General features: G+C 63.7%; 38 protein-coding genes. 23 read left to right on the top strand and 15 right to left on the bottom strand.

Features of this window, described 5'->3' with window-relative positions; translation table 11 throughout:
- Positions 1 to 345: 345 nt before the first annotated feature.
- Entirely contained in the window at positions 346 to 1,839 is a 1,494-nt protein-coding gene (locus OO306_RS19735) for a CoA-acylating methylmalonate-semialdehyde dehydrogenase (protein ID WP_027594988.1), read from the bottom strand.
- 73 nt (positions 1,840 to 1,912) lie between these two features.
- The gene (locus tag OO306_RS19730; protein WP_265969669.1) at positions 1,913 to 3,259 is read right to left on the bottom strand and encodes an aspartate aminotransferase family protein; all 1,347 of its coding nucleotides are present in this window, start codon (positions 3,257 to 3,259) and stop codon (positions 1,913 to 1,915) included.
- Positions 3,260 to 3,377: 118 nt separating this feature from the next.
- Between OO306_RS19730 and OO306_RS19725 the strand changes: the two genes are divergently transcribed.
- The 6 genes from OO306_RS19725 to OO306_RS19700 all read left to right on the top strand — a co-directional run bounded on the left by OO306_RS19725 (position 3,378) and on the right by OO306_RS19700 (position 9,224).
- The gene (locus OO306_RS19725; RefSeq protein ID WP_099428266.1) at positions 3,378 to 4,295 is read left to right on the top strand and encodes a LysR family transcriptional regulator; all 918 of its coding nucleotides are present in this window, start codon (positions 3,378 to 3,380) and stop codon (positions 4,293 to 4,295) included.
- Positions 4,296 to 4,385: 90 nt separating this feature from the next.
- Positions 4,386 to 5,048, top strand: a complete 663-nt coding sequence (locus OO306_RS19720) for a TetR/AcrR family transcriptional regulator (RefSeq protein WP_027594985.1) — start codon at positions 4,386 to 4,388, stop codon at positions 5,046 to 5,048.
- Between the two features lie 9 nt (positions 5,049 to 5,057).
- A complete protein-coding gene (locus tag OO306_RS19715; RefSeq protein WP_027594984.1) occupies positions 5,058 to 5,642 on the top strand; it encodes a YigZ family protein in 585 nt (194 codons plus the stop codon).
- 388 nt (positions 5,643 to 6,030) lie between these two features.
- On the top strand, positions 6,031 to 6,717 hold the full coding sequence (locus OO306_RS19710) for an SDR family oxidoreductase (RefSeq protein WP_265969668.1): 687 nt from the start codon (positions 6,031 to 6,033) through the stop codon (positions 6,715 to 6,717).
- Positions 6,718 to 6,837: 120 nt separating this feature from the next.
- Positions 6,838 to 8,193, top strand: coding sequence for an 8-oxoguanine deaminase (locus tag OO306_RS19705; RefSeq protein WP_265969667.1), 1,356 nt, complete (start codon positions 6,838 to 6,840; stop codon positions 8,191 to 8,193).
- A gap of 83 nt (positions 8,194 to 8,276) precedes the next feature.
- On the top strand, positions 8,277 to 9,224 hold the full coding sequence (locus OO306_RS19700; RefSeq protein WP_027594981.1) for an adenosine deaminase: 948 nt from the start codon (positions 8,277 to 8,279) through the stop codon (positions 9,222 to 9,224).
- 19 nt (positions 9,225 to 9,243) lie between these two features.
- On the opposite strand, the gene OO306_RS19695 is transcribed toward OO306_RS19700, so the two are convergent.
- A complete protein-coding gene (locus tag OO306_RS19695) occupies positions 9,244 to 9,957 on the bottom strand; it encodes a helix-turn-helix transcriptional regulator (protein ID WP_027594980.1) in 714 nt (237 codons plus the stop codon).
- Between the two features lie 527 nt (positions 9,958 to 10,484).
- Here OO306_RS19695 and OO306_RS19690 point away from each other — a divergent pair.
- Positions 10,485 to 10,682: a hypothetical protein gene (locus OO306_RS19690; RefSeq protein ID WP_085273983.1), complete on the top strand. Its 198-nt coding sequence runs from the start codon at positions 10,485 to 10,487 to the stop codon at positions 10,680 to 10,682.
- On the opposite strand, the gene OO306_RS19685 is transcribed toward OO306_RS19690, so the two are convergent.
- Both OO306_RS19685 and OO306_RS19680 read right to left on the bottom strand, forming a co-directional pair.
- On the bottom strand, positions 10,633 to 11,814 hold the full coding sequence (locus OO306_RS19685) for a multidrug effflux MFS transporter (RefSeq protein WP_099452812.1): 1,182 nt from the start codon (positions 11,812 to 11,814) through the stop codon (positions 10,633 to 10,635). The two genes, OO306_RS19690 and OO306_RS19685, sit on opposite strands and share 50 nt — an antisense overlap.
- Before the next feature lie 112 nt (positions 11,815 to 11,926).
- Entirely contained in the window at positions 11,927 to 12,124 is a 198-nt protein-coding gene (locus OO306_RS19680) for a heavy-metal-associated domain-containing protein (protein ID WP_027594977.1), read from the bottom strand.
- 142 nt (positions 12,125 to 12,266) lie between these two features.
- Between OO306_RS19680 and OO306_RS19675 the strand changes: the two genes are divergently transcribed.
- From OO306_RS19675 to OO306_RS19660, 4 genes are all read left to right on the top strand, one after another.
- Positions 12,267 to 12,653 carry a hypothetical protein gene (locus OO306_RS19675; RefSeq protein ID WP_265969666.1) on the top strand — a complete coding sequence of 129 codons (387 nt, stop codon included), beginning with the start codon at positions 12,267 to 12,269 and terminating at the stop codon, positions 12,651 to 12,653.
- A 52-nt stretch (positions 12,654 to 12,705) separates the two neighbouring features.
- On the top strand, positions 12,706 to 15,105 hold the full coding sequence (locus tag OO306_RS19670; RefSeq protein ID WP_265969665.1) for a heavy metal translocating P-type ATPase: 2,400 nt from the start codon (positions 12,706 to 12,708) through the stop codon (positions 15,103 to 15,105).
- Complete coding sequence (cueR, locus tag OO306_RS19665; RefSeq protein WP_265969664.1) at positions 15,102 to 15,512, top strand: Cu(I)-responsive transcriptional regulator; 411 nt, start codon at positions 15,102 to 15,104, stop codon at positions 15,510 to 15,512. The genes OO306_RS19670 and cueR overlap by 4 nt, the downstream gene beginning before the upstream one ends.
- Before the next feature lie 171 nt (positions 15,513 to 15,683).
- Positions 15,684 to 17,627 (top strand): methyl-accepting chemotaxis protein, encoded by a 1,944-nt coding sequence (locus OO306_RS19660; RefSeq protein WP_099428259.1) that lies wholly within the window; start codon positions 15,684 to 15,686, stop codon positions 17,625 to 17,627.
- Positions 17,628 to 17,732: 105 nt separating this feature from the next.
- Here OO306_RS19660 and OO306_RS19655 read toward each other — a convergent pair whose 3' ends face one another.
- Positions 17,733 to 18,512 (bottom strand): helix-turn-helix transcriptional regulator, encoded by a 780-nt coding sequence (locus OO306_RS19655; RefSeq protein WP_027594972.1) that lies wholly within the window; start codon positions 18,510 to 18,512, stop codon positions 17,733 to 17,735.
- A 107-nt stretch (positions 18,513 to 18,619) separates the two neighbouring features.
- The gene (locus tag OO306_RS19650) at positions 18,620 to 19,897 is read right to left on the bottom strand and encodes an acetyl-CoA C-acetyltransferase (RefSeq protein ID WP_265969663.1); all 1,278 of its coding nucleotides are present in this window, start codon (positions 19,895 to 19,897) and stop codon (positions 18,620 to 18,622) included.
- A gap of 118 nt (positions 19,898 to 20,015) precedes the next feature.
- Here OO306_RS19650 and OO306_RS19645 point away from each other — a divergent pair, with 118 nt between their 5' ends.
- From OO306_RS19645 to OO306_RS19610, 8 genes are all read left to right on the top strand, one after another.
- Positions 20,016 to 21,368 (top strand): 3-oxoacyl-ACP reductase, encoded by a 1,353-nt coding sequence (locus OO306_RS19645; RefSeq protein ID WP_265969662.1) that lies wholly within the window; start codon positions 20,016 to 20,018, stop codon positions 21,366 to 21,368.
- A 2-nt stretch (positions 21,369 to 21,370) separates the two neighbouring features.
- Positions 21,371 to 22,222, top strand: a complete 852-nt coding sequence (locus tag OO306_RS19640; protein ID WP_265969661.1) for a MaoC/PaaZ C-terminal domain-containing protein — start codon at positions 21,371 to 21,373, stop codon at positions 22,220 to 22,222.
- 62 nt (positions 22,223 to 22,284) lie between these two features.
- On the top strand, positions 22,285 to 22,590 hold the full coding sequence (locus OO306_RS19635; protein WP_027594968.1) for a MazG-like family protein: 306 nt from the start codon (positions 22,285 to 22,287) through the stop codon (positions 22,588 to 22,590).
- Positions 22,587 to 23,336 (top strand): methyltransferase domain-containing protein, encoded by a 750-nt coding sequence (locus OO306_RS19630; RefSeq protein ID WP_099428255.1) that lies wholly within the window; start codon positions 22,587 to 22,589, stop codon positions 23,334 to 23,336. Before OO306_RS19635 ends, OO306_RS19630 begins: the two co-directional genes overlap by 4 nt.
- A 22-nt stretch (positions 23,337 to 23,358) precedes the next feature.
- Entirely contained in the window at positions 23,359 to 23,994 is a 636-nt protein-coding gene (locus OO306_RS19625; RefSeq protein WP_085273990.1) for a DUF4136 domain-containing protein, read from the top strand.
- Between the two features lie 19 nt (positions 23,995 to 24,013).
- Positions 24,014 to 24,583: a DUF4136 domain-containing protein gene (locus OO306_RS19620; RefSeq protein ID WP_265969660.1), complete on the top strand. Its 570-nt coding sequence runs from the start codon at positions 24,014 to 24,016 to the stop codon at positions 24,581 to 24,583.
- Between the two features lie 191 nt (positions 24,584 to 24,774).
- A complete protein-coding gene (locus OO306_RS19615; RefSeq protein WP_027594964.1) occupies positions 24,775 to 25,245 on the top strand; it encodes a prepilin peptidase in 471 nt (156 codons plus the stop codon).
- 119 nt (positions 25,246 to 25,364) lie between these two features.
- Entirely contained in the window at positions 25,365 to 26,141 is a 777-nt protein-coding gene (locus OO306_RS19610; protein ID WP_099428252.1) for a response regulator transcription factor, read from the top strand.
- 57 nt (positions 26,142 to 26,198) lie between these two features.
- Here the strand turns inward: OO306_RS19610 and OO306_RS19605 are convergent, their stop codons facing one another.
- Positions 26,199 to 27,872: a ShlB/FhaC/HecB family hemolysin secretion/activation protein gene (locus OO306_RS19605; RefSeq protein ID WP_265969659.1), complete on the bottom strand. Its 1,674-nt coding sequence runs from the start codon at positions 27,870 to 27,872 to the stop codon at positions 26,199 to 26,201.
- A gap of 93 nt (positions 27,873 to 27,965) precedes the next feature.
- Complete coding sequence (gene pbpC, locus OO306_RS19600; RefSeq protein WP_265969658.1) at positions 27,966 to 30,320, bottom strand: peptidoglycan glycosyltransferase PbpC; 2,355 nt, start codon at positions 30,318 to 30,320, stop codon at positions 27,966 to 27,968.
- Positions 30,321 to 30,397: 77 nt separating this feature from the next.
- Here pbpC and OO306_RS19595 point away from each other — a divergent pair, with 77 nt between their 5' ends.
- Complete coding sequence (locus OO306_RS19595; protein ID WP_027594960.1) at positions 30,398 to 30,691, top strand: hypothetical protein; 294 nt, start codon at positions 30,398 to 30,400, stop codon at positions 30,689 to 30,691.
- Between the two features lie 195 nt (positions 30,692 to 30,886).
- Here the strand turns inward: OO306_RS19595 and OO306_RS19590 are convergent, their stop codons facing one another.
- A complete protein-coding gene (locus OO306_RS19590) occupies positions 30,887 to 35,797 on the bottom strand; it encodes an alpha-2-macroglobulin (protein WP_265969657.1) in 4,911 nt (1,636 codons plus the stop codon).
- Between the two features lie 154 nt (positions 35,798 to 35,951).
- On the opposite strand from OO306_RS19590, the gene OO306_RS19585 reads away from it, so the two are divergent.
- The gene (locus tag OO306_RS19585; protein WP_265969656.1) at positions 35,952 to 37,289 is read left to right on the top strand and encodes an MATE family efflux transporter; all 1,338 of its coding nucleotides are present in this window, start codon (positions 35,952 to 35,954) and stop codon (positions 37,287 to 37,289) included.
- Positions 37,290 to 37,664: 375 nt separating this feature from the next.
- On the opposite strand, the gene OO306_RS19580 is transcribed toward OO306_RS19585, so the two are convergent.
- The 5 genes from OO306_RS19580 to OO306_RS19560 form a co-directional block, all read right to left on the bottom strand.
- Positions 37,665 to 38,120: a transposase gene (locus OO306_RS19580; RefSeq protein WP_265969655.1), complete on the bottom strand. Its 456-nt coding sequence runs from the start codon at positions 38,118 to 38,120 to the stop codon at positions 37,665 to 37,667.
- A gap of 183 nt (positions 38,121 to 38,303) precedes the next feature.
- A complete protein-coding gene (gene speA, locus OO306_RS19575; protein WP_027594957.1) occupies positions 38,304 to 40,217 on the bottom strand; it encodes an arginine decarboxylase in 1,914 nt (637 codons plus the stop codon).
- Between the two features lie 153 nt (positions 40,218 to 40,370).
- Positions 40,371 to 40,742 carry a translation initiation factor Sui1 gene (locus OO306_RS19570; protein WP_027594956.1) on the bottom strand — a complete coding sequence of 124 codons (372 nt, stop codon included), beginning with the start codon at positions 40,740 to 40,742 and terminating at the stop codon, positions 40,371 to 40,373.
- A 272-nt stretch (positions 40,743 to 41,014) separates the two neighbouring features.
- On the bottom strand, positions 41,015 to 41,551 hold the full coding sequence (locus OO306_RS19565) for an NUDIX hydrolase (RefSeq protein ID WP_265969654.1): 537 nt from the start codon (positions 41,549 to 41,551) through the stop codon (positions 41,015 to 41,017).
- 2 nt (positions 41,552 to 41,553) lie between these two features.
- Positions 41,554 to 42,621 (bottom strand): DUF2333 family protein, encoded by a 1,068-nt coding sequence (locus OO306_RS19560; protein ID WP_027594954.1) that lies wholly within the window; start codon positions 42,619 to 42,621, stop codon positions 41,554 to 41,556.
- Between the two features lie 249 nt (positions 42,622 to 42,870).
- On the opposite strand from OO306_RS19560, the gene OO306_RS19555 reads away from it, so the two are divergent.
- Together OO306_RS19555 and OO306_RS19550 are read left to right on the top strand one after the other, a co-directional pair.
- Positions 42,871 to 44,229 carry a diguanylate cyclase gene (locus OO306_RS19555; protein ID WP_265969653.1) on the top strand — a complete coding sequence of 453 codons (1,359 nt, stop codon included), beginning with the start codon at positions 42,871 to 42,873 and terminating at the stop codon, positions 44,227 to 44,229.
- Between the two features lie 169 nt (positions 44,230 to 44,398).
- On the top strand, positions 44,399 to 46,429 hold a 2,031-nt coding region (locus OO306_RS19550), incomplete at its 3' end, for a methyl-accepting chemotaxis protein (RefSeq protein ID WP_265969652.1).

Raw genomic sequence — 46,429 nt, 5'->3', positions numbered from 1 at the left:
AGAGCCTGTCAAGCGTTTATTTTGAAGTTTTTCGCGAGAAACTCGTTTAGCTTCAAACACTTGACTCGCTGCGATCTCTCGTAGCGGGAGGCGAATCATACAGCGTTTAGAAGCGCTGTCAACCACCTTTTCAACCGCTGACGATCTTTCGATCGAAGCCCTTCAAACTTCGCCTTAACTATTTAACTCGTTGAATCTCAAGGAGTTTTTCGTTCCGACTACGCTGGAAGTGGGGCGCATTATAAGGGGATTCGAAAGCCCGTCAACCTTTAATTCCAAGAAACCTTAATAAAGCTGAAAAACAAAGCGGGGAGGCCTTCCGGCCTCCCCGCTTTTGTTCATGCTTTAAAGGCTAGGGAACGCAAACTGCGATGCCTCATGGCTGGCCCGCTGCGGCCAGCGCTGGGTGATCGCCTTGCGACGGGTATAGAAACGCACCCCATCCGGGCCATAAGCATGCAGGTCGCCGAACAGCGAACGCTTCCAACCGCCGAAGCTGTGGTACGCCACCGGCACCGGCAACGGCACGTTCACACCGACCATGCCCACTTCGATCTCGTCACAGAACAGGCGCGCCGCCTCGCCGTCACGGGTAAAGATGCAGGTGCCGTTGCCATATTCGTGATCGTTGATCAGCTGCATGGCCTGCTCCAGGCTGTTAACCCGGACCACGCACAGCACAGGGCCGAAGATCTCTTCTTTATAGATGCGCATCTGCGGGGTCACCTTGTCGAACAGGGTGCCACCCACGAAGTAGCCATCTTCATTCCCTGCAACGCGCAAGCCACGGCCATCCACCACCAGCTTGGCGCCAGCAGCCACACCGTCGTCGATGTAGCCCACCACCTTGTCGCGGGCAGCAGCGGTAACCAGCGGGCCCATGTCCAGGCCACACGAAGTACCGGCACCAATCTTCAGCGCCTTTATCTGCGGCTCCAGCTTGGCGATCAGTGCATCGGCAACCTGGTCACCCACGCACACCGCCACCGAAATCGCCATGCAGCGCTCACCGCACGAACCATAAGCTGCACCCATCAGCGCGCTGACAGCGTTGTCCAGGTCGGCATCGGGCATCAGCACGGCATGGTTCTTCGCACCGCCCAGCGCCTGTACGCGTTTGCCGCGCTTAGTGCCCTCGGCGTAGATGTACTCAGCAATCGGGGTCGAGCCGACAAAGCTCAGCGCTTTCACTTCCGGAGCCTCGATCAGCGCGTCCACAGCTTCCTTGTCGCCATGCACCACGTTAAGGATGCCTTTAGGCAGGCCGGCTTCCAGCAGCAGTTGGGCAATGTACAAGGTCGAGCTCGGGTCACGCTCGGACGGTTTCAGGATAAAGGCGTTACCGCAGGCAATGGCCAGCGGGTACATCCACAGCGGGACCATGGCCGGGAAGTTGAACGGGGTAATACCGGCGACCACACCCAGCGGCTGGAAGTCGGACCAGGCGTCGATGTTCGGGCCAACGTTACGGCTGTACTCGCCCTTGAGCACTTCAGGTGCCGCACAGGCGAATTCGACGTTCTCGATACCACGCTTCAGTTCGCCTGCAGCGTCTTCCAGGGTCTTGCCATGCTCTTCGCTGATCATCTGCGAGATGCGGGCTTCGTTCTGCTCCAGCAGTTGCTTGAAGCGGAACATCACCTGGGCACGTTTGGCCGGCGGCGTGTTGCGCCAGGCCGGGAAGGCAGCCTTGGCCGAATCGATGGCTTCCTGAACGGTCGCACGGCTGGCCAGTTCGACCTTGCGTACGGCCTGGCCAGTGGACGGGTTGAAGACATCGGCGGTGCGCTCACCCTTGGTAACCAGCTCGCCGTTGATCAGGTGTTGAACAATGCTCATGCAAAACTCCAGATAAAGAGGGGTGACACAAGCGCGTGATCACTTCACGCGCTTGCCATCAAAATCGCAACGATCAATCGATCTGGTTCAGGGTCTCGCCCACCGCGTCGAACAGGCGGTCCAGTTCCTGCGGCTGGGTATTGAAAGTAGGGCCAAACTGCAGGGTGTCGCCACCGAAGCGCACATAGAAGCCGGCCTTCCACAACTTCATCGCCACTTCATAAGGGCGCACGATCGCATCGCCGTCGCGGGCAGCAATCTGGATCGCGCCGGCCAGGCCATAGTTGCGGATATCGACGACGTTCTTCGTGCCTTTAACCCCGTGCAGCAGTTTCTCGAAGTGCGGCGACAGTTCGGCCGCAGCCTGCACCAGGCTTTCCTTCTGCAGCAGGTCCAGTGCGGCAATGCCGGCGGCACAGGCCACTGGGTGGGCCGAGTAGGTGTAGCCGTGAGGGAACTCCACCGCGTATTCCGGTGTTGGCTGGTTCATGAAGGTTTGATAGATCTCGGTGCTGGCAATGACCGCACCCATCGGGATGGCACCGTTGGTGACCTGCTTGGCGATGCACATCAGGTCTGGCGTCACGCCGAAGGCTTCAGCCCCGGTCATCGCGCCCATACGGCCGAAGCCGGTGATCACTTCGTCGAAGATCAGCAGGATGTTGTGCTGGGTGCAGATCTCGCGCAGGCGCTTGAGGTAGCCCTTCGGTGGCGGCAGAACACCCGCCGAGCCCGCCAGCGGTTCGACAATCACCGCGGCGATGTTCGAGGCGTCATGCAGCTCGATCAGCTTGAGCATTTCCTCGGCCAGGGCAATGCCGCCCTCCGCTGGCAAGCCCTTGGAGAACGCGTTCACCGGCAGCACGGTGTGAGGCAGGTGGTCGACGTCCAGCAGCTGGCCGAACATCTTGCGGTTACCGTTCACGCCACCCAAGCTGGTGCCGGCGATGTTCACGCCATGGTAGCCACGGGCACGGCCGATGATCTTGGTCTTGGTCGCCTGGCCTTTCAGGCGCCAGTACGCACGGACCATCTTCAGCGCGGTATCGGCGCACTCGGAGCCGGAGTTGGTATAGAAGACGTGGTTGAGATCGCCCGGGGTCAGCGCGGTGATCTTTTCAGCCAGCTGGAACGACAGCGGGTGGCCGAACTGGAAGGCCGGGGAGTAATCCAGGGTACCGACCTGACGGGCTACGGCCTCGGTGATTTCCTTACGGGTATGCCCGGCGCCGCAGGTCCACAAGCCAGACAGGGCGTCGAAGATCCTGCGCCCCTTGTCATCCACAAGGTAGTTACCTTCCGCCGCCACGATCAGGCGTGGGTCGCGATGGAAATTGCGGTTGGCGGTATAAGGCATCCAGTGGGCATCCAGCTTGAGCTGGCTGGCGATAGAAGTGGGAGCGGTTTCCGGCATGTTCATCGGCGGTTCCTCGAAAGACGATTAGGCAACGATGGATCTTGTTGCGGCTAAATTGGCACGGCGATAAAGTCTGAAAAAGCCTGCTTTTCTAATCTTCAGATAGGGCAACACTAAACTAATGAGCCGACGCCCCGACCCACTCGCCCAAGTCAGCGATTTTGACATTCGCCTGTTGAAGATCTACCGCAGCGTCGTCGAGTGCGGCGGCTTCTCGGCAGCCGAAAACGTGCTCGGGATCGGCCGCTCGGCCATCAGCCAACAGATGAACGACCTGGAGCAACGGCTCGGCCTGCGCCTGTGCCAACGTGGCCGAGCCGGTTTCTCACTGACCGAGGAAGGCCGCGAGGTCTACCATTCGGCCTTGCAGTTGCTCAGTGCCCTGGAAAGCTTCCGCACTGAGGTCAACGGGCTGCACCAGCACTTGCGTGGTGAGTTGAACATCGGCCTGACCGACAACCTGGTGACCTTGCCGCACATGCGCATCACCCACGCGCTTGCCGAGCTCAAGGACCGCGGCCCAGATGTGCGTATCAACATCCGCATGATCGCGCCCAGCCAAGTCGAGCACGGTGTCCTCGACGGCAGCCTGCATGTCGGCGTAGTGCCGCAGACCATCGCCCTTTCAGGCCTTGAATACCAACCGCTGTATAGCGAGCGTTCGCTGCTCTATTGCGCAGTAGGCCACCCGCTGTTCTATGCCGACGACCAACAGATAGACGACGACCGGCTCAACAGCCAAGAGGCCATCACCCCCACCTTCCGCTTGCCCGCCGATATCCAGGCCCACTACCAGGCGCTGCATTGCACGGCCAGCGCGTCGGACCGCGAAGGCATGGCATTCCTCATCCTGACGGGGCGCTACATCGGCTACCTGCCCGACCACTACGCCAGTTTCTGGGTGCAGCAAGGCCGGCTGCGTGCCCTCAAGCCCCGGCAGCGCTTCTATGACTTGAGCCTGAGCTGGGTGACGCGCAAAGGGCGGCGGCCGAACCTGGTGCTCGAGAGCTTCCTGGATAGCCTGGCTGCGACACGCTGATGCCTGTCTCTGACGCAAACGCTTGTCACTTCGGCGTAGGCAGGTAATCTTGTCCGACAGCCGCTGCCACTGACCCGTACGGAATCGTCCATGACCCTTGAAGTCCCAGCGCATCGCCTCTCCGCCTCGGGCAAGCCCGCCGGCCGCATCCGCCAGAAAAACGAACAGGCCATCATCCAGGCCGCCGAAGATGAATTCGCCCGCCATGGTTTCAAGGGCACCAGCATGAACACCATCGCGCTGAAGGCAGGGTTGCCCAAGGCCAACCTGCATTATTACTTCACCAACAAGCTGGGCCTGTACATTGCCGTGCTCAGCAACATCATCGAATTGTGGGACAGCACCTTCAACGCCTTGAGCGTCGAGGACGACCCGGGCGAGGCACTGAGCCAGTACATTCGGACCAAGATGGAGTTCTCGCGGCGCAACCCGCAAGCCTCGCGCATTTTCGCCATGGAAGTGATCAGCGGCGGCAATTGCCTGAACGAGTACTTCAGCGCCGACTACCGCGAGTGGTTCCGTGGCCGGGCTGCGGTGTTCCAGGCCTGGATCGAAGCAGGCAAGATGGACCCGGTCGACCCGGTGCACCTCATTTTCCTGCTCTGGGGCAGCACCCAGCACTATGCCGACTTCGCCACGCAGATCTGCCAGGTCACCGGCCGCAGCCGCCTGACCAAGCAAGACATGGAAGACGCGAGCAGCAACCTTATCCACATCATTCTCAAGGGGTGCGGCATCAAGCCGAGTGCCTGACAGCCATTTATGCCTTCTACCCTGCTCGACCTCTGCGAGTTTCGTGAAGAAATCCGCAAAAGCCGCTTCATCACCCTCGCCGGCCCAATCACCAGTGCTGCCGAGGCGATGAGCTTCATCGAACGCCACAGCGACCTGGCGGCCACCCACAACTGCTGGGCGTGGAAGCTTGGCGGGCAATACCGCAGCAATGATGACGGCGAACCGGGCGGCACCGCCGGGCGCCCTATTCTGGCCGCCATCGAAGCGCAAGACTGCGACCAGGTGGTGGTGCTGGTGATCCGCTGGTACGGCGGCATCCAGCTGGGTACCGGTGGCCTGGCCAGGGCCTATGGCGGTGGCGCCAACAAATGCCTGCAACAGGCGCCCAAGCGGGTGCTGGTGCAGCGCAGCGAATACACCTGCAGTTGCAGCTTCAGCGAACTGGCCTTGGTAAAGCTGCGCCTGGCGGACGTCGACGGCCTGGTGCTGGATGAACAGTTCACGGCCAATGGCGTTGACCTGCACATCGCGGTCGGTGAAGCCCACCTGGCCCCCTTGCGCCAGCAACTGGCCGACCTGAGCCGTGGGCGCATCCTGCTGGAAGCGCGCTGAATAACTGTTCGCACGCGCTGAACATTGCTCACAAGAACTGTGGGCCTGCCTGTGGATAAGCTTGGGGCACTCTCTTGCAGCCCATTGGTTTCAAGGCCCCCAGAGCTTTGATCATATTTTGATCACTATTTGATGACAGTCGCAAATAGCTGAAACCTCGAGAGTTATCCCCAAACCCTGGAAGTGTTACGCACTGGGCATTGCGCTCGGCTTGCACACAATAACTGTGGAACAGCCTGTGGATAACCCGTTAGCCAACAGGCGAAGCGCCCGTCTACAAGCGGCCTGGCGCCATTGATCATTTTTTGACCAGCTGCAGCGCAGGCACAGTTAGCGACTCTGCAGTATGCTCAAATACTTTTTCCTATACCGATAAAGGAATGTTCCTATGGCTAACTCAAGAACGGCCCTCATCATCGGCGCCTCACGCGGCCTTGGCCTGGGGCTGGTGCAACGCCTGCAAGAAGATGGCTGGAACGTCATCGCCACTGTGCGTGACCCGCAAAAGGCCGGCGCCCAGGCCAACGTTCCCGGTGTGCGCATCGAACAGCTGGAGATGAACGACACCGCTCAGCTCGATGGTTTGAAGCAACGCCTGCAAGGCGAAGTGTTCGACCTGGTATTCGTCAACGCGGGCGTCATGGGGCCGCTGCCACAAGACCTGGAAAGCGTCCGCAACCAGGACATCGGCGACCTGTTCATGACCAACGCCGTGGCCCCCATCCGCGTCGCCCGCCGCTTGGTTGGCCAGGTGCGCGAAGGCAGCGGCGTGCTGGCCTTCATGAGCTCGATCCTGGGCAGCGTGACAATCCCGGACGGCGGTGAGGTCTGCCTGTACAAAGCCAGCAAGGCGGCCCTGAACTCGATGATCAACAGCTTCGTCGTCGAACAACAGCGCCCAGGCCTCTGCGTGCTGGCCATGCACCCCGGCTGGGTAAAGACCGACATGGGCGGCGAAAATGCCGAGATCGACGTGCTGACCAGCACCCGCGGCATGCTCGAGCAGATCAAGGCGCAAAGCGGTAATGGCGGCCTGCGCTTCATCAACTACAAAGGTGAGCCGCTGATCTGGTGAATTGAAAGCCGCGTGGCGAGGCAGTAGACTCGATGCCTCGCCCCCGTGGCGGACCTGGATCAGCAGACAGGGCAACACTGAGCTGGCTAACCTGAACCCACTTTCAGAGGAGCCGGCACCATGCCTGCGACCCGCATCTGGTTGAAATCCCCCCTTGCCATCTTCACTGCCAACGGCGCCGACGCCCGTGGCGGGCTGGTCATCGAAGACGGCCGCATCACACAACTCCTGGCCCTTGGCGAAAGCCCCAGCCAACCGTGCGACCAAGTGTTCGATGCCCGCGAACATGTGGTAACCCCCGGCCTGATCAACACCCATCACCACTTCTACCAGACGCTGACCCGCGCCTGGGCACCGGTGGTCAACCAACCGCTGTTCCCCTGGCTGAAGACGCTGTACCCGGTATGGGCGCGCCTCACCCCCGCGAAGCTGGCGCTGGCCAGCCAGGTGGCACTGGCTGAACTGCTGCTGTCGGGCTGCACGACTGCGGCCGATCACCATTACCTGTTCCCGCAAGGCCTGGACAACGCCATCGACGTGCAAGTCGAAGTGGTGCGCAAGCTGGGCATGCGCGCGATGCTGACCCGCGGCTCCATGAGCCTTGGCGAAGACGACGGCGGCCTGCCACCCCAGCAAACGGTGCAACAGGGTGAAGTGATCCTGGCCGACAGCCAGCGGCTTATCCACAGCTACCACGAGCGCGGCGAAGGTGCGCAGATCCAGATTGCCCTGGCACCCTGCTCGCCCTTCTCGGTCACGCCCGAGATCATGCGGGCCAGTGCCACACTGGCCGAAGAGCTGGATGTGCGGCTGCACACGCACCTGGCAGAGACCCTTGATGAGGAAGACTTCTGCCTGCAGCGTTTCGGCCTGCGCACCGTGGACTACCTGGACAGCGTCGGCTGGCTCGGCCCACGCACTTGGCTGGCTCACGGCATCCACTTCAATGGCGACGAAATCGCCCGTCTGGGCGCGGCCGGCACCGGTATTTGCCACTGCCCGAGCTCGAACATGCGCCTGGCCTCGGGCATCTGCCCAACCGTCGACCTTGAAGCCGCCGGTACCCCCGTGGGCCTGGGCGTAGACGGTTCGGCCTCCAACGACGCCTCCAACATGATCCTCGAAGCCCGCCAAGCGCTGTACCTGCAGCGCTTGCGCTATGGCGCCGAGCAGATCACCCCAGAGCGTGCCCTGGGTTGGGCCACCCGCGGCTCGGCGCGCCTGCTGGGGCGCCAGGACATCGGCGAGCTGGCCGTCGGCATGCAAGCCGACCTGGCGTTGTTCAAGCTCGACGAACTGCGCTTCTCTGGCAGCCATGACCCGCTGTCGGCGCTGCTGCTGTGCGGCGCCGACCGCGCCGACCGAGTCATGGTCGGTGGCCAGTGGCGGGTCATCGATGGGCAAATCGAAGGCCTGGATATCCAGGGCCTGATCGCCGATCACCGCCAGGCGGCCGCGCAGCTCATCGCCGGTTGAGGCAACACAGGGCCTGGCCGGGCGCAATGCCTGGCCAGGCCCTGTAGAATGGCGGCAACCGTACCTGATCGAGATAACCAACTATGTATGACTGGTTGAACGCCCTGCCCAAGGCCGAACTGCACCTGCACCTGGAGGGTTCGTTGGAGCCCGAGCTGCTGTTTGCCCTGGCCGAGCGCAACAAGATCGCCCTGCCTTGGGACGATGTCGAAACCTTGCGAAGCGCCTACGCCTTCAACAACCTGCAGGAATTTCTCGACCTTTATTACCAAGGCGCGGATGTCTTGCGTACCGAGCAAGACTTCTACGACCTGACCTGGGCTTACCTGCAACGGTGCAAGGCGCAGAACGTCATCCACACCGAACCCTTCTTCGACCCGCAAACCCACACAGACCGCGGTATCCCCTTCGAGGTGGTGCTCAACGGCATCAACCAAGCGCTCAAGGATGGCCGGGACCAACTGGGCATCAGCAGTGGCTTGATCCTGAGCTTCCTGCGCCACCTCAGCGAAGACGAAGCGCACAAGACCTTGGACCAGGCACTGCCGTTCCGCGATGCCTTCATTGCCGTAGGCTTGGACAGCTCCGAAATGGGCCACCCGCCGAGCAAGTTCCAGCGTGTGTTCGACCGCGCCCGTAGCGAAGGCTTCGTCGCCGTTGCCCACGCCGGTGAAGAAGGCCCGCCCGAATACATCTGGGAAGCCCTGGACCTGCTGCACATCAAGCGTATCGACCACGGCGTACGCGCCATCGAAGACGAGCGCCTGATGCAACGTATCATCGACGAGCAGATCCCACTGACCGTCTGCCCGCTGTCGAACACCAAGCTCTGCGTGTTCGACCACATGAGCCAGCACAACATCCTGGACATGCTCGAGCGCGGGGTGAAGGTCACCGTCAACTCTGACGACCCGGCCTACTTCGGCGGCTACGTCACCGAAAACTTCCATGCCTTGCATACCCACCTGGGCATGACCGAAGACCAAGCGCGCCGCCTGGCGCAAAACAGCCTGGACGCGCGACTGGTCTGATCAGCCGTTGGCGTTGCGGTTACCCAACCTGCAACGTCTGCACGCGGGCAATGCGATTGATCTGCTGGATGCCCAGCGCCGAGATATGCAAAGCCCGCGTGTCCTCCGATTCGCGCATCCAACCCGACTGCAGAAACAGCCTGAACAAGGCCTGCCCCAGAACGCCGCCCAAGTGTGGCCCCTGGTTGTTCCAGTCAGTGCAACGGCAGATCACACACCCCCGTTGCTGGTGCGGCGCCAAGGCATCTATGTAGACGCCGACCAGCGCCAGTTCTGCCCGCCCTTGCTCACTGACCACCAATTGCCGGTCAGTGCCCTCCAACCAACCCGCCACCACCAGACGGTGATACAACTCCCCGGCCAGCTCGCCGCCGAGGTGGTCACCGCAGCGCCGCGCCCTGCGGATCGACATCGGCAACTGCAAGGCTGCCGCCTCGGGCTGGTCGTCTCTGGCGCTGCCCAACTGCACGCTGGCCAGTGCTTCCACCGCTGCCCCTACCTGCGGCGTGGCCAGGCGGAAGTAGCGTTTGCGGCCCCGCGCCTCGTGCCGCAGCAAACCCGCCGAAGACAGCAACGAGAGGTGGGCGCAGGCGGAAGATGAGGTCAGCCCGGTCATCATCGCGAGCTCGTTCGCCAGCCGTGGGGTGCCGTCGATCAGCGCCCACAACATGGCGCTGCGCTTGGGGTCGGCCATCAGGCTGGCGATCTGGCTGATACTGCTGACTGCGTTCATGTCCCTGTAACTCCCTGCACGTTTTTATATGGATGCAATGGCCAACCCTGGCACTGGGATCGCCTGCCTGACAGTCGCCGGCCCTGAGAGGGAAACCCTGCTCGCTGGCATCGGCGCTGGTCGCCAGTATAAGCCGCAGAAACCCCCTCACAGGGCGCTAGCCGCTTCAGCCCACCTGTCAGAAGTCCACTGGGTATACCTACCCATGAGAGATGATGTGTCTGTGCAGTGAGCCCGCCCAATACCCCGCAGTTGAGCAGTGCCCCAGCACTCAGCGGGACAGAGGCAGGTCATGAGCATTATTCGCCCAGCGCAGGTTCGGACGCGACCGACAAGCAGCTTCCTTAAATAGCGCAAACAAAAGCGAAGCTTCTACATGCCTCCAGGTATTACACCCGGAGCATGACGGTCAGGAGGGAAGAACAGGGGGGAAATGACCGTCAGTCAGACCACGGATGCCGGTCATGGCAGGCACAGGGCACAGCGCTACACTTCTTCCGCTCACACCCCATTGGAGGTATGCCGCGATGAAAATTGTCGTCAGTGCGTCGAGCCGCAACCCCGTTTGCCCTTGGCAGGTTCAGCTCGACCAACACGTGGTGAGTTTCCGCAGCGAGGCCGAGGCGCGTGCCTTCGTCGCCACATTGGAAACCCGCCTGCAGGCGCCTCACCCGCTTATGCGGGACGCCTGGCCTGCAAACGCCGGGTCAGCAGCGCGACACTGACCACCAGCGCCCCGCACAGGCTGATCACCAGTGTCATCGGCACCGCACTGCCATCGTGCAACAGCCCGACCAACGCCGCCGCGCCTGCGGCGACGCTGAATTGCAGGCAGCCCATCAGCGCCGAGGCGCTGCCTGCGCGTGCGCCCTGCCCGCTCATGGCGCAGGCCGACGCATTGGGGATGATGCAACCTAGGCTGGCGATACACACGAACAACGGCACCAACAGCGGCCACAACTGACTCGGCCGCAGTGCGGCGACGCCCAGCAATACCAAACCTGCAGCCAGGTACATCCACACAGCACGCACCAGCAGGAAGGCTGGGCCGCGCTTGGCCAGCAAACGGGCATTGACCTGCGCCACGAGGATAAAGCCCGCCGCGTTGGTGCCGAACAACCAGCCATAGTGCTCGGCAGGCACGCCATATAACTTGATGAAGACGAATGGCGACCCCGCGATGTAGGCAAACATACCGGCAATGGCAATACCACCGGTCAAGGCATGGCCAAGAAACACCCGGTCATTGAACAGGCGCAGGTACTGGCGCAGCGCCCCGGACAGTGGCTGGCGCGGCATGTCCGCCGGCAGGCTTTCCGGCAGGCCCAGGCTGACCGCCAGCAGGCAGGCCGCGCTGAACAGGCTCAGGGCGAGGAAGATCGACTGCCAGCCTGCCAGGTTCACCAACACCCCGCCAAGCATTGGCGCCAGGATCGGCGCCAGGCCCATCACCAGCATCAACTGCGAGAACACCTTGGCCGACGCCACCGGGTCGCACTTGTCACTGACGATCGCCCGCGACAGCACCATCCCGGCACAACCGCCCAGGGCCTGGACGAACCGCGCCAGGACCAGGGTGTCGAGGTTGGGGGCATAGGCACAGGCCAACGACGCCAGGGTAAACAACGCCACGCCAAACAACAGCGGCTTGCGCCGCCCGAAGCGGTCGGCCACCGGGCCATAGGCCAACTGGCCGATGGACAGGCCAAGGAAGTAGGCGGCCAAGGTGGCCTGGACGTGTTTTTCATCGGTGGCGAAAGCCTGCGCCATCGCCGGGAAGGCGGGCAGGTAAAAGTCGATCGCCAAAGGCCCGAACGCACTCAATGCGCCCAGGATGAGCACCATTCGCAGGTTCATCAGGAATCCATAGCAGGCTAAGCAAGTGCGTAAGTCTACCTGCTAAGGACTCGACCAGCATGAAAAGATTTGCAACAAAACCGGGGGCCTCATGCGCCCCCGGCGCAGGGCTTCACGCCAGCTCGGCCTGGTAGCCCTCGTCACGAATCGCGGTGAGGATCTGCTCCACCGCCATGGCACTCTGCACCCGCACCTGCTTGCCCGCCAGGTCGACCTCGACCTTGGCGTCGGCGTCCTGCCCCTGCACCGCACGGGTCACCGCTTTGACGCAATGGCCACAGGTCATGCCTTGTACATTGAACACTTGCATAGGGTTGCCTCCTTCAGGTTTTCACGCAGTTTCAAGCTTGCCATCGGGGCAAGGTCAAGCCCCTGCGCGCGTCCGGGCTGGAAATCCGCGCTCACGTCGGCCAAGCTGCGCCTTTGACGATCAGGCAAGCAGGAGATTCATCATGTTCAGGGCAGCATTGGGCGTCGTCGGGCTTTTGAGCGCGCTGGCTGCGGTGCCACCGGCCAACGCCGAAGGCAACTCGGACTACAGCGTACTGATCATTTCGCGGGAACGCCTGGAAGTAGCCACCAACTGCGAAATCGGCGTGTACCTCAACGATCAGCTCTCCGGGCGCGTATTCCAGGAGCAATCGACCGCCTTCAACCTGCCACCAGGCCTTGTGGATATACGCCTGCGCCTACTGCCAGGGCAGACCCCCGGTTGCGCCCCCGGTATCGAAGACCAGCGCAGCACACGTTTGAACCTGCAGGCGGGCCAGATCAACAAATACCGGATTGCCATGGGCCACAATGGGCTGGAATTGAAGCGCGCCGGCCTAGGCTATTGACCTTGCCTACGTGGCAAGGTTGATGCTGGAGGCCAATCCAAGGAGGACAGCCATGCCCGCATCCACCACCTTCGACCTGCCGATTTCCGGCATGACCTGCGCCAGCTGTGCTGGCCGGGTCGAGCGCGCCCTGCGCAAGGTCGACGGCGCTGAACAGGTCAGCGTCAACCTCGCCACCGAACAGGCCCGGGTCCAGGCCCCGGCCAGCAGCCTGCCGGCCTTGCTCGACGCCGTGCGTGAAGCCGGCTATGGCGTGCCCACCCGTACTGTCGAGTTGCAGATTGACGGCATGACCTGCGCCAGTTGCGTCGGCCGAGTCGAACGCGCACTCGGCAAACTGCCTGGGGTCGAGCAGGTCAGCGTTAACCTGGCCAGCGAACGCGCGCACCTCGAGGTGCTCGCGGCCCTCGACGACAGCCTGCTGATCGACGCCGTGCAAAAGGCCGGCTACAGCGCCAGCCTGCCGCACGCAGGCCACGATGATCAGCGCGATGCCCAGCGCCGCCTGCGCAACGAACGCCTGGCGGTCGGTGCCGCCTTGCTGCTGGCCCTGCCACTCGTCTTGCCCATGTTGGTTCAGCCCTTCGGCCTGCACTGGATGCTGCCCGCCTGGGCGCAGTTCCTGCTGGCTACGCCCGTACAGTTCATTCTCGGTGCACGCTTTTACGTGGCCGCCTATAAGGCCGTGCGTGCCGGCGCCGGCAACATGGACCTGCTGGTGGCCCTTGGCACCAGCGCCGGTTACGGCCTGAGCCTGTACCAATGGGCACAAGCCCCAGCCGGCATGGCCCCGCACCTGTATTTCGAAGCCTCGGCCGTGGTCATTGCCTTGGTCTTGCTGGGCAAGTACCTGGAGAGCCGCGCCAAGCGCCAGACCGCCAGCGCCATTCGGGCCCTTGAAGCACTGCGCCCCGAACGCGCGATGCGCGTGGTCGATGGCCGCGAAGAAGACGTGGCCATCGCCCAACTGCGTGTGGGTGACCTGGTCGTGGTCAAACCCGGCGAACGCTTCCCAGTCGATGGCGAAGTCGAGGAAGGCAGCAGCCATGCCGACGAGGCCTTGATCAGCGGCGAGAGCCTGCCAGTGCCCAAGCAGCCTGGCGATGCAGTCACCGGGGGCGCCATCAATGGTGAAGGGCGGCTGCTGGTGCGCACCCAGGCATTGGGTACCGAAACCGTGCTGGCCCGGATCATCCGCCTGGTCGAAGATGCCCAGGCGGCCAAGGCGCCCATCCAGAAGCTGGTGGACCGGGTCAGCCAGGTATTCGTCCCCGCCGTACTGGTGATCGCGCTGATCACGCTGATCGGCTGGTGGCTGGCCGGTGCCCCGCTGGAAACCGCGCTGATCAACGCGGTCGCCGTGTTGGTGATTGCCTGCCCCTGTGCACTCGGCCTGGCAACGCCAGCGGCGATCATGGCCGGCACCGGTGTCGCCGCCCGCCACGGCATCCTGATCAAGGACGCCGAAGCCCTGGAGCGTGCCCATGCGGTAAACCGGGTCGTGTTCGACAAGACCGGCACCCTGACGTCCGGCAGCCCACGCGTGGTCCACAGCCAGGCACTGGTCGGCACCACCGCCGACCTGCACCGCTTGGCCGGCGCCCTGCAGCGCGGCAGTGAGCACCCATTGGCCAAGGCCGTGCTGGAGGCGTGCGCCGAGCAGCAACTGGATGTGCCAACAGTCGTCGACAGCCAGTCGCTGACCGGGCGTGGCATCGCCGGGCGGGTTGATGGCCGTGACCTGGCCCTGGGCAATCGGCGTCTGCTCGAGGAGAGCACGCTGCAACCCGGCGGCCTGGCCGCCAAGGCCCACGCCTGGGAGGCTGAAGGGCGTACGCTGTCCTGGTTGATCGAGCGCGGCGCGCAACCTCGCGTGCTGGGCCTCTTCGCCTTCGGCGACAGCCTCAAGCCGGGCGCAAAGCAGGCTATCGATAGCCTGCACGCACAACACATCAGCAGCCACCTGCTGACTGGCGATAACCGCGGCAGCGCGAAGGTGGTTGCCGACGCCCTCGGGATCGACGACGTGCATGCCGAAGTGCTGCCTGCCGACAAGGCCGCCACCGTGACGGCACTGAAACAGGACGGCGTGGTGGCGATGGTTGGCGACGGCATCAACGATGCCCCGGCCCTTGCCGCTGCCGACATCGGTATCGCTATGGGCGGTGGCACCGACGTGGCCATGCAGGCCGCCGGCATCACCCTGATGCGCGGCGACCCACGCCTGGTACCCGCAGCCCTGGAGATCAGCCGCAAGACCTATGCGAAAATCCGCCAGAACCTGTTCTGGGCGTTCATCTATAACCTGGTCGGTATCCCCCTGGCCGCGCTGGGTTACCTCAACCCGGTACTCGCCGGCGCCGCCATGGCCCTGTCCAGCGTCAGCGTGGTCAGCAATGCGCTGTGGCTCAAGACCTGGAAACCCACCAGCAGCTCCCAGGAGGCCCCATGAACATCGGCCAGGCCGCCCGCCGCAGCGGGCTCAGCACCAAGATGATCCGCTACTACGAGTCCATCGGCCTGCTCAAGCCAGCCACCCGCAGTGACAGCGGCTACCGCCTTTACCAGCCAGAAGACCTGCACAGCCTGGCCTTCATCAAGCGCTCCCGCGACCTGGGCTTTTCTCTGGAAGAGGTCGGCAAGTTGCTGACCCTCTGGCAAGACCGTAAACGGGCCAGTGCCGACGTCAAGGCGCTGGCCATGCAACATATCGATGAGCTGAACCGGCGCATCGAAGAGCTGGTGAGCCTGCGCGATACCCTCGGCGACCTGGTCTCCCACTGCCAGGGAGACGAGCGGCCGGATTGTCCGATCCTGAAGGATTTGGCAAACGGAAACGTTGGCGGATGTTGCCGCTGAGGCTCGCCACGACGCTTTGGTATGCCATATTCGCCTAAACACGACCGAATCATCGCCTAGTGCGACATTCCCTAATAAATACGGGCATTTGCCTTCATCTAATCCCGGACGCTGCCGATGCAGTAACTACCTGCCTCGTGTGTCGACAACAAAAAAATTCCGGGAGCGTCGATGAGCATCAAACAGAAACTGACCTGGGCATTCGCGGTCATCGCCGGCTTGCCCATCGTCCTCGTGGCCACCTTGGTGGTCCTCAACCTGCGCGGCGAAGCCCGCGACGGATTCCTCGACAGCAGCAGCCGGGAAATTCGCCAGGTCAGCAACGCGATGAACATCTTCTTCCAGGGCATCAACCAGAACGTCGAATACCTGGCCTCGCAACCCATGATTGCGGCCACGGGCAACAACCTGAACAAGTTCATGAGCGCCAACCCATCGTATGAGCTGGGCGAGCAGGACAAGCAGGTGCTCGAGTTCTTCACCCGCCTGGCCGATTCCCACCCAGGCTACGCCTACCTTTCCTACGGTGTCAGCGACGGCGGCTATGTCGGCTGGCCCGCGGGGCAGAAGTTCGTCAACTACGACCCCCGCCCTCGCCCGTGGTACCAGTTGGCCATGGCCAACCCTGGCAAAACACTGCGTACCGGCGCCTATTACTGGGCCGCCGACGACGCCGTGCTGGTCAGCACCGTGCGCGCCGTGGCCAACCAGCTGGGTAACCCGGGTGGCGTGGTCAACATCGATGTGTCGCTCAAGGGCCTGACCCAGATCGTCCAGCAGATCAAGCTGGGTGAAAGCGGCTACCTGATGCTGGTGGAAAACAACGGCAACGTGATGGTCGACCCGCGAGACGCCAGCCACAACTTCAAGCAGCTGGGCAGCTTCGGTAACGGCTATGCCGACCTGGCCAAGGCAGGTAAAGGGCTGGTCGAAGTCGAGCTCAATGGCGTGCGCTACATGGCCAACATCTACCCCGACGAGCAACTGGGCTGGACCTTCATCGGCCTGATCGAGCAAAGCGAAGTGATGCAGACCACCACCCGCCTGACGTGGTTGATCGGCACCATCGCACTGGTGCTGGCCGCGCTGTTCGCCGTGGTCGGTGCGGCGTTCGCCAAGCTGATCGTGCGCCCGATCAACAGCGTCACCAGCGGCCTGGAAGACATCGCCCAAGGCGAAGGCGACCTGACCCGCAACCTGGAAGTGCGCGGGCGCGACGAAACCGCCCAACTGGCCAGCTGGTTCAACCAGTTCCTCGGCGCGATCCGCAGCCTGATCCAGCACATCGGCTCTGCCGCCAGCAAAATCCTCAGCACCTCCACCAGCTCGACCCGGGTGTCCAGCGACATGGCCGAGGCGGCCGGGCGCCAGCGCGAAGCTGTGGACATGGTCTCTACCGCCTTCCACGAAATGGTCGCCACCGCCAACGAAGTCGCCCGCTCTTGCAGCCAGGCGGCGCAGTCGGCCGACAGCGGCCAGCAGCAAGCCCGTGAAGGCCAGCAGCAGATCGATGCAGCCGTGAACAGCGTCGACCGCCTGAGCCAGGAGATCGAGCAATCGGCCCAGTCGATTCAGCAGCTGGAACGCGACAGCAACGCCATCCAGTCGATCCTCGGCACCATTCGCTCGATTGCCGAGCAGACCAACCTGCTGGCCCTCAATGCCGCGATCGAGGCCGCCCGCGCCGGTGAACAGGGCCGTGGCTTCGCCGTCGTCGCCGATGAAGTGCGGGCGCTGGCCAAGCGTACCGCCGACTCCACCGCCGAGATCGATGGCCTGCTGGGCAACCTGGCCAGCCGCACCGCCGAAGTTGCCGAACAGATGCACGCCAGCCTGGAAGTGTCGCAGCAGTCGGTCAGCCGCATCGGCCTGGCCCGCGACAGCTTTGGCCAGATCCGTGAGTCGGTGGACGTGATTCGCGACATGAACACGCAGATCGCCACGGCAGCGGAAGAGCAGCATCAGGTGGCCGAGGACATCAACCGGCACATCAGCCAGATCCATGGCGATGCGCAACTGGTGGCCGAACTGGCCCAGGCTGCGCGCCAAGACTCCGAAAGCCTGGCAGGGTTGTCCAACGAGCTGGATTCGCTGGTACGACGCTTCCGCACCTGACAGCGCAAGCGACCTGTAGGAGCAGCCTTGTGCTGCGAAGAGGCCGGTAAAAACAGCATAGATTTTCGCTGCAATCACTGGCCTCTTCGCAGCACGAGGCTGCTCCTACAGTTTCAGTTCCCCTGGCGTCGCCCCAAACAACTGCTTGAACGCCGCGATGTAAGCCGAAGTCGAGTCATACCCACACCCCAACGCGGCCTCCGTTACATTCTCCCCCGCCTCCAGCAACGCCAGCGATGACAGCAGCCGCATGCGCTGACGCCAGTTGCGAAAGCTCAACCCCGTCTCACGCTGAAACAGCCGCATCAGCGTCTTCTCCGAACACTCCAGTTGCAGCGCCCATTGCTGCAAGGTCTGGGCTGTATCCGGTGCCGCGATCAGGCCATTACACAACGCCAGCAACCCCGGATGACGCGGGAGGGGCAACGAGAACCCGACTTCCGGCAACGTGCGCAACTGGTCGAGCAGCACCGCGACCAATCGCGATTCGGCGCTGTCGGCTTCCGGGTAATCCGCCGGGAACAGGCAGAACTGCTTGATCAACTCCCGCGCCAGCGGCGTCACCTCCAGCACCCGGCAGTGTTCCGGCGCCCACGGGCAGGCATCGCGGCGCACGTACAGGCTGCGCATTTCGGCCTGCATCGACGTCACCACTTCGTGTTCGGCGTCCGCCGGGATCCACACACCCCACTGAGGGGGCGCGAAATAGCTGCCATCGCGGGTGTAGACGCCGAGAACGCCACTGATGGCGTAGGAAAACTGCACCCAGTCGTGCTGATGGCGAGTGGTCCAGGAGCCGGCCCCGAGGCTTTCGGCACGGGCATAAAGGGGCCTGGGCAGGTGGTCGAGCGCCGGGATAGCCCGGGGATGTCCGATGATCGGCATGGCAGTTTCTTGTAGTTCTGATCGGACAAGCCTACCAGTTGCGCGACATGACTGTGACACCTGCCCCGTCCTTCTTCGCGGGGGCCGCTACGCGGCCCCCCACCTGATCACCGTTCGACGATGACCGTCACCCCTTGCCCACCTGCCGCGCAAATCGATATCAACCCGCGGCCCTTACCCGCCGTGGCCAGCAGCTTCGCCAGGTGGGCCAATATTCGCCCACCGGTCGCGGCAAAGGGATGCCCCGCCGCCAGCGAACTGCCTTTGACGTTGAGCTTGCTACGGTCGATTGCCCCAAGCGGTGCGTCCAGCCCCAGGCGATCACGGCAGTAGTCCGCGTCCTCCCAGGCCTTGAGGGTGCACAACACCTGGGCGGCGAAGGCTTCGTGAATCTCGTAGTAGTCAAAATCCTGCAGGCTCAACCCATTGCGCGCCAACAGGCGCGGCACTGCGTACACCGGCGCCATCAACAACCCTTCACGGCCCGTGACGAAATCAACCGCTGCGGTCTCGCCGTCAACCAGGTAGGCCAGCACCGGAAGCCCCTGTGCCTGCGCCCATTCCTCCGTGCCCAACAGCACCAGCGATGCGCCATCGGTCAAAGGGGTGGAATTGCCTGCGGTAAGCGTGCCCTGGCCACTGCGGTCGAATGCCGGTTTGAGCTTGGCCAGTTGCTCCAAGGTCAGGTCCGGTCGCAGGTTGTTGTCACGGCTAAGCGCCAGGAAGGGCGTGAGCAGATCATCCTGCCAGCCTTCGGCATAGGAGGCCGCCAGCCGCTGATGGCTAAGCAAGGTCAGTGCATCCTGCTCGGCGCGGTCGATCCGCCAGGCCTGCGCCATGCGCTCGCAATGCTCGCCCATCGACAGGCCTGTGCGCGGCTCGCCATTGCGCGGCAACTCAGGCTTCAGGTGACCGGGGCGCAACTTCAGGAACGGCTTCAGCCGTTCACCCAGGCTTTTGCCGCGGTTGGCCTCCAGCAGTATGTGGCGCAACCCTTCGTTAACGGCAATCGGCGCATCGGAGGTGGTGTCGACACCGCCCGCGATGCCGCTGTCGATCTGCCCAAGGGCAATCTTGTTGGCCACCAGCAAGGCCGCCTCCAGCCCCGTGCCGCAGGCCTGCTGGATGTCGTAGGCCGGCGTGCGCGGCGACAAACGCGAACCGAGCACGCATTCGCGGGTCAGGTTCATGTCACGGGAGTGCTTCAGCACCGCGCCCGCCACCACTTCGCCCAGCTGCAGCCCATGCAAGCGGTAACGCTCGATCAGGCCCTCCAGGGCGACGGTCAGCATTGCCTGGTTGCTGGCGGTGGCGTAGGCACCATTGGAACGGGCGAACGGGATTCGGTTGCCGCCAATGATCGCGACCCGGCGAGGTGAACGCATGCGCATGTTCCTCCTGAAACAATTTAAACCGTACAGCCTAGGTGTTTTTACCGCATTCGAACGACCTTGCCACAAAGTTGGTCCACACTTTCAAGCTTGCCTTCAGGGAGACCCACTCATGAGCGATCGCTACCTCGGCTTTGCCAACTCCAACCTCGGCCGCCGCCTTGTGGATGCCCTTGGCCTGCCACACCCGGCCCCGCTGGAGCGCTGGCAGGCAGGCCGCCTGCGCCCGGTAGAGGGTGCTCTGGTACTGGGTGGCGGGCCACTGACGCGCCAGGTCGAGGCCATCGCCCCGCGCCTCACCGACGAACTCTACAGCTTCAATGCCGAAGGGTTACAGGCGCCGGCCTGGGTTGCAGGGCTTGGGCCGAAGCTCAAAGCCGTGGTGTTCGATGCCACTCACCTGTCCGACAGCGATGAATTGAAGCAGTTGCGCGAATTTTTCCAGCCGTTGCTGCGCAGCCTGGCGCCCTGCGCCCACGTGGTAATCCTCGGGCGCGCGCCAGAAGGCCTCGACGACCCACTGGCCAGTGTCACGCAACGGGCGCTCGAAGGGTTCAGCCGCTCGCTGGCCAAAGAGCTGCGCAACGGCGCGACCGCACAGTTGCTGTATATCGGCCAAGGTGCTGAAGACCAGTTGGAAGGTGCCCTGCGCTTCTTCCTTTCGCCCAAGAGCGCGTTCATTTCTGGCCAGGTGCTGCGCCTTGAAGCCTGCGCCAGCCAGGTCCAGGACTGGACGCGCCCGCTTGGCGGCCGACGCGCCTTGGTGACCGGCGCTGCACGCGGTATCGGCGCGGCGATTGCCGAAACCCTGGCGCGGGACGGCGCCGAGGTGCTGCTGCTGGATGTGCCGCAAGCCCGGCAAGACCTCGAAGCCCTCGCCGCGCGGCTGGGCGGCAAGGCACTGGCGCTGGACATCTGCGCCAATGACGCCGCAGCGCAGTTGCTCGAAGCGCTGCCCGGGGGTATCGACATCGTGGTGCACAACGCCGGCATCACCCGCGACAAGACCCTGGCCAACATGACCCCCGAATATTGGGATGCGGTGATGGCCGTGAACCTCAAGGCACCGCAGGTACTCACCCAGGCACTGTATGACGCAGGCGCGCTCGGCGAGAACGCACGCATCACGCTGCTGGCGTCGGTCAGCGGCATTGCCGGTAACCGCGGGCAGGCCAACTATGCGGCGAGCAAGGCCGGCTTGATCGGCTTCGCTCAGGCCTGGGCGGCTAAACTCGCAGCGCAGGGTGCCAGCATCAATGCCGTGGCCCCCGGTTTCATCGAAACGCACATGACCGCCGCCATGCCCATGGGGCTGCGCGAGGCCGGGCGCCGCTTGAGCTCACTGGGCCAAGGCGGGCGGCCACAAGACGTCGCCGAGGCCATTGCCTGGCTCAGCCAGCCAGGCTCCGGCGCGGTCAATGGCCAGGTGCTGCGGGTCTGTGGCCAAGCGCTGATGGGGGCCTGACCATGAGCCGACACTGGCACGACCTGCACGCCCCGGACTCACGCGCGAGCCTTTACCTGCGTGCGGCCAGCAAACGCAAGATCAGCGGCGACAAGCTGCCCGACGAAGGCCTGCGCTGCGTGATGCGGGTTCAGCCCGACAACCTGGCAGCCTACCGCCGACTCTGCCACTTCACCGACGATGGCCGCCTGCCCGCTACTTATCCCCATGTGATGGCCTTCCCCCTGCAATTGCAGCTGCTGACGGCGCACAGCTTCCCCTTCCCCTTGCTCGGGCTGGTGCATCTGCAAAACCGCATCGAGGTGTTGCGGCCACTGGGCGGCATCGATGCATTACGTTTCGCCGTCTACGCCGACAACCTGCAACCCCACGCCAAGGGCGCCACCTTCGACCTCATTACAGAAGCCGAAGATGGCCTGGGCCTGCTCTGGCGCGAATGCAGTCGCACGCTGGTACGCGGGTTACGCTTGGAGGGCCAGGCGAGCGAGCAAGCAGACAGCGCGCCTGAATCGCTGGCAGAGGCAAGCCGCTGGTATGCCGACAGCGATATCGGCCGGCGTTACGCCAAGGTTTGCGGCGACTACAACCCGATTCACCTGAGCGCCGCCAGTGCGCGACTGTTTGGGTTCCCCAAGGCCATTGCCCATGGCATGTGGAGCAAAGCCATGGCACTGGCGGCCCTGCGCGGGCACCTGCCGAACAGCGGCTACAGCTTCGAGGTGGAGTTCCGCAAACCGGTGCGATTGCCATCCGAGGTGGTGCTTAGTGCCAGCGAAGCCGGGCCAGAAGGTGAACTACGGCTGGATGGGCAGGGTGAGTTGCTGCACATGGTTGGCCGTTGGGGTGGCCTGTAGGCGCACGCCTCTTGCTTTGCATCGGGCCTGCGCCGAAGCTATGCGGCATTAGGAGACCCCCGATGAACCTGCAAGAACTCACCGAACGCCTGCACCGGATCCGCGACAACAACGATTGGCGCGGCTTCCACAGCCCGAAAAACCTGGCCATGGCCGCCAGCGTTGAAATGGCCGAACTGGTCGAAATCTTCCAGTGGCTGAGCGAGGACCAATCCCGCCAACTGCCTGCCGACACACTCGCCCACGCCGGCCAAGAGGTGGGCGATGTGGTGCTCTATCTGTTGCTGCTGTGCAGCGAGCTGGGCCTGGACATGGACCAGGTGGTAAGGGCCAAGCTGGCCGACAGTGAAAGGCGCTTCGCCCGATGAACGACCGTCACTTCGATGAACTGGCCACCCGCTTCGCCGAGAAAATCTACGGCGGTGCCAAGGGCGCCATTCGCCTGGCCGTGCTGCAGGCCGACCTGGCCGAAACCTTGCCCGATCGCCCACTGCGCATACTCGACATCGGTGCAGGCCTGGGCCACATGGCCTTGTGGCTGGCACAACGCGGCCATCACCTGACCCTCGCCGAGCCCGCCGCGCCTATGCTCGACGGTGCCCGCGCGCGCTTTGCCGAGGCAGGCCAGACGGCCACCTTCATCCAGGCGCCGTGGCAGGACCTGCTGGGCCAGCTGACCGAACCTTACGACCTGGTGCTGTGCCACGCCGTGCTCGAATGGCTGGCCGAACCAGAAAGCATCCTGCCCGTGCTGCACCAGCTCACCGCGCCCAGCGGGTGGCTTTCGCTGGCGTTCTACAACCGCGACGCACTGGTCTATCGCAACCTGCTCAAGGGCCATTTCCGCAAACTGCGCAGCAACCGCCTGGAAGGTGAAAAGCAGAGCCTGACCCCGCAGAAACCCCTTGATCCGCGTGAGCTCAAGGCGCAACTTGATCCTATGTGGCAGGTCGAAAGCGAGAGTGGCGTCAGGGTGTTCCACGACTACATGCCCAAGGAGTTCCAAGCCAAGGCCGAAATGCTCGACCTGCTGGAAATGGAACTGGCCCACCGCCGACACCCAAGCTTTGCCGGGCTCGGTCGCTACCTTCACTGGATCTGCCGCCCCCGCTGACCCCGCCCGCCGGGAGGAATACATGCCGTACCGTCTGTTGTGCCTGGCCCTGCTGCCCCTTGCCCTGGCTGCCTGCCAGGGCAGCAACCCGTATGTCGCCAGTAGCCGCCCCTTACCGCCCGCCCCTGCGCAGGCGGCCACCACCTTCGATGCCAGTGCCTACCCGGCACCCGCCCGCGACTACGGGCACTACCGCAGCTGGAGCTGGCGTGACGGCCAGTTGCCCAGCGGCACAGCCAATGCCGACCCGGCACAACTGGCCGATGCCATCAGCGGCGCGCTCGACCAGCATGGCCTGCGCCCTGCCCGGGGCAGCGCCGGCGATTTGCTGGTAAGCGCCGACATGCGCCTGGAAAAACGCCTGCGCCAAGTACGTGACTACGACACCTACGACCCCTACTACGGCCCCTACCCCTACGGCAGTGTGGGTTACGGTGGCTACCGCAACGGCTACGGTGCCTATGCCAGCACGCCGATCGTGCGCACCTACGAGGTGGAGGTGATGGTGGTACGCATCGACCTGTACGACGCTCGCAGCGGCCAGCCGGTGTGGAGCGCCAGTGCTGAAAGCAACAGCGACAAGGACTCGCCGCGTGATCGCGAAAGCGCCTTGCGTGATTCGGTGCACAAGGCGCTCAGCGGCTATCCTCCCAGTTAACGTTTAACGGAGAACCATCATGTTGCGCCGTCTCGTTCTACTGTCATTCGCGCTGGTGCTCACGGCCTGCTCGAGCAACAACGTCCAGCAGGATTTCGACGCCAGCCGCGATTTTGCCGCCTACCGCAACTGGGCGTGGCAGGAACCCGGCTTGCAATACCGCCCGGACGACCCTCGCATCAAAAGCGACCTGACCGAGCAGCGCATTCGCCAGGCCGTGGCCGACCAGCTCGACCAACGCGGCCTGCGCCCGGCACAGGGCAATGCGCGGCCTGACCTGAAAGTGCGCGCCTACCTCATCGTCGAGCAGCGTCAGCAGCAGATCACTACCAACTATGGCGGTGGCTGGGGTGGTTACTGGGGTGGCTACTGGGGCGGGCCGATGTACAACGAAACCCGCAGCGTCGACTACAAGGTCGCCACCATCCAGGTCGACATGTTCGATGGGCGGGACGACAAGCTGGTCTGGCGTGGCAGTGCTGAACAGATCATGAACAATTACCCGCCAAGCCCGGAAGAACGTAACAACGCGATCCAGAATACGGTGACCAATGTGCTGAGCAACTACCCACCCGGCAGCAAGAAGTAATGCGCCGAGGCCCATCGTCGGCTTGCCGGCGATGGGCCAACACAAGCCCCGTCAGCTGCGACATCTTCTGACCCCGTCACGCCTTTTTCCCTTCCCGCCGCGCCCGCTTGCAACTTCGCGTCTACCCTGAATTCAAGGAAACCTGACTGACCGGGTAGAAGTGTTCAACAATTAGGGAAGGCGACCTGCCAATGCAAAGCATTGTTCTTCTGATGTGGCTTGCCTTGTGCTCCGAACAGGATGTGCGTCAACGGCAGATCTCCAACGCGCTGACCCTGGGCGTCGCGGCCTGCGCCCTGGCCTGGCTGTTCGCCACCGGCCACAGCTGGATCGGTGCCGACGCCAGCGACGCCGGTTGGGCGTTGGCCATCGTCATGCTGCTGACGTTACCCGGCTACATGCTCGGGCGTTTCGGCGCCGACGACGTCAAATTGATGGGCGCCCTGGCGCTCGCCACCAGTCCTCAATATGTGCTCGGCACCTTCATTGGTGCGGGTATCACAGTCGTGCTCTGGCTGCTGTCGCGTCGCCGCCTGTGGACCTTGCTCAACCCTAAGGTCAAGAAGCGCTTGCAGGCCCTGACGGAGCAAATGGGCGACAAACAGGCCTTCGTACCGTACGTCCTGGCGGGCTTTATGCTGACAGCGGTATGGATCCAATAATCATCCCTGTTGTCCTATAACTTGTACGGACCTTGTACAGAATCGCCAAGTGCGACTACTTTTAAGCTGCCGGAGTGTCTAGCCCGGGAGCAGGGCCGATTACGAACAGGGAGTTGATCGTGAACAAGCCGTCCAGTGAAGTGAAGGTGCTGGTGGTCGATGACCAGCCATTGATCGTCGAACAACTGTGTGAATACCTCGAAAGCCAGGGCCACGTGTGCGTCCCAGCCCATTCCACCGCCCAAGCCATCGAACGCTACTCGGCCGACCCGAAGATTGGCCTGGTGCTGTGCGACCTGCACATGCCCGAGCGTGATGGCATCGACCTGGTCCGCGCCTTGAAGGAGCTGGCCGGCAACAAGCGCATGTTCGAAGCCATCATGCTTACCGGTCGTGCCGACAAGCAGGACGTGATCCGCGCCTTGCGCGCGGGCTTTGTCGACTATTACCAAAAACCGGTAGATTTTGACGAACTGCTCGAAGGCTTACGCCGTCAGGAAGCGACGCTGTTGGAGCGTCAGCGCAACATGAAAGACCTCGGTGGCCTCAACCAGCGCCTGCAGGACCTAGCAGAGTCGGTCGACGAGCTCTACCACGACCTGGAAAAGGCCCGCGGCCAAGGCGTGCACCGCCGTGCCAGCGATGTTGAAGAAAGTGAAAACGAGCTGCCCGCCGTCTTCGAGAAGCTGTCGCCGCGTCAACTGGAAGTGGCCCGCCTGGTGAGCAAAGGCAAGACCAATTACCAAATTGCCTGTGAACTGGGCATTACCGAGAACACCGTGAAACTCTACGTTTCCCAGGTGCTGCGCCTGACCCACATGCACAACCGCACGCAGCTGGCGCTCGCACTGACGCCGAGTTCTTCACCGGTGCATCAGCGCTTTACCGCTCATTGAAATACTGGCCTGTCAGCGGCATCCGATTTGCCGTTGATAGGCCATCAGCCCCACGCCTCATTCCATCTGGTAGGTAAGGCTTAGCGTCACGCGTGGCCCGCGGCTCAGGGTATCCAGGGCAACATCGGCCAAGGGCTTCGCGACCTCCACCGCCAAATTGAAGTAGCGCCCATCCCCCAACCGCAGCCCCAGCGCAGCGGACGCCATGTGGGCATCCTCGACATTGCTGCGGTTGTACCAGGCCTGGGCAGCATCGAGTACCGCATAGGGTTGCAGCACCTTCAGCCAGTTGCCGTTGTGCCGAACACTGTAGCCAAGCTCATACGCCATACCCCAACCCTTATCGCCCGCTGCCTGGTCGCGTGGATAACCGCGGCCGAAAGTTTGCCCGCCAAACACCGCCCGCTCGCTGTCGGTCAGTGTGTCGTCGCTCCAGTACAAGGCACCAGACGCCACCCCCTGCCAATCATTGAACAACACATCGCTCTGCAAACCCGAGAGGCGAAAACGCAGAAAGTCCAGGTCATAGTCGGCATCGCTGCGCGCCCCCAGATAATCAAGGCCTTGATAGACGCCGGCACTGACGATACGCAAGCGGCGACCGTCGGCCTTGCGCCAATTGCCTTCAAATGACACCGCGCGTACGTAGCTGTCGTACTCGTGTGACGGCGACAGCCCCGCAGGCCGATCTTCGAGGTGCTCACTGATCGCGTAGAAGCACCCCGCCACCGTCATCCACTCATCGGCCTTGACGATCAGCGGCTGGCCAAGGCCAACCGAATAACGCTCGCTTTCACGCTGCTGAGTCAAATCGCTACCGTCCTCCAGCCGAATTCGGGTGCCCGGCGTGCTGCGATAGCGCGAAGCAGACACCAGCAACTGGCTGCCTTCAGCATCCAGGTACTGGCTGTAGTCCAACCGCTGGTAATGCGCCTGGTCATCACCGGGCGGCAACAACACGCTTGCCTGAAACTGCTCGGCATAGCGGGTCTGGGCGTTGCTGGTGACGGTGAACAGCGCCTGGGCGTCCTCACGGCTGCCATCGCTTACGGTAACGCCAGCGGCGAACGGCGTACGCCGCGCGTGGACCGTCAGCTGAGCGGCGCCCTCAGGCGACTGCGCCGCAGCCAATTCAGCGTCCACCACCACGCCGGGGAGGCGCTCGGCCAGGCCCATATAACGATCGAGCGTTTGCCGCGTCAGCGGGCGTTCCGCCTGCAAGCGCTGCAGCAACTGCTGCAGGTAGGTGCGGGCCGAGCCGATGTCACCTTCCAGCCGGTACCCGTGGATATAGCCCTCGACCAAAACCACCTCAACACGGCCGTCAGCGACATCCTGCGGCGGGAGGTAAGCGTACGACAGCAGGTAGCCTTCCTGCCGGTAACGTTGAGTAAGGCGCGCGGTGAACTGCTGCAACTCGCCCAGCGTGGTTTCACGCCCGATCAACGGCTGGTAGTGGTCACGCAGGTCACTCAAGGGGAAAACCGTCCCCCCTTCGAAGCGCACCTTGTGCAACACCAGGCGGGTCTCCAGCGGCGCCCAGCCTGCCGCGCTGGCGTTCGGCAGCGCCAGCTGCAGGCGTGGGGCAAGTGGGCGGTAGGTGTCCAGCGGCAGGTTGGCGGCGGGCAGGCGACGCTCGTTTTCGTGGCTGTCGAGAAAGCCCGGCAACGGCTCTGCGCGGGCCATCAAGGCCAAGGGCAGCAACAAAAGAGGTATGACCAGAGGACGCATAGGACGCTCCATGATCCCTCGTGTACCGGGGCGCCAGCCGGTCACACCCGTCTTGTGCAAAGCGTAGGTGCTGGCCCGGCAATCGTCGAACGGCTACTCGCTGACCTGAAACGCCACCCGCGCGGTCTCGCCACTTTCATCCAGCGCGCTGAGCTCGATCTGCCCAGGCCGTTCGAATCGTACCAGCAGGCTGTCCTGGCCTTGGGTCTCGCCCAACGGCTGACCGTTGAGGAACCACCAGCGCCGCCCGCCGCCGCCCAAGGCGGAAACGTGCAATTGCAGCGGTTCGCTGCTGGTTGCCGGACGGCGCAGGTTGTCCCCCGGGCGCACGCCGACAATCGACAGCGGGGGTGCGCTGGCGGGCGCCTGCGGTGGGCAGGCCGGGTCTACTGCCGGCAGGCGCGCTGCACGCCGTTCGACCCTGGGCAGCCAAGGCTCCAGCGGGGCGGGCCAGAGCGCGATGTCGCGTACCTTGGCCCCCGGGCAACTGCCGTCGACCCGCAGCCCTTGCGCATTGACCCAGACGCGCTCACGCAGGCCCAGCCCGAGCGGCTGATCGGCCGCCTGCAAGGTCGGCGGTGTGGTGCCGTCGAGGGTCCAGGCAAAGCGCTGGCGGCGGCAGTTGGGGTCTTGCCGATTCATCGGCTGGCCCAGCGGCCAGCAGATGGCTGCCACGCCGATGGTAGCGGGCACCTGCTCGACCGGCACGCTGATACCGCGCTGGGCATCGCGGTTGCTTAGCAGGTCATGCACCTGAAGCATCAACGGCGCCGCCGAGGCCAGGCCGAACTGCCCGGGTACCGGTGTGCCGTCGGGGCGGCCGATCCATACACCAATCAAGTAGCGCGGGCCGACCCCAATCGACCAGGCGTCACGAAAGCCATAGCTGGTACCGGTCTTCCAGGCCAGTTGCGGGCGCTGCACCAGTTCGGCGTGCGGGTCGCGGTCGGGGCGTGCCTGGCCGCTCAGAATACGCCGGATAATCCACGCCGCCCCTGGCGACAGCAGGCGTCGCTCTACCAGCGGGTCCTGCGGCTGCAGGCGGATGCGCGCACTGTTGCCGGCCCGGGCCAGCGCCGCATAACCGCCGACCAGGTCTTCCAGGCGGCTGCCCGCACCCCCGAGGATCAACGACAAGTTGGGCTCGGCCAAGGGCGGCAGCATCAGCGGCATGCCGGCCATGCGCAATTGCGCGGCGAAGCGTTTCGGGCCATACGCTTCCAGCAACTGAACGGCCGGCAGGTTGAGCGACAGCGCCAGTGCCGAGCTGGCCGACACCGGCCCGCTGAACCCCATCGAGAAGTTGCCGGGCCGATAGTCGCCGTAGCGCCTGGGCACATCCTGCAGCAGCGATTCGGAGTGGATCAGGCCGTCATCCAAGGCCATGCCGTAGAGGAAGGGTTTGAGCGTGGAACCGGGCGAGCGCAATGAGCGCACCATGTCGACGTGGCCGAAGCGGCGTGCGTCGCTAAGGTCGATCGAACCCAGGTAGGCGCGCACTGCCATGGTCTGCGCCTCGACCACCAGGATCGCCGCCGACGTGCGCTCCGGCAGGCGTGCGCGCCAGCCCAGCAGCAGGTCTTCGAGGCGCCTTTGCAAGGCTGCGTCTAGGGTGGTGCGAATCAGCGGCGGGCTATTCGCCGTGTTCAGCCGCCGCGCCAGCAACGGTGCCAGGGCCGGCTCCTGACGCGGCGCCAGCAGCAAGGGCTCCTCGGCAGCTTCCTTCAGCTGCTGGGCAGGCCATACTTGGTATTCCTCCAGGCGCTGCAGCACTTTGTCGCGCGCACGCTGGGCACGCTCGGGGTGGCGGTCCGGGCGCAAGCGGCTGGGTGCCTGGGGCAGCACCGCAAGCAGCGCCGCCTCGGCAGGTGTCAGGTGTTTGGGCGATTTGCCCAAGTACGCCCAGCTGGCCGCTGCCACGCCCTGCAGGGTGCCGCCAAAGGGTGCACGGTCGAGGTAGATCTGCAGGATTTCGCGCTTCGACAGGTGCCACTCCAGCTGCGCTGTACGCCATAACTGGCGCAGCTTGCCGGCCAGCGTCCGGTCATGCGGATCGAGCAGGCGCGCCACCTGCATCGACAACGTACTGCCCCCCGACACCACGCGCCCTCCGCGCAGGTTCAGCCAGGCCGCACGGGCCAGGGCCAGCGGGTTGACCCCAGGGTGGCGATAGAACCAGCGGTCCTCGTAGGTCAGCAACGCCTGCAGGTACAACGGCGAGACCTCTTCCGGGCTGACCGGGTAGCGCCACACGCCATCGGCGTCGGCAAAGCGCCACAACGGCGTGCCGTCTTCGGCCAGCACCACCCGCGCCAGGTCGTCGCCGGGCATGGGCAACGGCCAGATACGGTCGGCCAGCCATACCAGGCCCACAGCCAGGACCAGGGTGATGGCGCTACCACGCACAATCCTGCCCGCACGCGTGCGCGGCCGCGCTAAGCTTGGCATCGGGAACCGACTTGGCCAACTGATGGCCAAAGGCTTGGGAACGGCAACCTCGCCGGTGTGTTGATCAGGAAGCAACTATGCATGTAGAAGATTTTTTCGGGTGGCTGGGCCACGCACTCGGGTCGTTGATCCGCTTTATCGTCGACGCATTGAGCGGGCTGTTCAACCTGCTGGCCAATGCCGGCGGCAATTTCATCGATGGCCTGGCACGCACCCTGGGCATGGACACCTCGCTGGTCAGCATCCTTGCCCTGGTCGTCGGCCTGATGCTGCTGTACTCGGCAATCCGCGCCTTCATGCGCGCTTCGATCATCCTCGGGATCATCTGGTTGGTGCTGGGGTTGTGGGTGATGAGCTGGGTGATTCACTAAAGGCCATCGCCGCACCTCGCAGTGTGTGCTCGCTGTGTGTAGGAGCGGCCTTGCGTCGCGAAAGGGCTGCATAGCAGCCCCAGGATTTCGGCGTCACCCTTGATAATGCTGGGGCCGCTTTGCGGCCCTTTCGCGACGCAAGGCCGCTCCTACACCTGCCCGAGCACACATTAGCAAAGCCTCGAGCGCAGGCTTTTAACGGGCTTTGACGGTCATCTCGCCTTGCCCATCGCCCACTGCCTGCAGGTTCGGGCGGTACATCGACTCGACCTGCGGCGGCGGCACACGGTAGGTGCCCGGGGTTACTGCCCGCGCCAGGTACAGCAGGTGCGTGGTGCCATAGCTGTCCAGCTTGAGCGCTGCGACGTAACGGTCATCGCGGTACTCCTGGTGCAGCACGCTGGCGTTCTGCATCGACTCACGCCACTCTTTCACGGCACTGCTGGCATTCTCCAGGCTGGCCGCACTCTGTGCCAGGTTCTGGTTTTCCAGCTCAAGCCCCGCTGGCAGCAAATCCACTACCAGCGCATCCGGCACACGGTCTTCAGCCTTGAGGGCCAGGTGCACCAGCACCAGGTCGCCGCTGCGCAGGTTGTGCAGGTCCAACGCCTGGCCATTCATGCCCAGGTACTCACGACGAATCTGCAGACCATTGCCACCGGCTGCCGGCGCCTGGCGCGGGTAGCCAGACAGCGTCAGCTGCTGGTAAAGCGTCTCGCTGCCTTCGTTTTGCACCGTCAGCGGCGACGCCAGCAGCGGGCCTTCGAGCTTGAGGCCGGTTTCGGCATTGTTGAACTCGCGGATCTCGCCCGCGCTGTCCAGACGCGCCTGCCACTTGCCTTCCGGCTTGCCGAGCAAACCACGGCCAGCGAGGAACAACGCGTTACGTTCCTGAGTCGACAGCCAGCGGTTGGCCGCCAACTCGTCCGACAGTGCGAACAGGCGTTGGTCGACCTGCTTGCTGGCCAGGTTGCTCTCCTGCAACAGCGCCAGAATCAGCGCCTGGTCACGCAGGCTGCTGCCGTAGTCAGCCATCCAGCCTTTGCTGCGGCCAATACCCAGGCCGGCTTGCAGGGCCTGCTCGGAACGCGGCTTGTCGCCCATCTTCTCCAGCGCTACCGCCAGCTGCACCAGCGGCAAGCCGGAGCGGGCGTCGGCACGGCGTTCGAACAACCCGCGCAAGGCACCCAACGGCGCCTGCTGGCTGCGCGACAGAACCAGGGCAGCATAAGCCTGCACGGCGAAGCGGGTATGGTCAGCGTTCTCGCTGTAGTCGACCTCGATCAGGTTGCGTTCCTGCAAGTAGCGCAGCAAGCGCTCGTTGGCCTTCTTCAGCGCCTCGGCGGGCACGCCGTAGCCCTGGTCACGGGCGCGCAGCAGGAAGTCGGTGACGTAGGCGGTCAACCAGTACTCTTCTTCACTGTCCGAACTCCACAGGCCGAAGCTGCCGTTGTACCGCTGCATGCCCAGCAGGTGCTCGATGCCCATTTCGATCTTGCGCTTGCGCACGTCGGCCGGTTCGCCCTTGATCCCCAAGCGTTTGAGGCTTTCGGCATCGGCGTAGAGCGACGGATAAAGGCCGCTGGTGGTCTGCTCCAGGCACCCATAGGGGTAAGCTTCGAGGGCACGAATCTGTTCGGCCAGGTTCAGCGGCGGCCGGCTCGACAAGACCAGGCTGGCTTCAAGGCCCGCCGGTTCGAAGGCAGCCAGGTCCGCCTCGGGCAACGCCCATGGCTGGTCCTTCAAGGCAACCCGGTAGTGCTTGAGCATCGCCGGATAAGCCGGGCGCACACCCAAGGTCCACTCACGCTCGAAGGCAGTGGCCGGCTCGTTTGGCAGTTGCAGGCCATTGACCCGCACGCGCACCTTGCCCTGCCCCAGGCCACCTTGGGCCTGCACCGGAATCATCAGCGTGCGGCGTTGGCCTTCGTCCAGCGCGACGCTTTGCACCGCGCTCGCCGCCAGGCTCAACTGGCCTTCGGTGCTGATCTCGACATTCAATTGCTGGGCGCGGCCCGACAGGTTGGCCAGGTCCAGCGCCAGGCTGGTGCGGTCGCCACCGGCCAGGAAGCGCGGTGCCGAAAGCTCGGCGATCAGCGGCGCAGCCACCACCGTCTTGCCCTCGGCCACGCCGAAATGATCCTCGGTCCAGGCCTGCGCCATCAGCCGCAGTTCGCCATTGAAGTCGGGGATGTCGACGGTGGCCTGGCCCTCGCCCTTCTCGTCCAGGGTCACCGGCAGGCTCTGCTGCGCGACGATGGTCACCGTGGTATTGGGGCGCTTGCCACCCTTGGCCATGGCCGCGTCACCGCCAAAGGCCAGGCTGGCAAGGCGGCCCTGGCCGGCCTCGATCAACTGGCCGTAGATGTCCAACTGGTCGGCGCCATACGCTTTGCGGCCGAACAGGCTGGTGAAGGGGTCGGGGGTCTTGAAGTCGGTGATGTTGAGGATGCCGACATCAACTGCCGACAGCAGTACATGCACCTGCTGCCCCGCAGCCGCTGGGCTGCCATCGGCATTGGCCACCTTGAACTTGACTGTCAACGGCTGCTTGGGCCGCATCTTCTCCGGCGCCTGCAAGCTGACCGCCAGCTTACGCTCGGCCCGGTCGAGTGGCAGGTGCAGCACGCCCACCGCGCGTTTCGGTGTGGCATTGGCCTTGCGCTCGCCGGGGCGAATCACCAGGGCGCTGATATACAGGTCGTGGCGTGCCCACTTCTTGTCCAGTTGCACGTCGAAGGTCTTGCCTTCGGCCGGCACCTCGATCTCTTGCCACCACAACGGGCCATCGCTGGACTCGATCATCAGGTAGCCGCTGCCGGCGGCAGGCGGGGTCACCGTGACTTTGGCGGTGGCGCCATCGGCGTAGGACGGTTTGTCCAGGGCCAGCTTGACCTGGTCCGGGCGTACTGCGCCGCCTTCGGCGTTGTCCTGGGCGCGATAGCCCGCCCAGAAGCGCTCGCTGGACACCAGGCCAGTCTCTGGGTCTTCGACCTCGACCCGGTAAGGGCCCCACTCGACCTGGAACGACAACTTGGCGGTCGAGCCGGCCTTGACGCTGACGGTCTCTTCGCTCTGGGTGAGGAATTTCTCGTTGTAGTTGTAGCTCCAGCCGTCGCTCTGCGAGTAGTTCCAGTAGTAGTCACGGCGCTCGCGAATCAAGCGCACCTTGAGGTCGTTGGCCGCAAGCTTCTTGCCATCACGGTCGGCCACCAGGAACTCGAATTCCACCGGGCCGTCACTGTCGGTTTCCTCGCCTTCGAACAGGCCGCGCAGGCCCGGCAAGCGTTCGGCAGGCCAGATCGGCTGTTCCAGGCGACGGGTGATCGGCCGGCCACCAGACTCCTGCAGGCTGGCCTGCACGGTCAGTTGCAGTGGCGAGCGGGCTTCGGCCCAGCGGCTTTCGATATCGACCACTGCCTTGCCGGCCTGGTCGAGGGTGACTTCGTCCAGCTCCAGGTCCTGGTTCAACTCGGTTTCGGTGACCGAACCGAACTGGTAACCCGGCAGCGCCGGCACCGCTTCGCGCAACGGGCGCACGTAAGCTTGGCCACTCAGCCGGTTACCCGCAGCCGGCGCGCCGTAAAGGTAGCGGCCATTGACCTGAATGTGGGCGTCCTGATCAGGCGCAAGCGGTGCGCTGCTGCCTTTGAGCTCCAACGCCAAACGTTCGGGGAGGAAGTCTTCGACCAGAAACTCGTAGACCTGCTTGCGCCCGCCCCCCAGGTCGAGCAGCAATTGCCAGCGACCGGTCGGCGCCTCGCTGGCCAGTTGCAGTTGGTACTGGTAAAGGCCACTGCCATCCGCCTCCCAAACAAACTTGCGGCTGACCTGCTCATCAGGGCGACGCACTTCCACACTGACCGGCTGGGCCTTAACCGGCTTGCCATCCTGGTCGCGCAGCAGGCCGTTGAGCAGCACGGTCTCACCCGGGCGATACAGGTCGCGCGGGCCGAAGATGAACAACTGCAAAGGGTTGGCTTGCGGGCCGGTGATATCGAATTCGGCCAGGTCCAGGGCTGCAGTGTTCAGGCGCAGCAACGTGGTGTGCACGCCTTGCGTGGCAATCAGGGTATCGGCCTTGGGCGTGATCGGCAGTTCGGCGTGGCCGTCGCCATCGGTCTTGGCCTGGGCCAGTAACTTGCCCTTCTCGTCATGCACCTCGAGGTTGACGTCTTTCATCGCCTTGCCACCTTCCAGGGCTTGGGCGAACACGTCGAGGCGGTCGCGGTAGCGGTGCGCAGAGACGCCGATGTCACTGAGGCTGAACAGGGTCGCCGGCTGCGAGTAATCGTAGGTGCCCGAGGCACGCATCACTGCCAGGTACACGCCCGGTTCCTGCAGCGGCTTGATCCCGGCAATCGGCAGCAGCACGGTCTCGCGGGTGTTGCGCGCGGGGTTGAGATCGAAGCGGCCGCTGTAGACCAGCTCGGCCATGTCCAGGGTTTCTTTGGACTGGTAGTAGTACAGGCTGCTGTTACGCCCCCAGTTGACCAGGAAGGTCGAGAGCATCTCGGGCTTCACGCGGAAGAACTCGACATCAACCTTGTCGACGTTCAGGGCGATCACCGGCAAGCCCTCGGCCAGGCGCGTGGGCAGCAACGAACCGCGGCTGGCAAAGCCGATGGTCGGCTGCATGTCGCGGGTTTCCAGGCGGGTGACCGACTCGCTGTCGAGCGCGTTGCCATTGACCGCCAGCAGGCCTTTGTCGACCGTGAGCACCAGCTTGCGCTGCGGCTCCAGGTGGCGCAGGCGCAGTTCCATCTGGTTGTCGGAGAGTTCCCAGGCCCCGTCGACCTTGCCTTTGACGGTGTCGACCAGGTGCAGTTTGCCGGCGAAGTCCTGTGTGGCATCCAGCGGCGCGGAGAAGCTGATCGACAGCGCGCTGGCGCCGTCCAGTTGCACTTCCGAGACGTCCAGCACCGTGAGCGCCCGGCCCTCGTAGCGCTTGGCGAGCACGGCAGGGGCTTCGCGCTTGGCCGCTGGGGCCTCGGCGGGCGCGGTGGCTGCCGGTTTCTCGGCCGGCGCGGGTTTGTCCGGCGCGGAGGAGTCACAAGCACTGAGCAAAGCCAGCGCGCAGGCCAGCAACAATCCTTTGTTGAACATGGAGTAGGAACTCTTAGGCAGCGTGTACGTGAGGGCAGCAACTATAGCGCAACGACGGGCGCGTCACCCGCCGCGTAGCGCCAGGTGAGACCGCGTTCGCGCGAATTGGTTGCCTGGCCGGTACACTGTGGCACTGCTTATGCCAGGAATTGAAATGTCTCAACTGACCACCGACTGGCGCGACCGCCCTACCCACCGCAAGGTCTGGGGCCTGGCCGCACCGATGATCCTCTCCAACATCTCCGTACCCCTGGTGGCGCTGGTCGACAGCACCGTCATCGGCCACCTGCCCCACGCCCACCAGCTGGGCGCCGTTGCCGTGGGCGCCACGCTGTTCACCTTCATGGTTGGCCTGATGGGCTTTCTGCGCATGGGCTCGACCGGCTTCGCAGCCCAGGCTGCTGGGCGGGGTGACGGCGCGGCGTTGCGCCAGGTGTTGGTGCAAGGGCTGCTGCTGGCCCTGGGCTTTGCCGTGGTCATCGGCCTGTTGGCGCTGCCCTTCAGCCAGTTGGCGCTGCACGCGATGCAGCCCAGCGCGGCGTTGCAGCAATCCACCGAGGATTTCTTCCACACCCGCCTGCTCGGGCTGCCTGCGGCACTGGCCAGCTACGCGCTGGTCGGCTGGTTCCTCGGCACCCAGAATGCCAGGGCGCCGCTGGCCATCCTGCTGACCACCAACCTGCTGAACATCATTCTCAACCTGTGGTTTGTGCTCGGCCTGGACTGGGGGGTGCTGGGTTCAGCGCGGGCCTCGGTGATCGCCGAGTGGAGCGCCGCACTGCTGGGCCTGGCCCTGACCCGCCCGGCCTTGCGCGCGTACCCCGGGCACATCGCTTGGGCGGCGCTCAAGCGCTGGCAAGCCTGGAGGCCGCTGCTGGCCGTCAACCGTGACATCTTCCTACGTAGCCTGGCATTGCAACTGGTGTTCCTGCTGATCACCGTGCAAGGCGCCCGGCTGGGTGAGGCGACAGTGGCAGCCAACGCCCTGCTGCTCAATGGCCTGCTGCTGACCGCCTACGCGCTCGACGGGCTCGCCCATGCAGTCGAGGCCTTGTGCGGCCACGCCATCGGCGCCCGCGACCGCGATACGCTCCGCCGCTCGCTGGTAGTAGCGTGCGGTTGGTCGCTGATCACCAGCGTTGGCTTTGCCGGGCTGTTCCTGCTGGGTGGGCACCTGTTCATCGACCTGCAGACCGATATCGACAGTGTGCGGGCGGCGGCCTACCCGTACCTGCCGTACTTGGCGGTACTGCCGTTGATTGCGGTGTGGAGCTACCTGCTCGACGGTTTGTTCATCGGCGCGACCCGGGCGCGGGAGATGCGCAATGCGATGCTCGCGTCAGTGATGATTGCGCTGCCGGTGGCGTGGGCCATGAATGGGTTTGGCAACCACGGCTTGTGGTTGGCGTTTCTCGGGTTCATGGCATTGCGGGCGGTGACGTTGGGGTGGGTTGGGTGGCGGCTGCAGCAAAAGGGGCTGTGGGTTCAGTAATTTTGGGGCTGCTTTGCAGCCCATCGCGACGCAAGGCCGCTCCTACACGGATGCGCGTTCATCTGTAGGAGCGGCCTTGCGTCGCGAAATGAGGGCGCAGCCCTCACCTGCTAACTTACAGCCAAACACAATCCCAATGTGGGTACTGCCCAGCACGCGTTACCAACCCCGCACACACGGATGCGCATTCACCTGTAGGAGCGGCCTTGCGTCGCGAGATGAGGGCGCAGCCCTCACCTGCTAACTCACAGCCAAACACAATCCCAATGTGGGTACTGCCCAGCACGCGTTACCAGTCCCGCACACACGGATGCGCATTCACCTGTAGGAGCGGCCTTGCGTCGCGAAATGAGGGCGCAGCCCTCACCTGCTAACTTACAGCCAAACACAATCCCAATGTGGGTACTGCCCTGCACGCGTTACCAGCCCCGCACGAATGGGATTAGCGATGATGTAACGCGCAGCCGCTTTGACATCTTCCTCTTTACGCAATGCGCGATCAAAAAAACCCGGTTGCCAGATATGCAGTCGTTCTGCGCCAACTCGATACAAAGCACAGGCGCTTTTGGACTTGAACGAACACATCAGACTTCCCAGGCTGTTGGCCCTTAGCTCGATCAGCCAATGCAGGTGATCTGGCATGAGAATCCATGCCAGCGTTCGACTGCTGCCCGCCTCATCACTCAAGCGCAATTGTTGGACGACGGCTCTGGCGAACCAGAGGTTGAGGAATAATGGATAGCGTTTACGGGTGACCGTCGTTAAAAGGTAAAGACGGCCGGGTTCGGATACCCGGCCAACGCGCAAACGGTGGTTGCCTTGACAGTCCATGTCGTTCTCCTTTGAACATCGCATTCAAAGGTAGCAACGGTAGGTCAGTACACTGTGAACGGATCATTTCCGGGTGTGACGTCGGTGAGGGCTTCGCCCTCATTTTCGCGACGCAAGGCCGCTCCCACAGGGTTAGCGCACCCTCCAAAGGGCAGCGCTAGCCTGGGGAAGCGGCCCCGGCGATTACGAAGACAAGTACGAAGAGCGGGTCAGCCCCAGGCGCAAGGCATCGAGGAACTGCGTCCGCTCACGGGCGGTGATCTTCGCGCTGGCGACCTTGTCGCGGTAGTGAGTCATCAACTCCTCCGGCGACAGGTGCACGTAACGCAGCATGTCTTCGATGGTGTCGTGGGTCTCGATACCGGCGTGGTACACGCTGCCATCGGCATTCTGGTAGATGTTCACCGAGTCGGTATCACCGAACAGGTTGTGCATGTCACCCAGAATCTCTTGGTAGGCGCCAACCAGGAACACACCCAGCAGGTAGTCCTCGCCCTCATTGAGCGCATGCACCGGCATGCTGGTCTCGATGCTCTGCTCGTCGACGTACTGGTTGATCTTGCCGTCGGAGTCACAGGTCAGGTCTTGCAGCACCGCGCGGCGCATCGGCTCTTCATTCAGACGATGCAGCGGGATGATCGGCAGTACCTGGCCGATGGCCCAGGTATCCGGCAAGCTCTGGAACACCGAGAAGTTGCAGATGTACTTGTCGGCCAGCTTGTCATTGAGCTCGTCCAGCACCTGGCGGTGCGAACGCTGGCGCGCCTTCAGCGAGTTGTGCAGGCGACGGCACACGGCGAAATAGCACTGCTCGGCCAGGGCTTTTTCGGCCAGGCTGATCTTGCCATCGGCGTACTGCGCCGCCACGTCACCCATGTAGTGGGTAGCGCGCCAGTAGGTCTCGGTGACCATCTCGATGTCGGTCGGGCCCAGCAGGTCGGCCAGCCACTGCACAGTCTCGGGCAGGGCTTCCTTGTTTTCGATGGTCGGCACGTCGTCGTTGTGTTTTTCGACGTCGGTCACCTGGATCACCAGCATGGCGTGGTGAGCGGTCAGCGAACGGCCGCTCTCGGAGAAGATGTGCGGGTGCGGCAGGCCCTGCGCGTCGCAGAATTCCTTGAGCATGCCCACCACCACGCCGGCATAGTCATCCATGTCGTAGTTGATCGAGCTGGCATTGCGCGAGTGAGTACCGTCGTAGTCCACACCCAGGCCACCGCCGACGTCGATGTGGTCGACCGGCAGGCCCAGTGCACGCAGCTCGCCGTAGTAGCGGATGGCTTCCTTGAAGCCGTGCTGGTAGTCCGCCAGGTTGGCGATCTGCGAACCCATGTGGAAGTGCAGCAGGCGGATGCCCTGGTCCAGGCCGGCATCGCGGAAGCGCTGCACCACCGAAATCAGCTGCGCAGCCGACAAACCGAACTTGGACTTCTCGCCACCGGTGTCAGCCCACTTGCTCGACGCCAGCGACGACAGGCGCACACGCAAGCCGACCTGCGGCTTGACTTTGAGCTCGGCGGCCTCCTCGATCACCAGCGCGACCTCGGATTCCTTCTCGATGACGATGAACACGTTGTGGCCCAGCTTCTGGCCCATCAGCGCCAGGCGGATGAACTCACGGTCCTTGTAACCGTTGCAGACGATGGTGCCGCCCTTTGGCGCCAGCGCCAGCACTGCCAGCAGCTCGGGCTTGGAGCCGGCCTCAAGGCCAATCGAGACGTTCTGCGTGGCGATGATGTTTTCCACCACCGCTTCCTGCTGGTTGACCTTGATCGGGTACAGCGCGGTGTACTGGCTCTGGTACTCGAGGCGCGCGATGTTGGCGTCGAAGGCACCGGTCAGCTGGCGTACACGGTCTTGCAGGATGTCGGGGAAGCGCACCAGCAACGGCAACGACAGGCCGCTCTGGCGCAGTTCGTCGACCTGCTCGAACAGGTCGATCGGCGCGCTATTGGGGCCATTAGGGCGTACTTCGACGCGCCCGGCTTCATTGATGGCGAAATAACCAGCGCCCCAATGGCGGATGCCGTAAACACTGCGGCTGTCGGCCACGGTCCATTGGCTACCATCGTCTTTGCGTGTGCGTCGTACGGACATTCAAGTCCCCTATAGATAAGTCGAAAACACTGCCCCAACGAAAAGGGCCGGCGCAGTGTAGAAGCTGAAAATGACGATTCGTCCGGTTCAGGGGTAGACCCTTCCAACAGGAACGAGTTTAGAAAGCACTGGGCAAAAAAACGCGCGACGGCCTCAGCCGCCCGACTTTTTCGCCTTGAAACCCTGTTTGGTCAGCTCGCCGATCAACAGCTCGACATGGTCGCCCTGAATCTCGATAACCCCGTCCTTCAAGGCGCCACCGGTACCGCAGCGGCGCTTGAGCGTGGTGGCCAGCTCCTTGAGCTGATCGAGGGGCAGCGGCACACCGGTGACGGTGGTCACGGTCTTGCCACCGCGGCCTTTGCTTTCCCGGCGTACGCGGGCAATGCCGTCGCCTTCGGGGATGATTTGCTGCTTGCAGGTGCAGGCATCCACCGGCTGGCTACAGTCAGGGCAGTGCCGACCGGCATCGGTGGAGAACACGAGACCGCCAAGGGCGGAAAAGGAAGAAGCTTTCTTGGCCACTTTTGTTCCTCTGTGCTGAGGACAAAAACTGGTCGGCGGGAGCCGACCGCGAAGCCCCACTCTGGCAGGGGCGGCGCTACTGCCGCAAGATCTTGCGACAGCCCGAAAAGGGCGCGCAGTGTAACGATAAATCAGGGGATTGCTAAGTACTGGAATGCGCCATTTTGCGAATGTTTTGCGACCCCTGGGCGCTGGGGCTGCTTTGCAGCCCTTTCGCGACACAAGGCCGCTCCTACAAGGGCACCGCAATCGCCTGTAGGAGCGGCCCCGCTTTACAATAGGCCGGCTTTGTACCGCTGCAACGCCGCCAACGAGTCCGGGCAATACGGCTTGGTGTGGCTTTCTTCTTCCGCCTGCGCCAGGCTGATGAACCGCGCCTCGCTCACCTCTTCCGGCTGCAAGCGCAACGGTGCATCGGACACCGCCGAATACACCGCACACCACAAGCGGTTATCGGGCTGGTCGAAGTAGAACCGTTCATGAAAGCGCAACGCGACGCCGTCGATACCCAGTTCTTCGGCCAACTCCCGCGCAGCCGACTCGGCGTAGCCCTCGCCCGCCGTCACCATGCCGCCCGCCGCCACATCCCAAAAGCCTGGGTACAGCGCCTTGCTCAAGGTACGCCGGTGCACGCACAACTCCCCGGCGCTATTGAACAGCAAGATGAACGTGCAACGGCCAATCAGCCCGCGCTCGCGCAACTCTGCCCTGGGCAAGGCGCCGAGCACCTGGTCGGCTTCGTCGACCCAGGCAACCAGCTCACGGTCGGAAGCCGCCCGATGGGCGGCTTCCTGGGTGCTGATGGCCACGATCAACCCTGCGACAGCAGCTGACGCAGGTCGATGACCGCAGCGTTGGCCCGGGAGATGTAGTTGGCCATGACCAGCGAGTGGTTGGCCCACATGCCGAAGCCGCTGCCATTGAGCACCATCGGGCTCCACAGCGCTTCCTGCGAGGCTTCCAGCTCACGGATGATCTGGCGCACGCTGACCGTGGCATTCTTTTTCGCCAGCACATCGGCGAAGTCGACCTCGATGGCGCGCAGCAGGTGCGACAGCGCCCAAGCCTGGCCACGGGCTTCGTAGAACACGTTGTCGATCTGCAGCCATGGGGTTTCGACCAGCTCTTCGTCAACCTGCGGTGCCTGGCCAGGTTGTACCGACTCGGTCTTCAGGGTGGTGTTGAGCTTGACCCGGCCAACGCTGGCAGACAGGCGCTGCGACAGCGAACCCAGGCGGGTAGCCACATCGCCCAGCCAGTTGTTCAGGTTGTCGGCACGGGTGTAGAAGATCGCGCCCTTGTCGCCAGCGGCCAGGCGGGTCTGGTAGCGGTTCAGCGACTTGATGCCTTCTTCGAACTCAGACTCGCTCGACGGCAAGATCCAGCTCTTGTTGTCGAAGTTGAAGCGCGGCTCGGCCTTGGCCAGGTCGGCGTCTTCAGTGGACTGCGACTGCGAGCGGGCGAAGTCTTTGCGCAACGCGCGGGACAAATCGCGGACCTGGACCAGCACGCCGTATTCCCAGCTCGGCATGTTGTCCATCCACAGCCCCGGCGGGAAGCGGTCGTTGGAAATGTAACCGCCCGGCTTGTTCAGCAAGGTACCGGCGACGGTCTTGAGGGTTTCGATGGTGGTATAGCCGATGACCATCTGCTGGCCATTACGCTCGGCCGCAGCCTGGGCGTTCTGCTGCACCGGGAACAGCTCCGGCTCCTGGCTCCAGTACCAGCCCAGTCCGATACAGACCAGCAGGTACAGGCCGATCAGGGTACCCAGGGCACGGCTCCAGAGGCCGCCCAAGTAGCTACGGGCGGCGGCGCCACGGCCATCAACACGCTCGCGGGGTTCGGCTTTGGCCTCGCGGTTTTTCCAGTCCAGCATGGCATTGTCCTTAATCAGTCAAGACGGTTCAGAGGCTTGGACCCCAGGCCTTCGCCAGGGTGCCACGGCAAGCCCGCATCGCTGCACTATAAAGCAGACACTGCCGTACGCATAAGCGACCAGTGGGTCAGTAACTGAATATTCGTTCTAAACGCTTTGTTGATGGAGGGCACTCACCCAACGGAAAAGAGCTGCTAGCATAGAGCCATCATCGCACCTGCACACCACCCACCCAAAAGTAGCCAGGACATGAGCCAAGCAGTCGATCCGAGCCACCAGTGCCCCGCCCAGCCTCTGTCGCGTACCGGCCTGCGCAAGGATGACCCGCTCAACCCGGTGCCCCTGCCGCCGCTGCGCAAGCCTGTGTACATCCTTTTGCAGGACCACGAGCGTGCACAACGCCTGGCCCAGCAGTTGGAGTTTTTCGGCCTCGGCGTGCAGGCCTTGTTCAGTGCGGATGCGTTTCGGGCTTCGCTCAGTGAATGCCCGCCTGCGGCGGTGGTGATGGATGTCGACTTCACCGGCAGCGGCCAGGGCCTGCACTTGGCCGCTCAGGCTCAGCAAGGTGTGCCGCAAACGATTCCGCTGCTGTTCTTCAGCCACCACGAAACCGATACGCCGACCCGCCTTGCCGCCGTGCGCGCTGGCGGCAAAGAGTTTCTGACCGGCACCCTGGAAGCCTCCAGCCTGCTGGAGAAGGTCGAGCTGCTCACCAGCACTACCCCGCTCGACCCACTGCGGGTGTTGATCATCGACGATTCGCGCACCCAGGCCCTGCACACCGAACGGGTGCTGAGCAGCGCGGGCATGATTACTCGCAGCCTGACCGACCCGATCCGCACCATGGCGGAACTGGCCGACTTCCAGCCGGACCTGATCATTCTCGACCTGTACATGCCCGCCTGTACCGGCCCGGAGCTGGCCAAGGTAATCCGCCACAACGACCGCTATGTCAGCGTGCCAATCATTTACCTGTCGGCCGAGGACGACCTCGACAAGCAGCTCGACGCCATGAGCGAAGGTGGCGATGACTTCCTCACCAAGCCGTTTCGTTCGCGCCACCTGATCACCACCGTGCGCAACCGCGCCGCCCGCGCCCGCCACCTCAAGGCACGCATGGTGCGCGACAGCCTCACCGGGCTGTACAACCACACCCATATCCTGCAACTGCTCGAAGATTGCAGCTTCCGCGCCCGGCGCGAGCAGCAGCCCTTGAGCTTCGCCATGCTCGACATCGACCGTTTCAAGAAGATCAACGACCGCCATGGCCATCCCATGGGCGACCGGGTGATCAAGAGCCTGGCGCTGTTCCTCAAGCAACGGCTGCGCAAGACCGACTTCATCGGGCGTTACGGCGGCGAAGAGTTCGCCATCGTCATGCCCAACACCGCCCTGGATGCCGCGCACAAGGTCCTGGACGAAATCCGCCGGCGCTTTGCCGAGATCCTCTATCCGGCGCAGCCACGGGACCTGAACTGCACGTTCAGCGCGGGGGTGGTGCAACTGGACGATGAGCTGGATGCGCTGACCATGGCCAGTGCAGCGGACGAGGCGTTGTACCGGGCCAAGCACGCGGGGCGTAACTGCGTGGTTCGGGTGGAGCCTTAGCAGCAAAACATTGCTCACTGATTTAGCAGGAACTCTGTGGGAGCGCCGGCCAAAGGGTTCGGAAATCTCCTACAGCATGGCGACAGGCCAGCATCGTCATCATCTCGTCACAAAATGGCAATAACTTCAGGCGCTTACCTCTCCCACTCCCCGCAGGAAGTTCGCGGCTATGCGCCTGAAGTGGCTGACCAATTTCAACACCCTGTTGCTGGTGACCGTCTGTATCGCCCTGGCCGTGACCTTGTGGTGGTCACAGCGTGCCCTGGAGCGCCCCTATCAGATGATGGAACGCTACCTGGGCCTGTCCCAACAGTTCCAGAACCAGGCAGCGCACAACATCCAGGCCTACCTGGCCAGTGGTGATGCCTTGCGCCATGCCGCTGCCATGGAGGCGAACCAGCAGTTGCAGGCGGCATTGGCCGAATGGCCCGACGCGCTGGCCGACAAACTGCACCCCAGCCTCGACAGCCTGCAGGCCTTTACCGCCGAAGAACTGCTGGCGGCCGGCAAGCTGGCCGGCGACCCGCAAGCGCTGCTACTGCAAGCCGAGCGCGAACTGGGGGCCAACTTCGAACAACTGGCCAATTACGCCCGTGACAGCGGCAGCGCCGAGGCCAACCGCTATCTGTTGCCTTTGCTCGACGCCACCGTGCACCTGGGCCGCCTGTCGCTGGCCCGGGACAAACTGGTCAGCAGCGGCCGCCCTGAACTGGCCGACGAAGTGGAGCGCGAGCTGCAACTGATCCGCGCCCAGGCCCAGGCCCTCGACAGCTTGCCGTTGCTGGGTGTTACCCGCGCAGCCGAGTCCAATGCCGATGATTTCGCCGCCCTGATGGGCCTGGAAACCCAAGCCAGCGCACAGCAGGAAGACATTGCCGTCGCCCTCAAGCGCGAACTGCAGAGCCTGCTCACGCGCTACCCGGCCGAACTGCAACGCACCCGCGAGCAAATCGAGCGCCGCGCCGCCCTGGCCGCCAGCACGGGCCAGCGCCTTGAAGCGGTGCAGCAGGCCATCGCCGGCCTGGAGCCTGAAGTCCGCGGGCTGCACGCCAAAATCGCCGCCGAAGTGCGTATCAGCCAAGGCCTGATGATCGGCCTGATCTTGCTGATCGCGCTGCTCATCGACACCCTGCAGCGGCGCTTGGCGCGTACGTTGACCAGCCTGGCGCCGGCCCTGTCGCACTGGGCAGAGGGCGACTTCGCCAAGCCGATCGCCCTGGGCAAGACCAACCGTGAACTGCACGACATTCAGGAATCGCTCAACCGCCTGCGCCACTACCTGGTGGAACTGGTTGGCACCATCCGCCACAACGCCGAACAGGTGGCCGGCAGCAGCCATGCCCTGGCCGGTATGAGCGCCGCCCTGCACGACGGTGCCGAGCGCCAGGCGGGCGACACCGGGCAGATTCGCGACGCGCTGGGTGAACTGGAAGCGACCATCCAGCAAGTGGCCGGCGATGCCAGCGCCGCCGCCGACGCCAGCCGCGATGCCGGCCGGGCGGTGGAGCACGGCCAGGCGGTGATTGGCCAGAGCTTGTCGGGGTTACGCGAACTGGTGGACGAAGTGCAGGGTAACGCCCGCATGATCGAACAACTGGCTGAGGAGTCCGCCACCATTGGCGGCGTGTTGACGGTGATTCGCTCGATTGCCGAGCAGACCAACCTGTTGGCCCTCAACGCCGCGATCGAAGCTGCCCGCGCGGGCGAAATGGGCCGTGGCTTTGCCGTGGTGGCTGACGAAGTGCGCTCCCTGGCGCAGCGCACCACAGGCGCCACCGGCGAGATCCAGACACTGATCGACCGCTTGCAACAAGCCGCCAGAGGCTCGGTGGCGGGCATGCGGGCGCAGTTGGAACATGCCGAAGCCACCGCCGACCAGGCCCAGGCCGCAGATGGCGCGCTGGACGAGATTGTCCGCGCCATTCGTACCATTGCCGATACGGCGGTGCGGATTGCCGATGTCACGGCCCAACAGAGCGGTGCGGTGAGCGAGATTCGTGACCATAGCGAGCGGATTCATGAGCTGGGCGAGGACAATTTGCAGCGCATTGGCGAGGGGCGTGAGCAAGGGGAGCAATTGCTGAGCCTGGGCAGCGAGCTGAGCACGGCGCTGTTTGCCATCGCCGGGCTGTACGGGTCGGCCTGCTGGCGGGTTGAGCTGCTGCGCAACCAACCCAGCTCGGCCGCCCATTGTCAGCAC

The organism is Pseudomonas sp. DCB_AW (assembly GCF_026240895.1).
GTDB classification, from domain to species: Bacteria; Pseudomonadota; Gammaproteobacteria; order Pseudomonadales; family Pseudomonadaceae; genus Aquipseudomonas; species Aquipseudomonas kermanshahensis.
This window is presented reverse-complemented; position numbering and strand designations above follow the sequence as displayed.

Coding starts and splice junctions, on each gene's coding strand:
- OO306_RS19735 (WP_027594988.1), bottom strand. CDS start 1,839: ATGAGCATTGTTCAACACCTGATCAACGGCGAGCTGGTTACCAAGGGT.
- OO306_RS19730 (WP_265969669.1), bottom strand. CDS start 3,259: ATGAACATGCCGGAAACCGCTCCCACTTCTATCGCCAGCCAGCTCAAG.
- OO306_RS19725 (WP_099428266.1), top strand. CDS start 3,378: ATGAGCCGACGCCCCGACCCACTCGCCCAAGTCAGCGATTTTGACATT.
- OO306_RS19720 (WP_027594985.1), top strand. CDS start 4,386: ATGACCCTTGAAGTCCCAGCGCATCGCCTCTCCGCCTCGGGCAAGCCC.
- OO306_RS19715 (WP_027594984.1), top strand. CDS start 5,058: ATGCCTTCTACCCTGCTCGACCTCTGCGAGTTTCGTGAAGAAATCCGC.
- OO306_RS19710 (WP_265969668.1), top strand. CDS start 6,031: ATGGCTAACTCAAGAACGGCCCTCATCATCGGCGCCTCACGCGGCCTT.
- OO306_RS19705 (WP_265969667.1), top strand. CDS start 6,838: ATGCCTGCGACCCGCATCTGGTTGAAATCCCCCCTTGCCATCTTCACT.
- OO306_RS19700 (WP_027594981.1), top strand. CDS start 8,277: ATGTATGACTGGTTGAACGCCCTGCCCAAGGCCGAACTGCACCTGCAC.
- OO306_RS19695 (WP_027594980.1), bottom strand. CDS start 9,957: ATGAACGCAGTCAGCAGTATCAGCCAGATCGCCAGCCTGATGGCCGAC.
- OO306_RS19690 (WP_085273983.1), top strand. CDS start 10,485: ATGAAAATTGTCGTCAGTGCGTCGAGCCGCAACCCCGTTTGCCCTTGG.
- OO306_RS19685 (WP_099452812.1), bottom strand. CDS start 11,814: ATGAACCTGCGAATGGTGCTCATCCTGGGCGCATTGAGTGCGTTCGGG.
- OO306_RS19680 (WP_027594977.1), bottom strand. CDS start 12,124: ATGCAAGTGTTCAATGTACAAGGCATGACCTGTGGCCATTGCGTCAAA.
- OO306_RS19675 (WP_265969666.1), top strand. CDS start 12,267: ATGTTCAGGGCAGCATTGGGCGTCGTCGGGCTTTTGAGCGCGCTGGCT.
- OO306_RS19670 (WP_265969665.1), top strand. CDS start 12,706: ATGCCCGCATCCACCACCTTCGACCTGCCGATTTCCGGCATGACCTGC.
- cueR (WP_265969664.1), top strand. CDS start 15,102: ATGAACATCGGCCAGGCCGCCCGCCGCAGCGGGCTCAGCACCAAGATG.
- OO306_RS19660 (WP_099428259.1), top strand. CDS start 15,684: ATGAGCATCAAACAGAAACTGACCTGGGCATTCGCGGTCATCGCCGGC.
- OO306_RS19655 (WP_027594972.1), bottom strand. CDS start 18,512: ATGCCGATCATCGGACATCCCCGGGCTATCCCGGCGCTCGACCACCTG.
- OO306_RS19650 (WP_265969663.1), bottom strand. CDS start 19,897: ATGCGTTCACCTCGCCGGGTCGCGATCATTGGCGGCAACCGAATCCCG.
- OO306_RS19645 (WP_265969662.1), top strand. CDS start 20,016: ATGAGCGATCGCTACCTCGGCTTTGCCAACTCCAACCTCGGCCGCCGC.
- OO306_RS19640 (WP_265969661.1), top strand. CDS start 21,371: ATGAGCCGACACTGGCACGACCTGCACGCCCCGGACTCACGCGCGAGC.
- OO306_RS19635 (WP_027594968.1), top strand. CDS start 22,285: ATGAACCTGCAAGAACTCACCGAACGCCTGCACCGGATCCGCGACAAC.
- OO306_RS19630 (WP_099428255.1), top strand. CDS start 22,587: ATGAACGACCGTCACTTCGATGAACTGGCCACCCGCTTCGCCGAGAAA.
- OO306_RS19625 (WP_085273990.1), top strand. CDS start 23,359: ATGCCGTACCGTCTGTTGTGCCTGGCCCTGCTGCCCCTTGCCCTGGCT.
- OO306_RS19620 (WP_265969660.1), top strand. CDS start 24,014: ATGTTGCGCCGTCTCGTTCTACTGTCATTCGCGCTGGTGCTCACGGCC.
- OO306_RS19615 (WP_027594964.1), top strand. CDS start 24,775: ATGCAAAGCATTGTTCTTCTGATGTGGCTTGCCTTGTGCTCCGAACAG.
- OO306_RS19605 (WP_265969659.1), bottom strand. CDS start 27,872: ATGCGTCCTCTGGTCATACCTCTTTTGTTGCTGCCCTTGGCCTTGATG.
- pbpC (WP_265969658.1), bottom strand. CDS start 30,320: ATGCCAAGCTTAGCGCGGCCGCGCACGCGTGCGGGCAGGATTGTGCGT.
- OO306_RS19595 (WP_027594960.1), top strand. CDS start 30,398: ATGCATGTAGAAGATTTTTTCGGGTGGCTGGGCCACGCACTCGGGTCG.
- OO306_RS19590 (WP_265969657.1), bottom strand. CDS start 35,797: ATGTTCAACAAAGGATTGTTGCTGGCCTGCGCGCTGGCTTTGCTCAGT.
- OO306_RS19585 (WP_265969656.1), top strand. CDS start 35,952: ATGTCTCAACTGACCACCGACTGGCGCGACCGCCCTACCCACCGCAAG.
- OO306_RS19580 (WP_265969655.1), bottom strand. CDS start 38,120: ATGGACTGTCAAGGCAACCACCGTTTGCGCGTTGGCCGGGTATCCGAA.
- speA (WP_027594957.1), bottom strand. CDS start 40,217: ATGTCCGTACGACGCACACGCAAAGACGATGGTAGCCAATGGACCGTG.
- OO306_RS19560 (WP_027594954.1), bottom strand. CDS start 42,621: ATGCTGGACTGGAAAAACCGCGAGGCCAAAGCCGAACCCCGCGAGCGT.
- OO306_RS19555 (WP_265969653.1), top strand. CDS start 42,871: ATGAGCCAAGCAGTCGATCCGAGCCACCAGTGCCCCGCCCAGCCTCTG.